Source organism: Mesorhizobium sp. AA23 (genome assembly GCF_001672435.1).
Classification (GTDB): Bacteria; Pseudomonadota; Alphaproteobacteria; order Rhizobiales; family Rhizobiaceae; genus Mesorhizobium.
In genome coordinates this window covers 840,901-895,267 of record NZ_LYTP01000012.1, presented here as the reverse complement: position 1 = coordinate 895,267, position 54,367 = coordinate 840,901, and the positions used below count along the sequence as shown (strand labels likewise).

At 63.8% G+C, this 54,367-nt stretch carries 51 protein-coding genes (1 of these 51 cut by a window edge); 23 read left to right on the top strand and 28 right to left on the bottom strand.

Going from position 1 to position 54,367, the window contains the following annotated elements; translation table 11 throughout:
- Together A9K66_RS14885 and A9K66_RS30270 are read right to left on the bottom strand one after the other, a co-directional pair.
- Window positions 1-588 (bottom strand): LysR family transcriptional regulator (locus A9K66_RS14885; protein WP_067324600.1); only part of this gene is annotated, 588 nt, incomplete at its 3' end.
- A 54-nt stretch (window positions 589-642) separates the two neighbouring features.
- The gene (locus A9K66_RS30270; RefSeq protein ID WP_156751064.1) at window positions 643-789 is read right to left on the bottom strand and encodes a hypothetical protein; all 147 of its coding nucleotides are present in this window, start codon (window positions 787-789) and stop codon (window positions 643-645) included.
- Window positions 790-866: 77 nt separating this feature from the next.
- Between A9K66_RS30270 and A9K66_RS14880 the strand changes: the two genes are divergently transcribed.
- The 3 genes from A9K66_RS14880 to A9K66_RS14870 are packed head-to-tail and all read left to right on the top strand — an operon-like array spanning window position 867 to window position 5,476.
- Window positions 867-3,797 carry a molybdopterin oxidoreductase family protein gene (locus A9K66_RS14880; RefSeq protein ID WP_067324598.1) on the top strand — a complete coding sequence of 977 codons (2,931 nt, stop codon included), beginning with the start codon at window positions 867-869 and terminating at the stop codon, window positions 3,795-3,797.
- Window positions 3,794-4,528, top strand: coding sequence for a 4Fe-4S dicluster domain-containing protein (locus tag A9K66_RS14875; protein ID WP_067324593.1), 735 nt, complete (start codon window positions 3,794-3,796; stop codon window positions 4,526-4,528). The genes A9K66_RS14880 and A9K66_RS14875 overlap by 4 nt, the downstream gene beginning before the upstream one ends.
- A 12-nt stretch (window positions 4,529-4,540) precedes the next feature.
- A complete protein-coding gene (locus tag A9K66_RS14870; RefSeq protein WP_067324591.1) occupies window positions 4,541-5,476 on the top strand; it encodes a DmsC/YnfH family molybdoenzyme membrane anchor subunit in 936 nt (311 codons plus the stop codon).
- A gap of 7 nt (window positions 5,477-5,483) precedes the next feature.
- Here A9K66_RS14870 and pdeM read toward each other — a convergent pair whose 3' ends face one another.
- The 5 genes from pdeM to A9K66_RS14845 form a co-directional block, all read right to left on the bottom strand.
- Window positions 5,484-6,200 carry a ligase-associated DNA damage response endonuclease PdeM gene (pdeM, locus tag A9K66_RS14865; protein WP_067324589.1) on the bottom strand — a complete coding sequence of 239 codons (717 nt, stop codon included), beginning with the start codon at window positions 6,198-6,200 and terminating at the stop codon, window positions 5,484-5,486.
- Window positions 6,201-6,216: 16 nt separating this feature from the next.
- The gene (locus A9K66_RS14860) at window positions 6,217-8,748 is read right to left on the bottom strand and encodes a ligase-associated DNA damage response DEXH box helicase (RefSeq protein ID WP_067324776.1); all 2,532 of its coding nucleotides are present in this window, start codon (window positions 8,746-8,748) and stop codon (window positions 6,217-6,219) included.
- 227 nt (window positions 8,749-8,975) lie between these two features.
- On the bottom strand, window positions 8,976-9,836 hold the full coding sequence (locus tag A9K66_RS14855) for an NlpC/P60 family protein (RefSeq protein ID WP_067324588.1): 861 nt from the start codon (window positions 9,834-9,836) through the stop codon (window positions 8,976-8,978).
- 50 nt (window positions 9,837-9,886) lie between these two features.
- Window positions 9,887-10,237: a MarR family winged helix-turn-helix transcriptional regulator gene (locus tag A9K66_RS14850; protein ID WP_066996450.1), complete on the bottom strand. Its 351-nt coding sequence runs from the start codon at window positions 10,235-10,237 to the stop codon at window positions 9,887-9,889.
- 73 nt (window positions 10,238-10,310) lie between these two features.
- Window positions 10,311-11,675, bottom strand: coding sequence for a leucyl aminopeptidase family protein (locus A9K66_RS14845; RefSeq protein WP_082953866.1), 1,365 nt, complete (start codon window positions 11,673-11,675; stop codon window positions 10,311-10,313).
- Window positions 11,676-11,797: 122 nt separating this feature from the next.
- Between A9K66_RS14845 and A9K66_RS14840 the strand changes: the two genes are divergently transcribed.
- Complete coding sequence (locus A9K66_RS14840; RefSeq protein WP_067324585.1) at window positions 11,798-12,625, top strand: tetratricopeptide repeat protein; 828 nt, start codon at window positions 11,798-11,800, stop codon at window positions 12,623-12,625.
- 186 nt (window positions 12,626-12,811) lie between these two features.
- On the opposite strand, the gene A9K66_RS14835 is transcribed toward A9K66_RS14840, so the two are convergent.
- The 9 genes from A9K66_RS14835 to A9K66_RS14795 form a co-directional block, all read right to left on the bottom strand.
- A complete protein-coding gene (locus tag A9K66_RS14835; RefSeq protein ID WP_066996444.1) occupies window positions 12,812-13,828 on the bottom strand; it encodes a type II secretion system F family protein in 1,017 nt (338 codons plus the stop codon).
- A 13-nt stretch (window positions 13,829-13,841) separates the two neighbouring features.
- Window positions 13,842-14,855, bottom strand: coding sequence for a type II secretion system F family protein (locus A9K66_RS14830; RefSeq protein WP_066996441.1), 1,014 nt, complete (start codon window positions 14,853-14,855; stop codon window positions 13,842-13,844).
- Between the two features lie 131 nt (window positions 14,856-14,986).
- Window positions 14,987-16,486, bottom strand: coding sequence for a CpaF family protein (locus A9K66_RS14825; RefSeq protein WP_067324583.1), 1,500 nt, complete (start codon window positions 16,484-16,486; stop codon window positions 14,987-14,989).
- Window positions 16,487-16,516: 30 nt separating this feature from the next.
- Window positions 16,517-17,800 carry a CpaE family protein gene (locus tag A9K66_RS14820; protein ID WP_197507472.1) on the bottom strand — a complete coding sequence of 428 codons (1,284 nt, stop codon included), beginning with the start codon at window positions 17,798-17,800 and terminating at the stop codon, window positions 16,517-16,519.
- Between the two features lie 31 nt (window positions 17,801-17,831).
- Window positions 17,832-18,569: a CpaD family pilus assembly protein gene (locus A9K66_RS14815; RefSeq protein WP_067324579.1), complete on the bottom strand. Its 738-nt coding sequence runs from the start codon at window positions 18,567-18,569 to the stop codon at window positions 17,832-17,834.
- A gap of 14 nt (window positions 18,570-18,583) precedes the next feature.
- The gene (locus A9K66_RS14810) at window positions 18,584-20,113 is read right to left on the bottom strand and encodes a type II and III secretion system protein family protein (RefSeq protein WP_067324577.1); all 1,530 of its coding nucleotides are present in this window, start codon (window positions 20,111-20,113) and stop codon (window positions 18,584-18,586) included.
- Complete coding sequence (gene cpaB, locus A9K66_RS14805) at window positions 20,110-20,922, bottom strand: Flp pilus assembly protein CpaB (protein ID WP_067324575.1); 813 nt, start codon at window positions 20,920-20,922, stop codon at window positions 20,110-20,112. Before cpaB ends, A9K66_RS14810 begins: the two co-directional genes overlap by 4 nt.
- A 274-nt stretch (window positions 20,923-21,196) precedes the next feature.
- Window positions 21,197-21,715, bottom strand: coding sequence for a prepilin peptidase (locus A9K66_RS14800; RefSeq protein WP_067324573.1), 519 nt, complete (start codon window positions 21,713-21,715; stop codon window positions 21,197-21,199).
- 171 nt (window positions 21,716-21,886) lie between these two features.
- Window positions 21,887-22,060: a Flp family type IVb pilin gene (locus A9K66_RS14795; protein WP_067324571.1), complete on the bottom strand. Its 174-nt coding sequence runs from the start codon at window positions 22,058-22,060 to the stop codon at window positions 21,887-21,889.
- Between the two features lie 357 nt (window positions 22,061-22,417).
- On the opposite strand from A9K66_RS14795, the gene A9K66_RS14790 reads away from it, so the two are divergent.
- The 3 genes from A9K66_RS14790 to A9K66_RS14780 all read left to right on the top strand — a co-directional run bounded on the left by A9K66_RS14790 (window position 22,418) and on the right by A9K66_RS14780 (window position 24,326).
- A complete protein-coding gene (locus A9K66_RS14790; protein WP_066996418.1) occupies window positions 22,418-22,840 on the top strand; it encodes a pilus assembly protein N-terminal domain-containing protein in 423 nt (140 codons plus the stop codon).
- Window positions 22,841-22,976: 136 nt separating this feature from the next.
- Complete coding sequence (locus A9K66_RS14785; RefSeq protein WP_067324568.1) at window positions 22,977-23,576, top strand: TadE/TadG family type IV pilus assembly protein; 600 nt, start codon at window positions 22,977-22,979, stop codon at window positions 23,574-23,576.
- 129 nt (window positions 23,577-23,705) lie between these two features.
- The gene (locus A9K66_RS14780; RefSeq protein ID WP_067324565.1) at window positions 23,706-24,326 is read left to right on the top strand and encodes a TadE/TadG family type IV pilus assembly protein; all 621 of its coding nucleotides are present in this window, start codon (window positions 23,706-23,708) and stop codon (window positions 24,324-24,326) included.
- Window positions 24,327-24,330: 4 nt separating this feature from the next.
- Here the strand turns inward: A9K66_RS14780 and A9K66_RS14775 are convergent, their stop codons facing one another.
- On the bottom strand, window positions 24,331-25,257 hold the full coding sequence (locus A9K66_RS14775; RefSeq protein WP_067324562.1) for a PhnD/SsuA/transferrin family substrate-binding protein: 927 nt from the start codon (window positions 25,255-25,257) through the stop codon (window positions 24,331-24,333).
- A 128-nt stretch (window positions 25,258-25,385) separates the two neighbouring features.
- On the opposite strand from A9K66_RS14775, the gene A9K66_RS14770 reads away from it, so the two are divergent.
- The 11 genes from A9K66_RS14770 to A9K66_RS14720 all read left to right on the top strand — a co-directional run bounded on the left by A9K66_RS14770 (window position 25,386) and on the right by A9K66_RS14720 (window position 36,849).
- The gene (locus A9K66_RS14770; RefSeq protein ID WP_067324560.1) at window positions 25,386-26,633 is read left to right on the top strand and encodes a phosphopentomutase; all 1,248 of its coding nucleotides are present in this window, start codon (window positions 25,386-25,388) and stop codon (window positions 26,631-26,633) included.
- Window positions 26,617-27,507, top strand: coding sequence for a bifunctional DNA-formamidopyrimidine glycosylase/DNA-(apurinic or apyrimidinic site) lyase (gene mutM / locus A9K66_RS14765; RefSeq protein ID WP_067324559.1), 891 nt, complete (start codon window positions 26,617-26,619; stop codon window positions 27,505-27,507). Before A9K66_RS14770 ends, mutM begins: the two co-directional genes overlap by 17 nt.
- A gap of 40 nt (window positions 27,508-27,547) precedes the next feature.
- Window positions 27,548-28,321: an enoyl-CoA hydratase gene (locus A9K66_RS14760; protein WP_067324557.1), complete on the top strand. Its 774-nt coding sequence runs from the start codon at window positions 27,548-27,550 to the stop codon at window positions 28,319-28,321.
- A 245-nt stretch (window positions 28,322-28,566) separates the two neighbouring features.
- Window positions 28,567-28,833 (top strand): 30S ribosomal protein S20, encoded by a 267-nt coding sequence (gene rpsT, locus A9K66_RS14755; protein ID WP_067324554.1) that lies wholly within the window; start codon window positions 28,567-28,569, stop codon window positions 28,831-28,833.
- A gap of 909 nt (window positions 28,834-29,742) precedes the next feature.
- Window positions 29,743-31,215, top strand: coding sequence for a chromosomal replication initiator protein DnaA (gene dnaA / locus A9K66_RS14750; RefSeq protein ID WP_245307511.1), 1,473 nt, complete (start codon window positions 29,743-29,745; stop codon window positions 31,213-31,215).
- 175 nt (window positions 31,216-31,390) lie between these two features.
- Window positions 31,391-32,509 (top strand): DNA polymerase III subunit beta, encoded by a 1,119-nt coding sequence (gene dnaN, locus A9K66_RS14745; protein ID WP_067324552.1) that lies wholly within the window; start codon window positions 31,391-31,393, stop codon window positions 32,507-32,509.
- Between the two features lie 88 nt (window positions 32,510-32,597).
- A complete protein-coding gene (gene recF, locus A9K66_RS14740; protein WP_067324550.1) occupies window positions 32,598-33,758 on the top strand; it encodes a DNA replication/repair protein RecF in 1,161 nt (386 codons plus the stop codon).
- A gap of 182 nt (window positions 33,759-33,940) precedes the next feature.
- A complete protein-coding gene (locus tag A9K66_RS14735) occupies window positions 33,941-34,696 on the top strand; it encodes a molybdopterin-synthase adenylyltransferase MoeB (RefSeq protein WP_067324548.1) in 756 nt (251 codons plus the stop codon).
- A 4-nt stretch (window positions 34,697-34,700) separates the two neighbouring features.
- Complete coding sequence (locus A9K66_RS14730; RefSeq protein WP_067324546.1) at window positions 34,701-35,189, top strand: GNAT family N-acetyltransferase; 489 nt, start codon at window positions 34,701-34,703, stop codon at window positions 35,187-35,189.
- Window positions 35,186-36,439 (top strand): aconitase X catalytic domain-containing protein, encoded by a 1,254-nt coding sequence (locus A9K66_RS14725; protein WP_082953864.1) that lies wholly within the window; start codon window positions 35,186-35,188, stop codon window positions 36,437-36,439. The genes A9K66_RS14730 and A9K66_RS14725 overlap by 4 nt, the downstream gene beginning before the upstream one ends.
- Entirely contained in the window at window positions 36,436-36,849 is a 414-nt protein-coding gene (locus A9K66_RS14720; protein ID WP_067324544.1) for a DUF126 domain-containing protein, read from the top strand. Before A9K66_RS14725 ends, A9K66_RS14720 begins: the two co-directional genes overlap by 4 nt.
- 15 nt (window positions 36,850-36,864) lie before the next feature.
- Here A9K66_RS14720 and A9K66_RS14715 read toward each other — a convergent pair whose 3' ends face one another.
- Window positions 36,865-37,866, bottom strand: coding sequence for a D-glycerate dehydrogenase (locus A9K66_RS14715; RefSeq protein WP_066996380.1), 1,002 nt, complete (start codon window positions 37,864-37,866; stop codon window positions 36,865-36,867).
- Window positions 37,867-38,034: 168 nt separating this feature from the next.
- On the opposite strand from A9K66_RS14715, the gene A9K66_RS14710 reads away from it, so the two are divergent.
- Entirely contained in the window at window positions 38,035-38,592 is a 558-nt protein-coding gene (locus A9K66_RS14710) for an SH3 domain-containing protein (protein WP_067324770.1), read from the top strand.
- Between the two features lie 124 nt (window positions 38,593-38,716).
- Here the strand turns inward: A9K66_RS14710 and irrA are convergent, their stop codons facing one another.
- Window positions 38,717-39,148 carry an iron response transcriptional regulator IrrA gene (gene irrA, locus A9K66_RS14705; protein ID WP_067324543.1) on the bottom strand — a complete coding sequence of 144 codons (432 nt, stop codon included), beginning with the start codon at window positions 39,146-39,148 and terminating at the stop codon, window positions 38,717-38,719.
- A gap of 242 nt (window positions 39,149-39,390) precedes the next feature.
- Here irrA and fabA point away from each other — a divergent pair, with 242 nt between their 5' ends.
- The 4 genes from fabA (at window position 39,391) to A9K66_RS14685 (ending at window position 43,733) form a co-directional block, all read left to right on the top strand.
- A complete protein-coding gene (fabA, locus tag A9K66_RS14700) occupies window positions 39,391-39,906 on the top strand; it encodes a 3-hydroxyacyl-[acyl-carrier-protein] dehydratase FabA (RefSeq protein ID WP_027165888.1) in 516 nt (171 codons plus the stop codon).
- 125 nt (window positions 39,907-40,031) lie between these two features.
- Entirely contained in the window at window positions 40,032-41,252 is a 1,221-nt protein-coding gene (gene fabB / locus A9K66_RS14695; RefSeq protein ID WP_067324542.1) for a beta-ketoacyl-ACP synthase I, read from the top strand.
- 12 nt (window positions 41,253-41,264) lie between these two features.
- A complete protein-coding gene (gene fabI / locus A9K66_RS14690; protein ID WP_067324541.1) occupies window positions 41,265-42,077 on the top strand; it encodes an enoyl-ACP reductase FabI in 813 nt (270 codons plus the stop codon).
- Window positions 42,078-42,179: 102 nt separating this feature from the next.
- Window positions 42,180-43,733, top strand: a complete 1,554-nt coding sequence (locus A9K66_RS14685) for a bifunctional diguanylate cyclase/phosphodiesterase (protein WP_067324539.1) — start codon at window positions 42,180-42,182, stop codon at window positions 43,731-43,733.
- A 69-nt stretch (window positions 43,734-43,802) separates the two neighbouring features.
- On the opposite strand, the gene A9K66_RS14680 is transcribed toward A9K66_RS14685, so the two are convergent.
- The 9 genes from A9K66_RS14680 to nusA form a co-directional block, all read right to left on the bottom strand.
- Window positions 43,803-44,813: a class I SAM-dependent methyltransferase gene (locus A9K66_RS14680; protein WP_067324538.1), complete on the bottom strand. Its 1,011-nt coding sequence runs from the start codon at window positions 44,811-44,813 to the stop codon at window positions 43,803-43,805.
- 81 nt (window positions 44,814-44,894) lie between these two features.
- Window positions 44,895-47,045 carry a polyribonucleotide nucleotidyltransferase gene (gene pnp / locus A9K66_RS14675; RefSeq protein WP_066996362.1) on the bottom strand — a complete coding sequence of 717 codons (2,151 nt, stop codon included), beginning with the start codon at window positions 47,043-47,045 and terminating at the stop codon, window positions 44,895-44,897.
- A 380-nt stretch (window positions 47,046-47,425) separates the two neighbouring features.
- Window positions 47,426-47,737, bottom strand: coding sequence for a 30S ribosomal protein S15 (rpsO, locus tag A9K66_RS14670; protein ID WP_275955123.1), 312 nt, complete (start codon window positions 47,735-47,737; stop codon window positions 47,426-47,428).
- Window positions 47,738-47,884: 147 nt separating this feature from the next.
- Window positions 47,885-48,979 (bottom strand): magnesium/cobalt transporter CorA, encoded by a 1,095-nt coding sequence (corA, locus tag A9K66_RS14665; RefSeq protein ID WP_067324768.1) that lies wholly within the window; start codon window positions 48,977-48,979, stop codon window positions 47,885-47,887.
- Between the two features lie 183 nt (window positions 48,980-49,162).
- The gene (gene truB / locus A9K66_RS14660; RefSeq protein WP_067324537.1) at window positions 49,163-50,125 is read right to left on the bottom strand and encodes a tRNA pseudouridine(55) synthase TruB; all 963 of its coding nucleotides are present in this window, start codon (window positions 50,123-50,125) and stop codon (window positions 49,163-49,165) included.
- Window positions 50,126-50,545, bottom strand: a complete 420-nt coding sequence (gene rbfA / locus A9K66_RS14655; protein WP_067324535.1) for a 30S ribosome-binding factor RbfA — start codon at window positions 50,543-50,545, stop codon at window positions 50,126-50,128. It abuts the gene before it with no gap.
- Window positions 50,546-50,672: 127 nt separating this feature from the next.
- Window positions 50,673-53,240, bottom strand: coding sequence for a translation initiation factor IF-2 (gene infB, locus A9K66_RS14650; protein WP_066996352.1), 2,568 nt, complete (start codon window positions 53,238-53,240; stop codon window positions 50,673-50,675).
- Window positions 53,237-53,887 (bottom strand): RNA-binding protein, encoded by a 651-nt coding sequence (locus A9K66_RS14645; protein WP_082953863.1) that lies wholly within the window; start codon window positions 53,885-53,887, stop codon window positions 53,237-53,239. The genes infB and A9K66_RS14645 overlap by 4 nt, the downstream gene beginning before the upstream one ends.
- Before the next feature lie 32 nt (window positions 53,888-53,919).
- On the bottom strand, window positions 53,920-54,367 hold the 3' end of the coding sequence (gene nusA, locus A9K66_RS14640) for a transcription termination factor NusA (protein WP_066996346.1). 1,145 nt of this gene lie beyond the right edge of the window; 448 of the gene's 1,593 nt are visible here — the last part of the coding sequence; its start codon lies beyond the right edge, outside the window; the stop codon is at window positions 53,920-53,922.

Here is a 54,367-nt window from a genome sequence, read left to right as displayed (position 1 = left end):
GCCCTCCCTGATGATCCAGCGCAACGACCTGATGTCGAGGTTTCCAGCCGGCGTCGTCGGAAGCTCGGGATGTGAGCCCGCCACGACCAGCATGGGGCGATCCTCATCGACCGTGGCGCGCCGCAATATGTCGGACTCGGTGCGGCCCTCGACCAGCCCGAAATCGGCCCGGCCGTCCAGCACATTGGTCTCGACCTGCCGCGTGTTGCCGATGGTGACGCTCAGGCGCACCGCCGGATAGGCTTCGTGGAAGGATGCCAGGCGCCTCGGCAGCCAGTAGCTGGCGATGGTCTGGCTGGCCGATATCGACAGGCTGCCGGTGATGGTCTGGGAAACATGCTCCAGCACGTCGTGGGCAGCCGCTGCCCGTTCCAGAACAGCCTTGGCTTCGGGCAGGAAGCGGTGGCCGGTCTGCGCGAGCTCGATGTTGCGGCCGACCCGGTTGAACAGCCGCACGCCATGATGGCTTTCGAGCGCGCGGATGGCGGCAGAGGCGGCCGATTGCGAGATGCCGAGCAGGTCGGCCGCCTTGGTCATGTGGCCATGCTCGGCGACGGCGACGAAGATGCGAAGCTGATCGAGGGTCATGGCCAACTAAGAAGGAAAATCGATCGGAATTACAAGAGCGGCTTGTTAGACAGATCAATCGCTTTGTTCTAACTTTTTACCCGAGCTTGGAAAAAATTGGCCGTTCTGCCGCCAAGGTTGGAAATGATCGGGCGCTTCAAATCCCTTTTCGCGCATTGGAGCCGCCAGCTGAAGCGGCAGCTCGCCGGCGACCGCTACCATCCTGAGCTGCATTATATGCGCGGGCCCGGTCCGAAGACGAAGGCCAAGATGGCAAGCGGCAAGAGCGTTCGCGGATCATGAGCCTAGCTGAACCACGCGGCGCAAACTCCGCGCCCTCGCAGCGGCCGCTGGCCGACAGCCAGGCGCCTGACGAAGGCGACGGCGTCGAGACCTCGCCGAGCGTGTCCGACCGCATCGCCAAAACCACCTGCTACATGTGCGCCTGCCGCTGCGGCATCGACGTCCACATCAAGGACGGCAAGGTGCGCTACATCAACGGCAACAAAGACCACCCGGTGAACCGGGGCGTGATCTGCGGCAAGGGCAGCGCCGGCATCATGCAGCATTACAGCCCGGCGCGGCTGAGGAAGCCGCTGCGGCGCACAGGGCCTCGTGGTTCCGGCGAGTTTCGCGAGATCGAATGGGACGAAGCGCTCACCATCGCCACCGAGCGGCTGTCGGCGGTCCGCTGCACCGATCCGAGAAAGCTTGCCTTTTTCACCGGGCGCGACCAGTCGCAGTCGCTGACCGGCTGGTGGGCGAGCCAGTTCGGTACGCCCAACTTCGCCGCCCATGGCGGCTTCTGCTCGGTCAACATGGCGGCCGGTGGGCTCTACACGATCGGCGGCTCGTTCTGGGAGTTCGGCGAGCCCGACTGGGACAATACGAAATACTTCATGCTGTTCGGCGTCGCCGAGGATCATGATTCCAATCCGATCAAGATCGGCCTCGGCAAGCTCAAGGCGCGCGGCGCCAAGGTGCTGTCGATCAACCCTTGCCGCACCGGCTACAACGCGATTGCCGATGACTGGATCGGCATACGACCCGGCACGGACGGACTGTTCGTGCTGGCGCTCGTCCATGAGTTGCTCAAGGCCGGCCGCATAGATCTCGACTATCTGCTGCGCTACACCAACGCGCCGGTGCTTGTCGTACAGGAGCCCGGTTCCGCCGATGACGGATTGTTCATGCGCGATGATGACGGCAACCTGTTGGCTTGGGACAGGGTGGCGAAGGCGCCCGTCAATGCCGCCGATCCGGATGCCAAACCAGCACTGACCGGCAGCTACACGGTCAATGGCCGCCGCTGCGCACCGGTATTTCAGCTGATCGCCGACCGATACCTGCACGAAAGCCATTCGCCGGAGGCGGTGGCGGAGCGCTGCGGGGTCGGCGCCGACACCATCCGACGGATCGCGGCGGAGCTGGCGCATATCGCCTTCGAGCAGGCGATCGAGCTGCCGGTCGCCTGGACCGATTGGGCCGGCCGCCGGCACGAGACGATGAAGGGCCGGCCGGTGTCGATGCATGCCATGCGCGGCATCTCGGCCCATTCCAACGGCTTTCATACTTGCCGCGCCATCCACCTGCTGCAGGTTCTGCTCGGCACGGTGGACGTGCCCGGCGGCTTCCGCTTCAAGCCGCCCTATCCGCGTTGCGCGCCGCCGGGGCCAAAGCCCGCAGGCAAGAACGTCCGCCCGATGACGCCGCTGGAGGGTATGCCGCTCGGCTTCGTCTCAGGGCCCGACGATCTGCTCGTCGACGAGGTCGGCACACCGATCCGCATCGACAAGGCCTATTCCTGGGAGGCGCCGCTTGCGGCCCACGGCCTGATGCACAGCGTCATCCGCAATGCCTGGGCCGGCGATCCTTATCCGATCGACACGCTGATGATGTATATGTCGAACATGGCCTGGAACTCCTCGATGAATACCGTCGAGACGGTTCGTATGCTCACCGACAAGGACGAGGCGGGCGACTACAAGATCCCCTTCATCATTTATTCCGACGCCTATTATTCCGAGACGGTGCCGTTCGCCGACCTGGTGCTGCCCGACACGACCTATCTCGAGCGGCACGACTGCATCAGCCTGCTCGACCGGCCGATCAGCCATGCCGACGGGCCGGGCGATGCCATCCGTCACCCGGTGGTGCAGCCGGACCGGGATGTCCGGCCGTTCCAGTCGGTGCTCATCGAGCTCGGCGCGCGGCTCGGCCTGCCTGGTTTCGCCAACGAAGACGGTTCGGCGAAATACCGCGACTATGCCGACTACATCGTCAACCACGAGCGCACGCCCGGCATCGGCCCGCTTGCCGGCTGGCGCGGTAAGAACGGCGACGCGATCGGCAAAGGCGAGGTGAACCCGGACCAGTTGCAGCGCTACATCGACAATGGCGGTTTCTGGCACCACGGGTTCGCCGACGACCAGCGCTATTACAAGATGGGCAACCGCGCCTATCTCGACTTTGCCGTGCAGATGGGATTCATCTCCAAGGCCGATCCGATCATCTTTCAGCTCTATTCGGAGCCGATGCAGCGCTTTCGCCTCGCCGCGCGCGGTCATGGCAAGGTGCAGCCGCCGGAGGCCGAGCGCGACCGGATCGAAGCCTATATGGACCCGCTGCCGTTCTGGTACGCGCCCTTCGAGGACGACGCCGTCGATCTCCAGAAATATCCGCTGCATGCGCTGACGCAGCGGCCGATGCATATGTACCATTCCTGGGGCTCGCAGAATGCGTGGCTGAGACAAATCACCAGCCAGAACCGGCTGTTCGTGCACCGGCGGACGGCAGCGAGGCTTGGGCTGGCCGACGACGACTGGGTGTGGATCGAAAGCATCAACGGCCGCGTGAAGGGTCAGATCAAGCTGATCGACGGCGTCAACCCGGACACTGTCTGGACCTGGAACGCTATCGGCAAGCGGCGCGGCAGTTGGGGGCTGAAGGACGACGCCGCAGAGAGCAATCGCGGCTTCCTGCTCAATCACATCGTCGGCGACCAGACCGCGGCGGATGCCAACGGCAAGCGCTATTCGAACTCCGACCCAGTGACCGGACAGGCAGCATGGTTCGACGTACGCGTGCGTATCGCCAAATGCGCCGCGGAAGAGGCCGGCTTCACCGAGCCGCAATTCGAGCGCTTGCGGCAGCCGCCAAATTTCGAGCCGTCACCGGATGTGCTTCGCTTCGGCGATGGATTCCGCATAAAAAGGGAAGCCGCCGAATGACCTGCCTTCCCGCCCAAACCGAGAAGAAGCTCGGCCTCGTCATCGACCTTGACACCTGCGTCGGCTGCCAGGCCTGCGTTACCGCTTGCAAGGAATGGAACACCGGCGGACACATGGCGCCGCTGACCGACATCGATCCGTATGGCGGGCGTGTCGACGGCGTCTGGTTCAACCGCGTGCACAGCTATGAGCACACGACCGAACAAGGCGGCCGCACGGTGAACTTCCCGCGCTCCTGCCTGCATTGCGAGCAGCCAGCCTGCGTCACCGTCTGTCCGACCGGCGCCTCCTACAAGCGCGCCTCCGACGGCATCGTGCTGGTCGACGAGGACAAGTGCATCGGCTGCAAGCTGTGCAGCTGGGCCTGTCCCTATGGCGCGCGCGAATTCGATACGGATGTCGGCGTGATGAAGAAATGCACGCTTTGTGTGGACCGCATCTACAACGACAATCTGGCGACAGAGGACCGCCTGCCGGCCTGTGTCGCCGCCTGCCCTACCAGCGCCCGGCATTTCGGCGATCTGGGCGATCCCGCCTCGGCAATCTCGCACCTGGTAGAAGAGCGTGGCGGCGTCGAGTTGATGCCCGAGCTTGGCTACCAGCCGACCAACAAATACCTTCCCCCGCGCGCCCGTACCGAGCGGGCGGCGAAGGTGGACGCGCCGGCGCTGGAACCGATCCGGACCGACGGAGGCTTCCTCGGCTGGATCGACCGCATGCTTTCGAACTGAATTCGCGCAGCCATGCATCCCGCCTATTCCGTCGTCTTCTTCACCACCGCCACCGGGGCCGGCTACGGCCTGCTGGCGCTGCTCGGCGTCCTTGGCGGGCTGGGATTCATCGCGCCCGAGTTCTGGCTCGGACTCCTCGGCATGGCGCTTTCGCTTGGCTTGATCGCGGCCGGCCTGCTCTCCTCGACCGGCCATCTCGGCCGACCTGAACGCGCCTGGCGCGCCTTCTCGCAATGGCGAAGCTCCTGGCTGTCGCGCGAAGGGGTCGCCTCGGTCGCGACCTTCATCCCGGCCGGGCTGTTCGGCATTGGCTGGGTGCTGATGGGCAAAAGCGGCGGTTGGGTCGCCATCGTTGGCCTGCTGGCTGCCGCCGGCGCCGTCGTGACAGTCTGTACGACCGGAATGATCTATGCCTCGCTGAAACCGATCGCGCAGTGGCACAGCCGTTATACTTTGCCGGCTTATCTTATCTTCTCGGCAATGACGGGTGGCGTGCTGCTCAACGGCCTGCTGCGAAGCTTCGGGGCCGGATCAACCTTGGTTCTGGCCGGCGCGCTGCTTGCCACGCTCGCCGGGTGGGGCTGGAAGCTTGCGACCTGGCATTACAACGACAGGCTGGAAATCCCGACCACGGCCAACACGGCGACCGGCCTGGCCGGCGGCACGGTGCGGTCCATCGAATGGCCGCACACCGAAGAAAACTACCTGCTCAAGGAGATGGGCTTTCGCATTGCGCGCAAGCATAGCGCGAAGCTGAGGCGAATGACGCAGGTGCTGGCCTTCGCCGTGCCGGCCATCTTGCTCGTGATCGCCTTCGCCTTGCCATGGCCTTTCGCAGCAGCCGCATCACTGCTTGCAGCGCTTATGCAATTCGTGGGCATGCTGGTCGAACGCTGGCTGTTCTTCGCCGAGGCAAAGCACACCGTCACGCTCTATTACGGCAGATGAAGCCGCTTCAGCCCGGCCGCAGCATCGAGCCGGAAATGGCAAAGATGCGCTCCGCACCCAGCATGTAGGCAACAAGCGTTTCCAGGCGGAACAGTCCGGCATAGGCGCGGTCGAGCACGTTGAGCGAGCCGGTATAGGCGCCGAAGGCCGGCATGATCATGCGGCCGCCGTCACCGGCGAAGCAGCGCCGCCTGACCGAGCGGCCGCGCTGGACGATGCGGGCGCAGGGATGCAGATGGCCGGCGATCTCGCCTTCCACCCGCAGCTTGGATGGTTCATGGCGGAAGACAAGCGAACCGATGGCGAGTTCCCTCACCGTCTCGCCAGGCAGGTCGGCGGGAGCATCCGGATCATGATTGCCGGCAACCCAGAACCAGTCGCGGCCGGCCATCATCGCCTCCAGCCGCTCGCGGAAGCTTAGATGCATGCGCTCGGCGCCGCCGCCGTCGTGGAAGGAGTCGCCAAGGCTGACGACGATCCGCGGACCGTAGTCGGCGATCACAGCCTGCAGCCGCAGCAAGGTCGCACCTGTGTCATAAGGCGGGATCAGCGCGCCGCGCCTGGCGAAGGACGAGCCCTTTTCGAGATGCAGGTCGGAGACCGCAAGCAGCCGCAGATCGGGGAAATAGAGCACGCCGCGCCGGTCGCAAACCGCGCGTTCGCCGGCGATGCCGACAAAGTCGGCCTCGGCGATCAGCGTTGCGCGCGACAGCGAAAAATTCATCCCCTCTTGCCTTCTCTCAGTCGGCCATCTCCGGCCCCATGGCCTCTTCAACGAGGGTGGCGGCATCCATCAACAGCGTTTCATCCGCCTCGCCATGCACCGGCATCTTGCCGATTTCGAGCATGATCGGCACGGCTAGCGGCGATATCTGTTCCAGGTCCTTATGCACGATTCGACCGAGGATGCGCGAGAGCATCTCGGCAAGTCTGCTGACATCGAGCAATCCGGTCGCTGCATCGGCACGCGTCGCCTGGAGCAGGATGTGGTCGGGCTCGTGGCTGCGCAGCACATCATAAATCAGGTCTGTCGAGACGGTGACCTGGCGGCCGCTTTTCTCCTTGCCGGGATGACGTTTCTCGATCAGTCCGGAAATCAGCGCGCAGTTGCGGAAGGTGCGCTTGAGCAGCCAGCTGTCGGCAAACCATGCCTCGAGATCGTCACCGAGCATGTCCTGATCGAAGAGCGCAGCCAGCGATGGTTTTTTGTTTTTGAACATCCAGCCCATGTCGGCCAGCGACCAAATAGCCAACGCATAGTCGGTGGCAACGAAGCCGACCGGTTTGGCGCCCGCTCGATCCAGGCGGCGCGTCAGCAGCATGCCCAGCGTCTGATGCGCGAGCCTGCCTTCGAACGGATAGGCTACGAGATAGTGCCGGTTTCCGCGTGGAAAGGTCTCGATCAGCAGATCGTCCCGTTTCGGCAGGACGGATTTATCCGCCTGAAACCGCAGCCAATCGGCCACCTGCTCGGGCAGCTTCTTCCAGCGCTGCGGATCGTCGAGCATGGCGCGCACCTGCTCGGCGAGATAGGTCGAAAGCGGGAATTTGCCGCCGCCATAGTAGGGCACCTTTGCTTCGCTTCCGGGAGCATTCGACACGAAGCACTCATTGTCGCGGATACCCTCGAAGCGCAGAACCCTTCCGGCGAACATGAAAGTGTCGCCATAGGTCAAGGTCTCGAGAAACGCTTCCTCGATCTTTCCCAAGACTCTGCCGCCGCGCGAGGCCGCGCCCTTGCTTCCAGCCTGGACGTAACGAACGTTGAGGGCCGGCACTTCGATGATGGTCCCGACATTGAGCCGGTACTGTTGCGCCACGCGGGGATTGGATACTCGCCACAAGCCTTCCTTGGTTTGGCGGATACGGGCGTAGCGCTCGTAGTTTCTCAGCGCGTATCCGCCGGTGGCGACGAAGTCGATGACCCGGTCGAATGTCGGGCGGTCTAGGCTGACATAGGGCGCAGCCGATCTCACCTCGTCAAACAGCGCGTCGGCGTGGAACGGGGCACCGCAGGCGCAGCCGAGCACATGCTGCGCCAGCACGTCGAGCCCGCCATTGACCAAAGGCGGCGTGTCCTGCGCGCCGAGATAGTTGGCGTCGAGCGCGGCACGGCATTCAAGCACCTCAAACCGGTTGGCCGGGATCAGGATCGCCTTCGATGGCTCATCCATGCGGTGGTTGGCGCGGCCGATGCGCTGCGCCAGGCGGCTTGCCCCCTTCGGCGCGCCGACATGCACGACCAGATCGACATCGCCCCAGTCGATGCCCAGGTCCAATGTCGAGGTGGCGACGATAGCGCGCAAGGCGTTTTCGCCCATCGCCTTCTCGACCCGCCGCCGCTGGGCGACGTCGAGCGAGCCGTGATGCAAGGCGATCGGCAACGTGTCGTCGTTGACGCGCCACAGCTCCTGAAACAGCAGCTCGGCCTGGCTGCGCGTGTTGACAAAGAGCAGCGTCGTCTTGTGCCGCTTGACCTCGCGATAGATCTCCGGAGTGGCGTAGCGGGCGGAATGGCCAGCCCATGGCACCCGCTCTTCGGAATCGAGAATGGAGATGTCGGGCTTGGCGCCGCCTGTCACGACGATTAACTCGGACATGGCCTCAGGGGAAGCCTGGCTGACCAGCCAGCGCCGCAACTCATCCGGCTCGGCGACCGTAGCCGACAGGCCGATGGTCTGCAGCTCAGGGACGAAGGTGCGCAGCCGCGCCAGGCCTAGCGCCAAAAGATGCCCGCGCTTCGAGGTGACGAGCGAATGCAATTCGTCGAGGACGACATAACGCAAATCCTCGAAGAGGCGCCTGGCGGCGGCGGAGGCAATCAGAAGAGCGAGCTGTTCGGGCGTGGTGAGCAGGATGTCGGGCGGTGCGAGCTGTTGCCGCTGGCGCTTGTGCGAGGGCGTGTCGCCGGTACGGGTCTCGATGGTCACCGGCAGTCCGATCTCCTCGACCGGCTTGCCGAGATTGCGCTCGATGTCGACGGCCAGCGCCTTGAGCGGCGAGATGTAGAGCGTGTGGATGCCACGATGCGCCCCTCCGGGCTTGCGGCGCGGACGTCTGGCGAGTTCGGTAAGCGAGGGCAGGAATCCGGCAAGCGTCTTGCCGGCGCCGGTCGGCGCGATCAGCAGCGCCGATTGGCCGGCTCGAGCCTTCGCCAGCAGTTCGAGCTGGTGGGCGCGCGGCGACCAGCCTTTTGCAGCGAACCATTTTACGAACGGCTCGGGGAGAAGGACGGCGACATTCTGTTCGGCGAGGCGCGGCTGCTCTGTCACGCGCAAAGAGGTAGCGCGCTGGCAAGCGATCGCCAAGGAAAATCGGAACAAAAGGGGATCATTCTTCCCCTCTCCCCCTTGTGGGAGAAGGTGGCTCGGCGCGCACCGCCGAGCCTAATGAGGGTGATCCAGCTTGGCCTACTTACCCCTCATCCAGATTGCCAGCCGACTTGCGAAGAGCAAATCGGGGCAATCCAACCTCTCCCCCTGGAGGAGAGGTAAGGGCGCTAAGGCCTGCGGAACCCGGTCGGGCCGCCATAGAGATAGCCGATCCGCTCGACGGCCTCCTTCAGCCCTTCGCGCGAGACCAGCATCGTGTGGCCATTGGCGTGGATCATGTCCTTCGCGTCGGTCATGATCGCGACGTGGCCCTTCCAGAAGACGAGGTCGCCGCGCTGCAGCCCGGAATACTCAGTGCCCGGCTCGAGCGGCGTCCCGATCGATGCCGCCTGCATGTCGGAGTCGCGGAGCACATCCTTGCCGGCCATGCGCATCGACAGTTGCACGAGGCCGGAGCAGTCGATGCCGAAGCCGGAGACACCGCCCCAGAGGTATGGCGCGCCGAGGAAGCTTTCGGCGACCGTCACAAAGTCGGCTGCCACCTCGGCGAGCGGCCGCAGATGGCGGGCAATGACTGCCTGGCCCGATGGCAACAGTGCGTAGTGCGTGCCGCGCGTTTCGGCGGAACCCGTCACCGTCACCGCGGAGCCCATCGACAGTTGCCCGCCGATCGGGAAGCGCAGGTCCGGTCCGGGATAGAGGAAGGTGCGCGGCACGGAGACGATGTGGCTGGGCGCATGCTCACGTGCGCCGAGCACATTGTCGGCCACATAGCCGACATAGCCGTCGCGCTCGGCCTGCACCCAGGCCCAGCCTTCCGCAACCTCGAAGACCAGCACGTCGTCGCCGAACAGCGCCTGCGTGTTGATGCCGGCATCGGGGCGCGGGGCCTTGCGCAGGTCGGCGACGGCGGTGGTGATCCGCGCCGGGCGGCCGGCGACAAAGCGGTCGGCGGCGACTTCCCCCTTCAGCCTGGCATCGGCGAGATCGGAACGAAAGGCGTGAAGGCGGGCATCCCTGGCGGTCAAATCGGTAGTCCAGTCAAATGGGTTTATCGGTCAGACAGACGAGTTGTCGGTCAGATGGGCAGCTCATGCGCCTTTGCGACGATACCATCACCGAAGCGCTCGACAAAGAGCGCGCCCTCCACCGTGCGCCGGATCAGCACGTTGCGCTTGTCGAGCTCGTCGCGGTGGCGCGAGACCAGCTTCAGCGCGCCCATCGTGTCGAGCGCGCGGGTAATGACCGGCTTGGTGACGTTGAGCCTCGCGGCCAGCCCGCGCACCGTATGCGGCGGCGGATCGAGGTAGATGGTGAGCAGGATCGCGGTCTGGCGCATGGTGAGGTCGGGCGCGTCGTCGCGCACCTGCGACAGCAATACCTGCTGCCACAGTCGCAAGGCCTGGCTCGGGCGCATCGAGATCGACATCCGCCAAGCATGACGGGAAATTGTTTCGCTTCCGTTTCAGTCCGCGACGGCTTTGCCAGTTTTCTCGTCACACTCACCCGAAGCGCTTCGAGATTACTCGTTCCAGCGCGCGAATGCCTTGCGCTTCACCCCCGGTCAAGCCGTATGGGCGATCACTCGGGTTCCAGGCGAAGATGTCGAGATGCGCCCAGCCGGGGGTCTTCTCGACAAAGCGCTTGAGGAAGAGCGCCGCCGTGATCGATCCGGCGAAGCCGTCCGTCGTGACATTGTTGACGTCGGCGATCTTCGAGGAAAGCTTCGCGTCATAGGGACGCCACAGCGGCATGCGCCACAGCGGATCCTCGACAGCAACCGAAGCCGCAGCCAGGTCGGACGCCAGTGCCTCGTCGCCGGTGTAGAAGGGCGGCAGATCGGGGCCGAGCGCAACACGGGCCGCTCCGGTCAAGGTCGCCATGTCGAACAGCAGGGCCGGCCTTTCCTCGTCGGCAAGCGCCAGAGCGTCGGCCAGCACTAGCCGGCCTTCAGCATCGGTGTTGCCGATCTCCACCGTTATCCCCTTGCGACTCCTCAGCACGTCGCCAGGCCGGAAGGCATTGCCGGCGATCGAATTCTCGACCGCAGGGATCAGCACGCGCAGCCGCACATTCCGTTTCGCCGCCATGATCATCGAGGCGAGACCCAGCACGTTGGCGGCGCCGCCCATGTCCTTCTTCATCAGCAGCATGCCCGACGACGGCTTGATGTCGAGGCCGCCGGTGTCGAAGCAGACGCCCTTGCCGACCAGCGTCACCTTCGGCGCGTCGCTCGGGCCCCAGGTCATGTCAATCAGCCTCGGCGCGCCGGCCGAGGCGCGGCCGACGGCATGGATCATCGGAAAATTCCGCGCCAGGAGATCGTCACCCTTGACGACGGAGACGTCGGCGCCGTGCCCGGCTGCCAATGCCCGGACAGCCTCCTCGAACTCATCCGGCCCCATGTCGCTCGTCGGCGTGTTGACGAGATCGCGCGTCAGGAAAATAGCCTCGGCGGTGCGGCGCACATGCGCGCCGTCGGCGCCCGACGGCAGCGCGAAGCGCAACGCCCTGCCGGGTTTCTTGCCGTAGCGGGTGAAGGCGTAGCCACCGAGGACGACGGCCAGCGCCGCAAGATCGGGCGCTGGCAGATCCTGGGCGAAATGCCATTCACCCTCGGGCAGCGACCGCGCCAGGGCGCCCACGGCAAGCTGGCTCTCGCTGTCGCCGGTGCCGAACAGCGCGCCTGCGAGACCGCCACCTTCGCCCGGCAGAACGAGCGTGCGGCCCGCCTCGCCGGAAAAGCCGTTGGCCCGTGCCCAGGCGATGACGGAAGGGGAAAGGCCAGTGCCGTCGAGGCCATCCTTTCCCACCAGGTAGACTGGCAAGGCTGCTTCCGGTTTCTTGTCAACGAGTTCGACAGGCATTCGATGGTCTCCGGCCGGCACAGCGAGTCGGCTTCTTAACGATCCGTTAGGGTTAACAGAATATTTCTGTGGGAGGGAAGACGGCCAGCTTAATGGCCGCGCAGGAATGGAGATAGGCGCCGATGCCGCTCAAAGCGTTGACCTTCACAAGCAAGCGTCTGGTCACCACGGCATTGCTGGCGGTGCTGGCGGCCAGCGTGGCCGGCTGCGGCAGCACCAGCAAGTTCACGACCGGCTCCATTTCCCGCTCCGACAACCGGCCCCTCGAAACGATGTCAGCCAGCGAACTGCACAGCGCCACGACCAGGCTCGGCGAATCCTACGCCCGGAACCCGAATGACAAACGCATCGCCACCAACTATGCCGCGGCGCTGCAGATGGATGGCGACGCCGACCAGTCGCTGGCGGTGATGCGCAAGCTCGCGATCGCCTACCCCAAGGACCGCGACGTGCTCGCCGCCTACGGCAAGGCGCTTGCCGCCAACGGGCAGTTCGAGCAGGCGCTCGATGCGGTGCGCCGCGCGCAGACGCCGGAATATCCGGACTGGCGCCTGGTTTCGGCGGAAGCCGCCATCCTTGACCAGATGGGGCAGCGGGACGAGGCACGTCAGGACTACCGGAAGGCGCTCGAGCTCAAGCCGAACGAACCCTCGATCCTTTCCAATCTCGGCATGTCCTATGTGCTGGAGGGGGATCTGCGCACCGCCGAGACCTATATGCGCTCGGCCGCGCAGCAACCCAACGCCGACAGCCGGGTGCGGCAGAACCTGGCGCTGGTCGTCGGCCTGCAGGGTCGTTTCGACGAGGCCGAAAAGATCGCCTCGCAGGAGCTTTCGCCGGAGCAGGCGCAGGCCAATATCGCCTATCTGCGCCAGATGCTTGCGCAGCAGAATGCCTGGAGCCAACTCAAGGATCAGGACAAGGGCAAGGCGAAGGTCGCGACCAACTGACTGCCCGGCACCTACAGAGGTCATCGTTCTACGGAAACCGCGAGTTGCTCTAGCTGTTTGTTTTTTCCGCAATTCCGGACGGAAAACCGTTACACACTTTTCCTGGAATTGCTTCAAGGCTGGGCCAGACAGCAAAGCCGCGCGGCGCCTGCCACGCGGCTTCTGTCATGACTTCGATGGCTTCGCCTATTGGCTGCTGGAATTGTGCTGATCGCCAAAGATGCCGCGCTGGCTGACCTGGATGCCGGCCGGCCCTAGAATGATGGCGAACAGAACCGGCAGGAAGAAGAGGATCATCGGCACGGTGAGCTTCGGCGGCAGTGCTGCGGCCTTCTTTTCGGCCGCATTCATACGCATGTCGCGGCTTTCTGAGGCGAGCACGCGCAGCGCATGCGCCACCGGCGTGCCGTAGCGCTCCGCCTGGACCAGGGCCTGAGTCACCGCCTTCACCGAATCTAGACCGGTGCGGCTTGCCAGGTTCTCGTAAGCGACCCTGCGGTCCTGCAGATAGGAGAGCTCGGCATTGGTGAGCACGAATTCCTCGGCGAGCGCCACGGACTGAGTACCGATCTCGTCGGCGACCTTGCGAAGCGCCGCTTCCACCGACATGCCGGATTCGACGCAGATCAACATCAGGTCGAGCGCGTCCGGCCACGCCAGTTGGATCGACTGCTTGCGTTTGGTGGCGCGGTTGTTGACGTAGAGGATCGGCGCATAGAAGCCGCCATAGGCGACAAGAATGCAGACGAACAGCTTGATGAAGGCAGGCTGCTGCGCCAGACCGCCGAGAAGGAACAGATAGATCGCCGCGAGCGCGAATCCGACGAAGGGCAGGATCAGACGAAAGAACAGGAAGCGCGTCAGCGGATTCTGGCCGCGGAAGCCCGCGACTTTCAGCTTCTGCAGCGTGCCTTCGTCGGCAAGCGCGCGCTTGAGATCCAGCCGTTCGACGATGTTGCGCATGCCGATCGACTGTTCCTCGCGCAAACCCTTGCGGCGGCGGTCGGCTTCATTGGCGAGCCGCTGACGCTGCTTGGCGCGCAGCTCATCCCGCTCGAGCGCCACGGTTTTCATGCGCGCCTTGAGCTGATTGCCGCCAAGCGCAGGCATGAGCGTGAAGACGGTCGCAAAAACCGCGATGCCGACCAGGAGCGCGATAAGAAACGAAGGATCGGTTAGCGTCTTGACGACCTGGTCTGTCATTTAATCCGCGTCCCTAGACTTCGAAGTTCATCATCTTGCGCATCACCAGGATGCCGATCGACATCCAGACGCCGGAGCAGCCGAGGATCAGATTGCCAACGCTGGTGGTGAATAGCGGCATGATGTAGTTCGGGCTGGTCAGATAGACGAGAAAGGCGACGACGAACGGCAGGGCGCCGATGATGACGGCGGATGCCTTTGCTTCCATCGACAGCGCCTGTACCTTGGCCTTCATCTTCTTGCGGTCGCGCAGCACGCGCGAAAGGTTGCCCAGCGCTTCGGAGAGATTGCCGCCGGCCTGCGACTGGATCTGGATGACGATGCCGAAGAAGCCGGCCTCGGTGCATGGCATGGTCTCGGACATGCGCATCGTGGCATCGGGGATCGACATACCCATCTGCTGGGAATCGACGATGCGGCGGAACTCGGAGCGGACCGGCTCCGGGGATTCGTTGGCGATCAGGCGGATCGCGTCGTTGAGCGGCAGACCGGACTTCACCGCGCGCACGATGATGTCGAGGGCATTCGGGAATTCCTCCAGGAAGGCCTTCACCCGGCGCGCGCGACGAAACGAGACGAACCAGCGCGGCAGGCCGAGGGCTCCGGCCAAGAGAGCGCCGGGCAGGACCAGCAACGGCGCGCCGGCAAGAAAGGCGAGGATCGTAAGCACGATGCCGCAGATCACCGAGTAGATGTAGAAGCGCTCAAGGGAGACGGTCATGCCGGCCTGGCGGATCTGGGCCCTCAGCGGCGGTTTCTTGACGTTGCGGTCATTGGTTTTCTGCTTTTCATCGAGCTGCTTGAGCGAATCCTGAAGCGTCTTGCGCCGTCTGACCGCTTCCGCGGCGCGGTCGCGCGTAGCCTTCACCACCGATCGGTCGGTCTCGGCCGTCTTGATCGTTTCAAGGCGCTTGCCGGCCTGCTTCTCGTTATCGATGCGCTTGAACAGGAAGGCATAGGCTATCGCGCCGGCGCTGAGGCCCGCGAGCACGACGAAAGCCAGAACCGTGGTGTCAATTCCGAACATCGACCGGGGCCCCTACACCTCCAGATGCACCAGAGCGGTTCAGCTTTTTATAAAAGCGCTGACCCGCTCTAAGTATTTGTTTTTACGCAATTCCGGACGGAAAACCGCTACGCACTTTTCCTGGAATTGCTCTAGTCAGCGCGTTTCTCCATGGCCTCGAGCGCGTTGGCGAGGCGCTGCTCCTCGCCATAGTAGCGGGCACGATCCCAGAAATGCGGGCGGCCGATGCCGGTGGAGACATGCTCGCCGATCAGACGGCCGCTCGCGTCCTCGCCCTTGATGTTGTAGAGGACGAGGTCCTGGGTGATGATGACGTCGCCTTCCATGCCGATCACCTCGGTGATGTGGGTGATGCGGCGCGAGCCGTCGCGCAGACGAGCCGCCTGGATGATCACGTCCACCGAGCCGACGACGATCTCGCGCACCGTCCTCTGCGGCAGTGAATAACCGCCCATGGCGATCATCGATTCAATACGGTTCAGGCATTCGCGCGGGCTGTTGGAGTGGATCGTTCCCATCGAGCCGTCATGGCCGGTGTTCATCGCCTGCAGAAGGTCGAACACTTCCGGTCCGCGCACCTCGCCGACGATGATCCGTTCGGGCCGCATGCGCAGGCAGTTCTTGACGAGATCGCGCATGGTCACCTCGCCCTCGCCTTCGAGATTGGGCGGCCTGGTTTCGAGACGCACCACGTGCGGCTGCTGCAGCTGCAGCTCGGCCGAGTCCTCGCAGGTGATGACCCGCTCCTCGCGATCGATGTAGTTGGTCAGGCAGTTGAGCAGCGTCGTTTTGCCCGAGCCGGTACCGCCCGAGATGACGACGTTGCAGCGGACGCGGCCGATGATCTTCAGGATCTCCGCGCCTTGCGGCGAGATGGCGCCGAACTTGACCAGCTGGTCGAGCGTCAGCTTGTCCTTCTTGAACTTGCGGATGGTGAGCGCGGTGCCATCAAGCGACAGCGGCGGCGCGATCACGTTGACGCGCGAGCCGTCGGGAAGGCGCGCGTCGCAGATCGGGCTCGATTCGTCGACGCGGCGGCCGACCTGGCTGACGATGCGCTGGCAGATGTTGAGCAGTTGCTGGTTGTCGCGGAAGCGAATGCTGGTCGGTTCGACCTTGCCGTTGACTTCGATGTAGACGTTCTTTGAACCGTTGACCATGATGTCGGCGATGTCGTCGCGCGCGAGCAGCGGCTCCAGCGGCCCATAGCCGAGCACGTCGTTGCAGATATCCTCGAGCAGCTCTTCCTGCTCGGAGATCGACATCGCGAAATTCTTGATCGCGATGATGTCGTTGACGATGTCGCGGATTTCCTCGCGCGCGCTTTCCGGATCGAGCTTGGCGAGCTGCGAAAGATCGATCGTGTCGATGAGCGCGGAAAACACCTGGCTCTTGGTGTCATAGTAGGTTTCGCTGCGCTCGCGCTGGACCCTTTTCGGCGGCTCGGGCGCCATCGGCGGCGCCTCCACCGGACGGCGAACGGGGGACGCGGCGGGCGTGCTCGGCGCGGGCGCGGCCGGCCGATCGACAGCGATCGTCCCAGCCGGAGCGGGAGCGGCCGGAGGAGGTGCTGGCGGACGGAATTCGGGAGCTGCCCGGCTGCCGTCGTCTGTGCCTCTTTTACCAAACATGATCGACTACCCGATGCCGCTCAGCGAGCGTCACTTCTTGCTGCGTGAAAGCTTGCCGAGGATGGCTCCAAGGCTTGCCTTCTTCTTCGCCTTGATCTCGCTGCGCCCTGTCAGCACATGCGCTATTTCGTTGATCGTGCCGACAACCGGACTCTTGGCGTCCATTTCGCCGAGCATGCGGCCGTTGTTGGCCGCGTTGCCGAACAGCAGCGGCTCGAAATTGATCACCGCCATGGGTGTGATGCCGAGCGGTTCGGAAAAATCCGATGCCGCGATCTCCGGGCGTTTCGGAACGCCCGCCTGGTTGATGATCAGCTTCGGCGGCGGGTCGTTCGGACGCAGCCGCTTCAGCATGTCGACCATATTCTTGGTGTTGCGCAGATTGGCGAGTTCTGGCGTGGCCGTGATGACGATCTCGTCGGCCTTGATCAGCGTGCTCTTGGTCCAACCGCTCCAGACGTGAGGGACGTCGAGCACGAGCAAGGGCGCGCTGCGCTGCGCCGTTTCGATGACCTGGGAGAAGGCGTCCGGATCGAAATCATAGACGCGCTCGAGCGTGGACGGTGCCGCCAGCAGCGACAAATGCTCGGCGCATTGCGCGAGCAGCCGGTCGAGATAGACCTCATCGACGCGCTCGGGCGAAAACACCGCCTCGGCGATGCCCTGCGCGGGGTCCCGGTCGAAGTTGATATTGGCGGTGCCGAAGGCGAGATCGAGATCGGCGACGACGACTTCGGACTTGAACAAGGACGACATCGCCCAGGCGACGTTGTGGGCGATCGTCGAGGAGCCGACGCCGCCCTTGGCGCCGATGAAGGCGATGGAGCGGCCGATCGGATCGGACTCGGGATCGATGAAGATCGACGAGACGACGCTGACGATATCGGTCATCGAGACCGGCGCGATGACATATTCGGAAATGCCCGAACGGATAAGCTCCCGGTAGAGGCCGACATCGTTGTAATGGCCGATGACCACGACCTTCGAGGTCGGATCACAGTATTCGGCGAGCTGAGCGAGCTGCTCCAGCAGCTGTTTCGGCTCGCTGCGCGATTCCAGCAGGATCAGGTTTGGCGTCGGCGCCGACTGGTAGAATTCGATCGCGGTGGCGATGCCGCCCATATGGACCTTGAGATGGGCCTTGGCCATGCGACGATCCTCGCCGGCGCGCCCGATCGGATTTGCGACGCCTTCGGTCTCGCAGAAAGCCTGGATCGAGATGCGCGGCACCGGGCGCAGCGCCTGCATGGCGGCGATGTCCTGTTGCGAAAGATCGCCGGGATCCGCAGGCGTGTCGTAGGCAAGATTGCTCATCGTCATGCTCTTTCCGTGATCCGCCGCGGGCTCAGTAAGTCACTTCCGAATTGCCGAGGAACTCATCCGAAATGCCTCTCGCCCGATAGACGTCGATCACCGCGCCGCGATTTTCGGCATCGATGTCGGACTGCTTGCGTGGCCCGAGCAGATCGTTGGGATTGGCCATCTGGGCGGCGAGGTTGTTCTGATAGGAGCACCCGAAATCGGCGTAGTGCTTGTTCTCGGAAGTCTCGGTCAGATCCTCGGGCCAACGCCCGCATTTGTCGGTCTGTGCCCTCACCGCCACGAAGGCCACGCGGACCGGCGCCGAAGCCTCGGGCACGGCCGACTGATAGGAGGTCATGATGATATTGTTGCGCTTGACGCCTGCGGCCATCGCAAGTCTGGCGAAATCGCGGCTCGCGGCCTGGGCGGCGGCCTGGTTCGCGGAACCCACCGGGGCCGCGATCGTCAGCGCCGGCGCGGCGCTCCTGTCGTAGCCGTCGAGGAAGCCGAGCAGAGTGTCGCGCTGCGAAGCCGTCATGCCGCGATCACCGGCGCCGACCGGGAGGTCGATCTTCTGGTTCTTCTCGACGATAACGATCGGATGATTGGTGCGGTAGTCGTCCGGAATGGAGCCCACTGTCACACTATCGCGATGGAAGTTGGCGCATCCGGCGAGCGACGCCGCAAGGGCGATCGCCAGGACCGGAGCCGACCCGCGGAACCGTCCGCGGCCCGATTGTGCCGCTGCGATCGTCATGGCCTTCAATGTTGAGTTGGACATGTCCGCTTTCCCGCTCACTTGTAGATGAAGCCGACAACGCCGTGGTAACGGCCAGGTGGCCTATCGGTCTGCATGGTGCCGTAGACGCGATTGACGCGACCGAGGAACATGCCAGCGCCGTCGCTCGGCGCATTGAAATTATCGTCGGGCTTGGCCAATTCGTTGCGCGCCACGGGCCGCGCCAGATAGGGCGTGATGATGATCACGAGCTCGCTCTCGTTGCGCACGAAGTCGCGGCTGCGGAAGAGCGCGCCGAGCACCGGAATCTTGGTCAGTCCGGGCAATCCAACGACGGCCTGCCTGACGTCGTCGCGCACGAGGCCTGCGATCATCATCGAGCCGCCGGAAGGCAGTTCCACCGTCGTATCGGCCAGGCGTTTGCGGAGCGACAAAGCGTTCATGCCGATGCTGCTGTTATCCGTAGATGCCGACACGGAGCCCTCGGTTGTCGGTTCGGAAACCGACGTTCTCACCTTCAGGCTGATGCGGCCGGGTGACAGCACCACCGGCTGAAACTCCAATCCGATGCCGTATTCGATCTTCTCGATCTGATAGGTCTTCAGGCCGGTCTGGTTGTCGTTGGAGACGTTGGCGGAAACATTGGTCACCATGTTGTATTCGCCGCCGACCTTGAAGGTCGCCTTCTCCCCCGACACGGCGGTCAAGGTCGGCTCGGCCAAGGTCTTCATGACCCCCGACTGCTCCATTGCGTTGATATAGGACTGCAGCCCGGACGCACTGATACCTAGGCCCGCGTTCGACAGCGGCTTACCGAGACCAGTGTAAGGGTCGCTGAGCGCGCCCCAGGAGATGCCGTTGCTGCCGCCGCTGGCCATCATGTTGACGCCGAGCTGCTTCATCACCGAGCGGCTGACTTCGGCCACCGTCACCTTCAGCGTCACCTGATCGTCGCCGATGATCTGCAGCAGATTGACGATCTTGGAGACCCGGCGCTCCTGGTCGGGATTGTTGATGTCGACGCCGCCATTGGCGGACCCGCCGGCGGCCGTCTGCGAATATTGGCCGGTCGTCGCTTCACCGCCCGAGACGAAGATGGTGGCCAGGTCGACGGCGCGCTTGGCGTCGAGCGGTGTATCGACATTGCCGGTGAGAATCACGTTGTCGTTCAGCAGCTCGACCTTGATCTGCGACGTCGGGAGGAAGCGCTTGAGATAGTCATCCAGCCCGGCCACATCGCGTTCGACCGCCAGGTCAAGACTGGCGATCTGCTCGCCGTTGGGGCCGAAGACGAAGATGTTGGTTTCGCCGACCGCCTTGCCGAACAGATAGATGCGGCGCGCCGTGCGCGTCACTGCGTCGGCGACCGCGGGATTGGCGACGAGTATGTCGTAGGCGTCGCTCGGCAGGTCGATGACCACCGACTTATTGAGGCCGAGCTTGACGCGCTGCGAGGCAACCGAGGCCGTCACACCCGCTGCCCTGTTCGCGGCCTTTGCCTCGACGGGCCCAGGTGCATTGGTGCCGATCAGGAACAGGCCGATTGCGGCCGCCGCGATGACGGGCAGTTTGCCGATTAGCCTCATTTCCTTGCTCCCACTTCGGAAACCTGGCCCGACTTGATCAATCGCACCGTGCCGCGCCGGCCATTGCCGTTCACCAGATAGTCGGCCTCGCCCAGGTTCTTCTCATTCGTGTCGGTGATCGAACGCAGCGCCAGGGTCAGGCGGTCCGCCATCTGCTGCGCCACCGTGATGATCTCCGCCTGCTGCGGCGTGAGCTCCAGCGTCGCGGTCTGGCCGACCCTGGTCTTCTTGCCTTCCTCGTCCTCCTGGATGGTCTGGTCGATGGCCAGGACACGAATGTTCTTCAGGATGGTCTCGGTATTGAAGCCGCTGCCGCCATTGCTGGCGTCGGCCCGCCGGGTCATGATGACGTCGACGAAGTCATTGGGCAGGATGAAGCCGCCGGCGGACGTATCGGCCGATATGGCGGTCGCGACCGCGCGCATGCCGGACGGCAGGATCGAGGACATGAAGCTCTGCCCCTCGCCGACCAGCTTGGAGCGCCGCAACGGCTCACCGGCATACATGGCTACACGCGCCACCGAGCCCTTCAGCTTTTCGACTGCGTCCGGTTCGGCCGCACGGGTGATGAAATTGGCGTTGATGCCGCTCGCCGGCCACTGCTCCCACCTGATGTTGTCACCGAGCTGGCTGCCCATTGCGACATCGCCGGAAAGCGCCAGCACGTCCTGCAGCGCGATCGCCGGCTGCTTGGGAGCGTTGACGACGACTTGAGCCGGCGGCGCCACTACCATGTTCTTCGCGACATAACCCGCGCCACCCGCCGCGGCCACGGCCACGCTCAGAATAATCAGTCGGGATGCTGGCATTCGTCCGGACCCTTCGCCTCAAGGCAAACCACCTCGCCAAGCCGGACTTTGCAGCCGCAATCGTCAAAACAAGGTTAATGCAATGCTTACGATCGTGATTAATTTAACGTTTACTCAAATTGGACTGAACCGCCTTGCCGTTAACAAAAAAGGCGGCCAAGTGCCGCGAGAACCCTTGTCACAGAAACGGATTTTCCGAAGGCAACAAGCTGTTTGGTAGGCGTAAAGCCAGACTCCGAAGCGCACCGAGCGCATCTGAAGATGGCGATATGCTTTAGGTCGTGAGCCTATCCAGCGCCCAGACCATCAACGAAGAATCCGGAAAGGTGAGGAGCCCGCCAAGACCAAGCGCGATGCCATAAGGAATGCCTGCGGTCTCGTCGGCGAAATGGCGGAGAAAACGGTTGTGGCCGGTGTAAACCGCAAATGGCGATTTCCGGTAGGCCAGAATGGCAACCGTCAGCAGGCCGCCGATCAATGTCGAGGTCACCAAGTAGCCGATGAGATTGATGTTGAGCCCCATCCATACGGCGGTCGCGGCCAGCAGCTTGGCATCGCCGCCGCCCATGCCGCCGAGCGCGAACAGTCCGAACGTCGCGGCCAGCACCAGGGCACCTGCCGCGAAATGCCCGCCATAAATGGCCCAGTCCATCCCGGTCAAAGGAGCGACCAGAGCGAACGTCGCCACGAGCAGCACCGGCACGCGGTTGGCGATCGTCATCGAAAGCATGTCGGAGATCGCCGCAAACAGCATGCAGAATGGAAAGACGACGAAGATTACAGCTTCAAGCATGAGACAACACAATGCCGTGAGAAAAGTAACACGCCCAGTCTAGCCACACGCCATTAACGGTCGGTGAGTGCCGACGATCAAATTCGCGCGCAACCAGATGCTGCAACGAACAAGGGCCGCCTCGAGGCGGCCCTTCTCGTCGAGAGCGACTTCGTCGTCCTCGGGTTGTTGTTAGTTGGAGTTTTGGACCGCGCTGGCAATTGCCTTGAACTTGGTGTTCAGGGCAGTGCCGAGCTGGCCAGCGCCGACCATGATGGCGAGCGCGATGAGGGCGGCGATCAGACCGTATTCGATGGCGGTCGCGCCGGATTCGTCCTTCACGAAACGTGCGATGAGGTTAGACATTCGAGAGCTCCTACTCCACGTGTTACAGCACTTCCGTCAACTTCTCTTGCCGGTTGATCGGATGTGCCAAATCTAGGGGGAAGCCCTTTCGATCGGCTTAATAAATACCCTTACCGATTCCTTTCCGGAGGCGATCCCGTTGCTTGGTTAACCGTGGCCTAAACCTCCAGAGGCGGAGCGGCGGGCAGGAAAAGCGCGGAGATCCGGCCCATCCGCGATTTCGCTAAAACAGCGTATGCTCTCCGGCTTATGACCGCCGAGCCGGCCAATCCTTATCGCGGCCATGCGGCGCTTAACCGTCGGTTCACCAATTTCGTTCATGTTCCGTTGAACAGTCTGCCGCTCCGGAGCGCTTCAATGACCTCGTCGAGATCGCCATTTTCAGTCGTCGCGCTGCTGGCTGTCGCCGCATCCGTCATGCCGGCCAGCGCCGGCGCCGGCATCGAGGTCACCATGAATCAAGCAAAGATCGTCAAGTTGTCGCGCGCGGCCGATACGATCGTCGTCGGCAATCCGGCAATCGCCGATGCCGCCGTGCAGGATGCCTCGACGGTCGTTCTCACCGGCAAGGGTTTCGGCGTGACCAATCTGGTCGTGCTCGATTCCGATGGCAGCCCGATCATAGATGAGCAGGTGACGGTCGTCCGACAAGCCGCGTCCTCGGTGCGCATCTATCGACGCGCCGAAGTCCAGACCATGTCCTGCACGCCCTATTGCGAAAGCTCGTACAAGAGCGAGGCTGAGAAAACGTCCGAAACGGAAATGAACGCAGCCCGCTGAGCTTAAGGACGCAAGCGCCCGCAGGTTAACAGCGGGTTAAGGGCAGCCCACCGAGTTTAACGCTGATCCAAACCGGACCTCAATGGGTGGCCGATAGGTTGCAGCCGACATTGCAAGGGATCGGCAGGAACGGAACATGAGCAGGGCGCCCAAGGGTGGCATGAACGGCAAGGCCGAGGCAAAGCCACGCCCCGGTTTCTTCAGCGACAGGCGCGGCAGCACGGCATTGGAATTCGCAATGCTGGCCATGCCGTTCGCCTTGCTCGTTTTCGCCATCCTGGAGAGCTGCATCTCGTTCGCCGGCCAGGAAGTGATGGCCAACGCCACCGACGATATCGCGCGCCAGCTGCGAACCGGCCAGCTCAAGAAGGCCAACGTCACCGACGCCTCGATCAAGACGCTGATCTGCGACAGGCTGGAGATCATGGTCGCCACGAACTGCCCCGGTTCCGGGTCAAATGCTTCCCTGTTGGTGGACCTGCGCGAATATCCGACCTTCGCCGACGCCGCGGCGGCGGGCTTCAAGATCCAGAACGGCGAAATCGTGCTGACAGGCACGAGCTCGACGACTTTCACGGTGTCGCCGGGGCTGGCGGAATCGAAGAACATGCTGCGGGTTTTCTACAAATGGCCGGTGATCACCGATTTCCTGGCCAAACAAATGGCCAATCTGAATGGCGGCAAGACGCTGCACTTCGCATCGGTGACCTGGCAGAACGAACCATTCGACGACTAAGGCAGGTCGCGTGAGGCGACCTGCTTTGGCTTTTTGATTTTCGGCATGTCTCCCGAAACCGGGTCCACTTCGGGAGACATGCTTCAAGATTGCGGCCGGCCGAGACTTACGGCGGTGTGGGGGTAGGATATGTACCGTGCGGGGGCACAGCGGCGAATTTCGGCTTTCGTGACGAAGGCGGCACGGTTTTGCCTCGATCGCCGCGGCGTCGCGGCAATCGAGTTCGCGTTCATCGTGCCGGTGCTGCTCATCATGTACTTCATCACGATGGAAGCCTCGCAGGCCATCGAAACCAGCAAGAAGGTCAGCCGCATCGGCAGCATGGTGGCGGATCTCGTCACGCAGCAGACCAGCGTCACGAAAGCCGATCTCGACGCGATCATGAAGATCGGCACCTCGACGCTGCAGCCCTACAACCGCTCCACGCCGACGATCATCATCACCGGGATCCAGATCTCCGACGAGGCATCGCCCAAGGCGACGGTGGCCTGGTCGCGCAAGCTCGTGGGCACCACCTATAGCGCCGACGCGGCGAAGACCAGTCCCACCACCGTTCCGCCAACGCTGAATATCCGCAACACCTTCCTTGTCCGGGTGGAAAGCGACCTCGGCTATAAGCCGATGATCACCTGGTCAGCCGACAGTTCGTCGACGCTTGGATTGACCTCGGCCTTCAACAACATATCGATGGGCGAAACGTACTATCTGAGGCCGCGCCGCGGTCCTACGGTTCCTTGCACCGACTGCTGACGGACTAATCCCCGCGAGTTTCCCGCCGCACGATGGCCAGGGCCGTTGCGTAGTCCTTTGATACGGCCAGTTCGAAGCCGCCGGAGTGCGTCGGCTCCAGAAGATCGTAGACATCCGGGGTCAGCGACTTGAGATTGGTCAGAAACACGGCCAGCCGTCGCTTGGCTTCGGCGTCGAGATCGCTGCGCACCGCATGAGGCCCATATCGCAGCGGAGCCGAGCTCCACAGCACCCGAAGCGACGTCTTCGGGACGCCGGCGGCCGCAAGCCGCAGGATGGTGCCGCCCGTGTCGGTAGGCTGGCCGTCGGCGCCGACAGGCTCCCAGCCGAACAGGCCGTCGGCTTCGCCGTCGCCGAGCATCGCCTCGGCCGCGGTGGCCGACGGGGCGCGCGCCAGGAAAGGTGAATCCTGCGCGATCGGCACGCCTTCGCCGGCCAGTCCGGTCAGCGGCAGGAGAGAACCGGCGACATTGTCGGCGGGCGCGATGGCGATCCGATGCGAGGCGATCGCTGTGAGGCCCGGCACTTTGCCGTCGCGCGTCACCAGCACGGAACGGACGCCGGCGGCTCCATCGGCATCGACCGGCGCCACCAGCGGCTCGACACAGCCGCAGCGCTCCGAAGCCGTAGCATAGGCGAGCGCCGAATAGACCGCGTACTGTATGCGGCCGCTCGCCTGAGCCTCGATCAACGCCGCATAGTCGCGAGCAACGACGAACTCGACCTTCATGCCGAGAGCGTTCGTATAGGCATCCGTCAAGCGGGCCAGACCAGGTACCGTGTTGCCTCCTCCGGGCTCGGCGACGATTCCTATGCGAAACGTGCCGATGTCGGCGCGACAGTCGGCATGCGCCGGCGGGGCAGCGAAGAGCACCGCGAGAGCCGCCGCGCAGGTCCTCAATGCCTGGCTTGCCGCCGATCTTGCGCCCATGCCCATCCTTGCCGCATTCCCTCGATCCGCACCACTTTGCACCAAGCCGTTGCGGTCTGGTATCCGATTTGCCAACGCCGCTGCGGAACTCTATGTCTGGCTGGTTAGACTGGCACGATGGCACCCCTATGGCGCGGGCTTTCCTATTCGTTCTCGATTCTTTCGGCATCGGCGGAGCGGCCGATGCCGAACGCTACGGCGATGCCGGCGCCGACACATTCGGACACATCGCACAAGCTTGCGCCGAGGGCCGCGCGGATCGTGAAGGCCTGCGCAGCGGACCGCTCGCCGTCCCCAACATGATCTCGCTCGGGCTTGCCCGCGCGGCCAAGACGGCAACCGGGCTGACGGTCGACCTCGACGCGCCGCTGCTTGCCGCGTCGTTCCATGGCGCTGCCCAGGAGGTCTCTAGCGGCAAGGACACGCCGTCGGGCCATTGGGAGATTGCCGGCCTGCCCGTGCGTTTCGACTGGGGTTATTTTCCCGACACCGTGCCCGCCTTCCCGGCCGAGCTGACCGGCGCGATCATCCGCGAAGGCAAGGTGCCGGGCACCCTCGGCGATTGCCATGCGCCAGGAACCGAGATCATCGAGCGCTTCGGCGAGGAACACATCCGCACCGGCAAGCCCATCTGTTACACATCGGTCGACTCCGTATTGCAAATCGCCGCGCACGAGACGCATTTCGGCCTGGAGCGGCTCTACGAGCTTTGCCTGACGGTGCGCCGGCTGGTCGATCCGCTCAACATCGGGCGGGTGATCGCGCGGCCCTTCGTCGGCGAGACAAGCGCCACCTTCCAGCGCACCCACAACCGCCGCGACTATGCCGTGCCGCCGCCGGAGCCGACCTTGCTCGACCGGCTGACGGAGCGCGGCAGCAACGTCATCGCCGTCGGCAAGATCGGCGACATCTTCGCCCATCGCGGCATCGCGGAGGTGCGCAAGGCGGGCGGCAACATGGCGATGTTCGACAAGGCGCTCTCCGCCATGGACGACGCCGGCGAAGGCGATCTGGTCTTTGCCAATTTCGTCGATTTCGATACCGAGTTCGGCCATCGGCGCGATGTCGCCGGCTATGCCGGAGCGCTCGAGGCCTTCGATCGCCGGCTGCCGGAAGCGCTGTCGCGCATCAAACAGGGCGACCTTCTCATCCTCACCGCCGACCACGGCAACGATCCGACCTGGCGCGGCACCGATCATACCCGCGAACGCGTTCCGGTGATCGGGATAGGGCCGGGACTGAAGGGCGGCGACATCGGGCTCAGGCCGACCTTCGCCGATATCGGCGAAACCATCGCGGATCATCTCGGGCTTGCGCGTGGCCGCCACGGCACCTCTTTCCTCGCGACGATAGGCGGCCATGCCGGAACTGCCTGAAGTCGAAACGGTGCGGCGGGGGCTGCAGCCGGTTCTGGAAGGGGCGCGGCTCGTCAATGTCGAGGCGCGACGGCCAGACCTTCGCTTTCCCTTTCCGGAACGGTTCTCGGAGCGGCTTGCCGGCAAGACCGTGACGGCGCTTGGCAGGCGCGCCAAATATCTGACGATGCACATCGAAAACGGTCCGGTGCTGATCTGCCATCTCGGCATGTCGGGATCGTTCCGCGTCGAAACCGCTGGCAACGGCCGCATTCCCGGCAGCTTCCATCACGAGCGCTCGAAGAGCGAGGCGCATGACCACGTGGTATTCGATGTCGACTCCCCGAAGGGCGAGCGGTCCCGCGTCATCTTCAACGACCCGCGCCGTTTCGGCTTCATGCTGTTTGCCGAAGGCGAGCCGGACACCCATCCAATGCTGGCGGGGCTGGGCATCGAGCCGACCGGCAATGCGCTCGACGGTCCCCTGCTCGCCTCGTTGCTCGAAGGCCGCAGAACGCCGCTCAAGGCCGCGTTGCTCGACCAGCGGCTGATCGCCGGGCTCGGCAACATATATGTGTCGGAAGCTCTATGGCGCGCCGGCTTGTCGCCGCTGCGCGAAGGCGGCACCATCGCCGGCTCCCGCAGGAAGGCGAAAGAGCAATGCGAACGCCTGGCCGCGGCCATCCGCTCTGTCATCGCCGACGCGATCGCCGCCGGCGGATCCTCGCTGCGCGACTATGTCCAGGCAGACGGGTCGCTTGGCTATTTCCAGCATTCCTTCGCGGTCTATGACCGCGAAGGCGAGCCTTGTCCGAAGCCGGGCTGCAGCGGCCATATCGAACGCATCGTGCAGAGCGGCCGATCGACCTTCTATTGCCGGACCTGTCAGCGGTGAGCTAGACCGGTCTCCTCAATCGAAGCGAGGAGATGATGCCATGGCCTATGAAACCATTCTCGTGGAGACACGCGGCAAGGTCGGGCTGATCACGCTGAACCGGCCGAAGGCGCTCAATGCCCTGAATTCGCAGGTGCTGGCCGAGATCGTGGCGGCGGTGAATGCGTTCGGCGCCGATGCCGGCATCGGCGCAATGGTGCTCACGGGTTCGGAAAAAGCCTTCGCGGCCGGCGCCGACATCAAGGAAATGCAGGCGATCTCCTTTGTCGACGCCTATACTGGAGACTTCTTTGTCGGGTGGGAGGAGCTCACCCGGGCGCGCAAGCCGATCATCGCCGCGGTCGCCGGCTATGCGCTTGGCGGCGGCTGCGAGCTGGCCATGATGTGCGATTTCATCATCGCAGCCGACAACGCAAAGTTCGGCCAACCCGAGATCACGCTCGGCGTCATGCCGGGCATGGGAGGATCGCAGCGATTGACCCGCTTCGTCGGCAAGTCGAAGGCGATGGACATGTGCCTGACCGGGCGGATGATGGACGCTGCCGAGGCCGAGCGCTGCGGACTGGTGTCGCGAGTGGTGCCGGCGGCCGAGCTGGTCGAGGAGGCGCTGAAAGCGGCAGCGAAGATCGCCGAGTTTTCCCTGCCGTCGGTGATGATGACAAAGGAAGCCGTCAACCGCGCTTTCGAGACGACGCTTGCCGAGGGGCTGCGCTTCGAGCGCCGCCTTTTCCACTCGCTGTTTGCGCTCGATGACCAGAAGGAGGGTATGGCCGCCTTCGTCGAGAAGCGGAAGCCGAATTTCAGCAACCACTAGGGCTTGTCGGCCTAATGCGTGCCGCGATTTTGGCAAGAAGCCGGGCATACACAAAGACAACTGCTTTAGGTGCGCAGACCCGTTTCAGCGCGGCGCGGCTTCAAGCCCAAAAAGACCGCGAAGCGGCGTTGACGCGCCGGAAAAGCTGAACTATAAGCCGCACCAACCGAGGCGGCCCGTGGCTGCCCGTTTGTTTTTTGCGCCCTGCGACCCGCTGGCGCCCACCAGATCAGAAGAGAGGCATCATGGCCAATACGTCCTCGGCCAAAAAGGCAACGCGCAAGATCGCCCGCCGCGCGGCGATCAACAAGAACCGTCGGTCGCGCGTCCGCACCTATGTTCGCCAGGTCGAAGAGGCGCTCGCCGCCGGCGACAAGGTTGCTGCGCTCGAAGCGTTCAAGGCCGCGGAGCCGGAATTGATGCGCGCCGCAACCAAGGGTGTCCTCCACAAGAACACGGCTTCCCGCAAGGTTTCGCGGCTGGCCCAGCGGGTCAAGGTGCTGTCGGCCTGACCGACTTCCCTTTAGAACCGTTATCCTTGAACCCGGCCGCACAGGCCGGGTTTTTTCGTTTGCCGGCAAGTACTTAAAAAGAACGGTCGGACAACTACGATTGGGCCGAATTTCAAAGTAGCCAATGTTTTGCCGGCATATACATAATCGCTCATGTCGACGACCGCTGGATGCGGGCACGGCCACAGATGAGCCTGCCACAAAATCGATATATTTTTCAAAAGCTTACAGACGGTCATCCACAGCTTGTTCAACTCGCGGAGGAGCGGCGGGGGACAAGTAGCTGTCAAGAGAATTATTTCAGAAAATTTCCGAAGGTGTGGCCTTTTTCACATTCCACGGAAAAGGGTTTGAATCACAATGGCTTTATGAAAATGGGCCGCAGTGGCACCTGCTTTGAACACGTCTCCGGTAACCAGATTCGTTAAAAATCCGTTAGACGTGGCCTTGCCCTATCCACAGCGATTTCGGTAATGTCCATCCATCGAAGGGACGGGCACCTGCCCTTAACCCAGCCTGAATCGGCCAGCAAAAAATGGCGGAATTCATGACGCGGAGCAATTCCGCGTGCGGCTTGGTTTGTCTCTTCGGTGCGGGTAGGGGACTGGCGTAATTGTACATGGCAGTCGACGTTGGGCCGGCATTTTCGCCGGGCGGTGTTGTATTGTCTTGGCATGATCAAGCCGGCTTGCGAGAGCCGGCAGAGGTCCCTTGCGCAACGTTGCAACGATATCGCCGGCGGCGGCGATAGAGGCGCAGCGAAAAACGTCGCCGGACCCAGGGTGCAGGAGGCGCACTCCCGGCGGAAAAAGGGTACGAGAGACAAGGAACTTGATCATGCAGAGCGGCATCGAAGGGGAGATTGCGGGCGAACTCCCATTCCCAGCAACTATCGTCGGAGGGGACGACATGGCGGCATCCAGCGACGCTGAACAGAAGTTCGAGCGGGTCAAGGCCCAATTGAAGGCGCGTCTGGGAGCCGAGGTCTATTCGAGCTGGTTTGGCCGCATGAAGGTTGCCGAGGCGTCGCGCGGCATGGTCCGCATCTCGGTACCGACGGCCTTCCTGCGGTCGTGGATCAACGGCCATTACCTTGATCTTATCGCCGAACTGTGGAGGCACGAGGATCCCGACCTTCTCAAGATCGAGATCGTCGTGCGGACCGCCATGCGGCAGGGCCGCAACAATGTCGAGCCGGAGATCGCGCCGGCGCGCAAGATGACCAAGCAGGCCCAGACCGCGCTTGCCGCCGGCACCGCGAGCGCCGGTCGGGTGGAACGGACGCCGGCGCCCCGCCAGGGCGTGCCAGTGGAGACCGAGTTCCGCCACAATGTGCTGGGGTCGCCGCTCGACCCGCGCTACACTTTCACTTCCTTCATCGAAGGCCCTTCGAACCGTGTTGCTTTCGCGGCAGCTAAGGCGGTGGCGGAATCGCAGTCGAGCGCGGTGCGCTTCAACCCGCTCTTCCTCCATGCGACCGTCGGCCTGGGCAAGACGCATCTGTTGCAGGCGATCGCGGCGGAATCGCTGCGGCACAATCCGAAATCGCGCGTGGTCTACCTGACGGCGGAATATTTCATGTGGCGCTTCGCCACCGCGATCCGCGACAACAATGCGCTGACGCTCAAGGAGCAGCTGCGCGACATCGATCTGCTGATCATCGACGACATGCAGTTCCTGCAGGGCAAGTCGATCCAGCACGAGTTCTGCCATCTCATCAACATGCTGCTCGACAGCGCCAAGCAGGTGGTGGTCGCCGCCGACCGGCCGCCGTCTGAACTGGAGTCGCTGGAGCCGCGGGTGCGCTCGCGCCTCAACGGCGGCGTGGCGCTCGAAATGTCGGCACCGGATTTCGGCATGCGCCTCGGCATGCTGAAGCTGCGCCTTGCCACCGCCAAGATCGACGATACCTCGCTCGACATTTCGGATGAGATCCTCGATCACGTCGCCAGAACGGTGACGGGCAGCGGGCGCGAGCTCGAAGGCGCCTTCAACCAGCTTCTGTTTCGCCAGTCCTTCGAGCCGCAGATCACTATCGACCGCATCGACGAGATCCTCGGCCATATCTACCGCTCGGGCGAGCCGAAGCGGGTGCGTATCGAGGACATCCAGCGCATCGTGGCGCGCCACTATAACGTTTCGAAGACGGAACTGCTCTCAAACCGTCGCACGCGCACCATCGTCAAACCGCGGCAGGTAGCGATGTATCTCTCCAAGGTGATGACGCCGCGCTCGCTGCCGGAGATCGGACGCCGTTTCGGCGGCCGCGATCACACGACGGTTCTGCACGCCGTGCGCAAGATCGAGGATCTTTCCGGCGCCGACAACACGCTGGCACAGGAACTCGAACTGCTCAGAAGGCTGATCAACGAGCAGGCCTGAGCGCTTAGCCCGCTTTATCCCCAGAAAGCCCGCGCAACCGGCTGGAACCGGTGCCGCGGGCTTGCGTTTGCAGGGTTTTTACTGTCAGCTTACATAGATTCTGAGCTTTTCGGAGCTTTTGCGGGACGCCGCTGCCCGGTGACCCGCTCATTCATTGAAGCGAGCCTGTTTCGTCATGCGTGTTATCCTGGAACGATCCAATCTTCTGAAGTCCCTCAACCACGTCCATCGCGTGGTGGAGCGGCGCAACACCATCCCGATTCTGTCGAATGTGCTGCTCAGCGCCGAGGGCGCCAGCCTGGAAATGAAGGCCACCGACCTCGACCTTGAAGTGACCGAAGCCACGCCGGCCAAGGTCGAGCGCGGCGGCGCGACGACGGTTCCGGCGCATCTGCTCTACGACATCGTGCGCAAGCTGGCCGACGGCGCCGAGGTGATGCTGAAGACCGACGAGGACGGCAACGCGATGACCGTCACGTCCGGGCGCTCCAGCTTCCGCCTGCAGTGCTTGCCGCAGTCCGATTTCCCGGAGCTTTCAGCCGGCTCCTTCTCGCACATCTTCCGGCTCGATTCGGTGGCGCTCAAGGGCCTGATCGAGAAGACGCAGTTCGCGATCTCGACCGAAGAGACGCGCTACTATCTCAACGGCATCTTCCTGCACACGCATGAGGCGGGCGGCAAGCTGAAGCTGCGCTCGGTCGCGACCGACGGGCACCGACTGGCGCGCGCCGAGATCGACGCGCCGGCAGGCTCCGAAGGCATGCCCGGCATCATCATCCCGCGCAAGACGGTGAGCGAGCTGCAGAAGCTGGTCGACGACCCTGATATCGCGGTGACGACGGAACTGTCGGATACCAAGATCCGCTTCACCATCGGCAGCGTCATCCTGACCTCGAAGCTGATCGACGGCACCTTCCCCGATTATCAGCGCGTCATCCCGACCGGCAATGACAAGAAGCTGGTTATCGACCGCCAGAGCTTTGCCGCCGCCGTCGACCGCGTCTCGACCATTTCGTCCGAGCGCGGCCGAGCCGTGAAACTGTCGATCAATGACGGCCAGCTCACGCTCGCCGTCAACAATCCGGATTCCGGCAGCGCAACCGAGGAGCTGGCGGCCGACTACTCGTCCGACCCGATCGAGATCGGCTTCAACGCCAAATATCTGCTCGACGTCGCCGCCCAGCTCACCGGTTCGGAAGCCAAGTTCATGCTGGCGGATGCCGGGTCTCCGACGCTGATCCACGACATGGCCGACGAGACCGCGCTCTACGTGCTGATGCCGATGCGGGTCTAGGCTTTGTCTCTTTTGTTGACGCAATTCCGGACGGAAAACCGCTATGCACTTTTCCTGGAATTGCTCTAGCAGGGCCTCACATGTCGCCGTGACCTCGGACGCCAAACAGCTTCGGCAGCAGAGCTATATAAGTAAGCTTACACTTACAAATTTTCGCAACTATGCGGGACTTTCGCTTGATCTCGGCCCCGGCGCTGTCGTGCTGTCCGGCGACAATGGCGTCGGCAAGACCAATCTGCTCGAAGCCGTTTCGCTGCTGACGCCGGGGCGCGGGCTGCGCCGCGCGCGTTACGCCGACGTCGCCCGCGAGGGCGGCGATGGCGGCTTTGCCTTGCATGCGCGCATCGAAGGACCGGAAGGTCAGGTCGAAATCGGCACCGGCATTGCCGGCGGCGATGGTGCCGCGGAAGGCGGCAGGCGCGTGCGCATCAACGGCGCGCCGGCAAAATCGGCCGAGGATATGCTCGAATGGCTGCGGGTCGTCTGGCTGACGCCGGCGATGGACGGGCTGTTTCCAGGGCCGGCCGCCGACCGCCGCCGCTTCCTCGACCGGCTGGTGCTGGCGATCGACCCCGGCCACGGGCAGCGCGCGCTCGATTACGAGAAGGCGATGCGTGGCCGTAACCGTTTGCTTACGGAAGGCTCGCGCGACACCGGCTGGTTCGACGCGATCGAGATGCAGATGGCCGAAACCGGAGTGGCGATCGCGGCGGCCAGGGCCGAGCTGGTGCGACTGCTTGCGGCCATGATCGACAAGCTGCCGGGCAGCGGCCCGTTTCCGCAGGCCGACATCAGCCTCGCCGGCGAATTGGAAAGCGAAATCGCGGTCACACCGGCAGTCGACGTCGAGGAGCGATTCCGCGCCATACTCGCCAATGGCCGCGAGCGCGACCGCGCCGCCGGCCGCACGCTCGACGGTCCGCACCGCTCCGACCTCGCGGTCCGCCACCGGCCGAAGTCGATGCCGGCCGAATTGTGCTCGACCGGCGAGCAGAAGGCGCTGCTTGTCGGCATCGTGCTGTCGCATGCGCGGCTGACCGGCGAGATGTCGGGCCTGACGCCGATCCTGTTGCTCGACGAGATCGCCGCACATCTCGACAGCGGCCGGCGCACTGCGCTGTTTTCCATCCTCGAAGAGCTCAACTGCCAGGCCTTCATGACCGGCACCGACGAGGCGCTGTTTTCCAGCCTTGCCGGGCGGGCGCAATTCCTGACGGTCGATCACGGCAGCGTCGGCCCGACCGGCTGAACTGTCGAAGAGTTGAAAGCCCTTGCACGACGATTTGTCCTGCGGGACAAGGCTTCGCCTTGCATGTGAGTGACAAAGCTTCGCTTTGCATATGCATGACAAGGCTTCGCCTTGCATGTCAGTGACAAGGCTTCGCCTTGCATGTGCATGACAAGGCTTCCTGCCCGCTATATGGTCCGGCCATGACGAACGCTGCCCTCACCGACGAAGAGCTTGAGCGCTATGCCCGCCACATCGTGCTGCCCGAAATCGGCGGCCCCGGCCAGCAGAAGCTGAAGCGGGCGCGGGTGCTGGTGATCGGCGCCGGCGGGCTTGGGGCGCCTGTGCTCGAATATCTCGCGGCGGCCGGCGTCGGCACGCTCGGCATCGTCGACGACGATGATGTCTCCTTGTCCAACCTGCAGCGGCAGGTGATCCATGGCAGCGATACAATCGGCATGGCGAAGACCGACAGCGCTTCGGCGGCGATCTTGCGCATCAACCCCAATGTCAGGGTGGAACTGCATCGCCTCAGGCTGACCGAGCAAAATGCCCCTGCCCTCGTCGCCCAATACGATATCGTGGTCGACGGCTCCGACAATTTCGAGACACGCTATGCTCTGGCCGATGCCTGCGCCCAGGAAAAGAAGCCCCTGGTCACCGCTGCCGTTGGCCGCTTCGACGGCTCGGTGACGGTGCTGAAGCCATTTGAAACGGGCGCCGATGGCCAGCGCAATCCAGGCTACCGCGACCTTTTTCCGGAAGCGCCGCCCGAAGGGCTGGTGCCATCCTGCGCCGTTGCCGGCATCGTCGGCGCGCTGACGGGCGTCATCGGCACGCTGGAGGCGATGGAGGCGATCAAGCTGATCGCCGGCATCGGCGAGCCGCTGGTCGGCCGGCTGCTGCTTTACGACGGGCTGACCGCACGTTTCGACACCGTCCGCTACAAGGCGGTCTGAGCGCATGGATCAGTCGGTTACTCTCCTCGTCAGCGAGCTTCCGCCGGACTTCGCGCAGTGGGACGAATTGCTGGCGCTGATCCGGCGCGCCTTCGCCTATATGGACCGCGTCATCGACCCGCCATCCTCGGCGCATCATCTCACACCCGAAAACCTCAAGAGCAAGGCGGGGCAAGAAACGGCGTTCCTGGCCATGGAGAACGGCCGGATCGTCGGCTGCGTCTTTGCGTTGGAGCGGGCAGACGATTTCTATGTCGGGAAGCTTGCCGTCGAGCCCAGCCTCCAGGGGCAAGGCATAGGCGGACGGCTGATGCAGGCCGTCGACGATCTTGCCCACCGACGCGGCAAGCAGGCCCTCGAGCTGCAGACGCGTATCGAGCTTACGGCGAACCACGCGGCCTTCGCCCGGCTCGGATTTCGCGAGACCGGGCGCACCGCGCATGCGGGCTACGACAGGCCGACCTCGATCACCATGCGCAAGGTGCTGTCTTGAGCCTCGCGCTCAGCCCGGAGGAACAGGCAACCGCCGCCGGTAAGGACGGCGCGGGAATGGCGATGCGCATCGTCGCCGAGAGCGCGCGCCTGCTCGGCGCGCCGGGGCTGATCCCGATCTGTTCGGCGCATATCGACGGCGCGCTCTATCATGGCGATTCCGGCACGCTGTTCGCCGAGCGGCTGGTCGAAGGCGGCGCCAGTGTTGCCGTGCGCTCGACGCTCAATGTCGGGGCGCTCGACCTGACGGGCTGCTCGCGCATCCGCCTGGAAGAGCCGCAGCGCGGCATGGCGCGGCGGATGATGGATGCCTATCGCAAGCTCGGCTGCGAACAAAGCTGGACCTGCGCGCCCTATCAGGCCGGGCACAGGCCGGCACAGGGCAGCGATGTCGCCTGGGGCGAGTCCAATGCGGTGGTGTTCTGCAATTCGGTGCTGGGCGCCCGCACCAACCGCTACGGCGATTTCCTCGACATCGCCTGCGCCATCACCGGCCGCGCACCGGATTATGGCCTGCACCGGGCCGAGAACCGCCGGGCGCGGCTGGTGTTCGACGTCTCGGGCCTATTGCCTTCCTTCCTCGCTTCCGAGATCGCCTGGCCGGTGCTGGGCAGCCTCTATGGCCGCGAGGTCGGGGATACGATCGGCGTCGTCGTCGGCATCGCCAATCATCCCGGCGACGACGCGCTAAAGGCCTTCGGCGCCGCTGCCGCTTCCTCCGGCGCGGTCGGGCTGTTCCACATTGCAGGTGTCACGCCAGAGGCGCCGAACGTCGAAACCATTCTGGCCGAGCCGAAACCGGAGGCGGTGATCCACGTCACGCCGCAGATGGCGGCGAAGGCTCGCGCCGGCCTGTCGACGGCGGCGGTGCCGAAAACCATCGATGCGGTCGCCATTGGCAGCCCGCATCTGTCCTTTGCCGAGTTCGAGATGCTGGAGCGGCTGATTGCCGGAAGACGGCTCGCCGTGCCGATCTATGCCTGCACCGGCCGTCATGTGCTTGCCTTCCTGGAGCAGGACGGCCGGCGGAAGAGGCTCGAAGCGAGCGGGGTCGTCATCGTTGCCGACACATGCGTGGTGGTGACGCCGATCATGCCGGAACTTGCCGGCGGCGTGCTTATGACCAATTCGGGCAAGTTCGCGCATTACGCTCCGGGCAACACCGGCTATGCGGTGCTCTATGCCTCGCTCGCCGATTGCGTCGAAAGCGCGGTCGCCGGCAAGCCGCGCTTCACGGACCTCGCCGCATGAGCGCCGCCACGGAGATATTGGTACGGGGCAAGGCCGGTAAGGGCGAAGCGCTGGTGCTGACGGCGCCGATCAGCTTCTGGGGCGGCGTCGACCCGCAGACAGGCCGCATCGCCGATGTCCGCCACCCGCAGCATGGCGAGGTGATTTCCGGCCGGGTGCTGTTCCTGCCGGGCACCATCGGCTCGTCGTCGGCTTCGGCAGTGCTGATGGAACTGGTCCACAACGGCCGCGGGCCGGCAGCCCTTGTGCTGCACGAGCCGGACGCCATTCTTCTGCTCGGCCTGATCGTCGCGCGCGAAATGGGCTGGGAAACACCTATGGCGGTGCGGCTCGGACGCGGTGTGTTCGACGCCTATCGCGGAAGCACCGTCAAAGTCGACGACGACGGCGCCGTGAGCGTCGCCGCCTGAACAACCCGTGGTTTTTCAGGTCCTGAGCGGCAACACACGGTCCGGCGGGCGATGGCCGTCGAAGAAGGCGCGAATGTTGATGATCACCTTCTCGCCCATGTCGATGCGGCCTTCGAGCGTCGCCGAGCCCATATGCGGCAACAGAACGACCTTGCCCTTGTGGGCGAGCTTCAACAGCTTGCTGTTCAGCGCCGGCTCGTGCTCGTAGACGTCGAGGCCGGCGCCGGCGATCTTGCCGTCCTGGATGAGTTTGATCATCGACTCTTCGTCGATGATGTCGCCCCGCGCTGTGTTGACGATGTAGGCCGCCGGCTGCATCAGCGCCAGCCGCCGGGCCGACAGCAGATGAAAGGTCGCCGGCGTCGACGGGCAGTTGACCGAGATGATATCCATCCGGGCGAGCATCTGGTCGAGGCTTTCCCAATAGGTCGCTTCCAATTCGTCCTCGACCGCCGGCAGCACGCGGTGGCGGTTGTGGTAGTGGATGGACAGGCCGAACGCCTTGGCGCGCCTGGCGACCGCCGTGCCGATACGGCCCATGCCGACAATGCCCAGGCGCTTGCCCCAGATGCGGCGGCCGAGCATCCAGGTCGGGGACCAGCCGGCCCATTTCTTCTCGCCGGTGAGCACGTTGGCGCCTTCGGCCAGCCTGCGCGGCACGGCGAGCATCAGCGCCATGGTCATGTCGGCGGTGTCTTCGGTGAGCACGTTCGGCGTGTTGGTGACGGTGATGCCTTTCTTGGCCGCCGCCGAGACGTCAATCTTGTCGACGCCGTTGCCGAAATTGGCGATCAGCTTGAGGTTCTCGCCGGCCTGGGCGATCAGCGCGGCATCGATGTGGTCGGTGATGGTCGGGACCAGCACGTCGGCTTCCTTGACCGCCGCAACCAGCTCAGGCTGGGTCATCGGCCGGTCCTCGACGTTGAGGCGCGCGTCGAACAGTTCGCGCATGCGGGTCTCCACCGGATCGGGCAGCTTGCGCGTGATGACGACGAGGGGCCGTTTTTTACCTGCCATTGTTTCCCCGAAGCTTCCTCGAAACCGATCTCGTTGAGACCTCTTTAACCAAGACAAGCGAAACTTGAAGCCAGTCGCGGTATCAGCCCACTCCTGTAACAAGCGGTGCCGCCGAAGACAAAGAAAAAGGGGCGCTCCTCCCACGGACCGGCGCCGAAAGGAATGAACGTGTCTGGTTTCGCCTCGCTCCGCCTGGCTTTCAGCGCAGCCGTTCTCGGCACTCTGCTTTGGGCGCCGCAGACATCCGCGCAAGGCGCGGCCACGTCGGCGCAGACCGTGACGCTGGGGCCGAGCGGCCTGCCGCTGCCGCGCTTCGTCAGCCTGAAATCCGGACGCGTCAACTCGCGCGTCGGTCCGGGCGCCAACTATTCCGTCGACTGGATGTACATGAAGGCCGGACTGCCGATGGAAATCATCCAGGAATTCGACACCTGGCGCCGCGTGCGTGACGCCGACGGCTCCGAAGGCTGGATCAACCAGTCGCTGCTTTCGGGCCGCCGCACCGCGATCGTCGCCCCCTGGCAGCGCGGCAAGGGCGGCCGAATCAATCTGCTCGACGATCCCGACAAGGACGCCGGCGTTGTCGCCATCCTTGAGCCAGGCGTGATGGGCTCGATCAAGAAGTGCGACGGTCAGTGGTGCGAGATGACCTTCGACGGCCATACCGGCTGGGTCGCCCAGTCGCAGGTCTGGGGCGCCTACCCGGGAGAAAAGGTCAAGAACTGATCTATTTCGTCTGGACCATGATCTGATCCAAACCGTAGGTCAGCGTAGCAAAACCGGTTCCGACTTTTCGCGATCATGGTCTTCGAGCCGTATCGCCAGATCGACGGGCCTCATCGCGCGCAGATCAGTCGCGGCGCTTGGGGCGTAGCCTCACCACGATATCGACGTTGGCGATCTCCATGCCTTCCGGAGGCTCCGGCAGGTTGGAGACGCTCACCGGGCCGCTGGCGATATCGAAGATCCGGTTCTCGCCCTCGACATAGAAGTGGTGGTGATCGGAAGTGTTGGTGTCGAAATAAGTCTTCGACCCTTCGACGGCGAGGATGCGCAGCATGCCGGCCTGGGTGAATTGATGAAGGGCATTGTAGACGGTGGCCAGCGAAACCGGCACACCGGCGGCGATCGCCTCTTCATGCAATTCTTCGGCCGAAAGGTGACGGTCGCCCTTGGCGAAAAGCAGGTCGGCCAGCGCAACGCGCTGGCGCGTCGGCCTCAGGCCGGCTTCGCGAACCCGCTTGTCCACAGCGACATTTTCCTTCCGGCAGCCCGAATCCATCTATCCCGTCTAAGCTTGCAAGCCCCATAGACCGGTCCAGAATGGCAAAAAGAGGTCAATGCCAAAAACTGGACACCACCCGACATATATTCTGTCGCCCAAATGCGATCAATAGCCGCGCATTGACCCAGGCAGGCGCACGGGTTAAGCGCAAACGCCGGTTTCCGGCCACAAACAGAGTGTGTTAGGAAACCAACGACATGGGCGCCCTGCCGCCCGGAACGAGAACGGGGACGGAATTAATGGCGGGTCAAAAGTCTAGCTACGACTACGAGGAACTGCTTGCCTGCGCCCGCGGCGAGCTGTTCGGACCGGGAAACGCCCAGCTGCCCTACCCGCCGATGCTGATGTTCGACCGGATCACCGAGATCAGCGAGACCGGCGGCGCCTTCGACAAGGGCTTCATCCGTGCCGAGTTCGACATCAAGCCGGATCTTTGGTTCTTCGCCTGCCATTTCATCGGCAATCCGATCATGCCGGGTTGCCTCGGCCTCGACGCCATGTGGCAATTGACCGGCTTCTATCTCGGCTGGCTCGGCGAACCCGGCAAAGGCATGGCGCTGTCGACCGGCGAGGTGAAGTTCAAGGGCATGGTGACGCCATCGGTCAAGAAGGTCGAATATGGCGTCGACTTCAAGCGCGTGATGCGTGGCCGCCTCGTGCTCGGCATCGCCGACGGCTGGCTCAAGGCGGATGGCGAACCCATATACGCGGCAACGGATCTGAAGGTGGGCCTGTCCAAGCAGTCCGCCGCCTGATCGCCATCGCCACGGGCCCTGGCGTGTCCGGCGGATGCGCAAGGACGCCGCGGTTTTATTTTGCGTATGATCGAAGGCGGAAACCAATTAGGTTTTTCGTCAAACTACGCCGGAAGGAGTTGCGAATGAGACGCGTCGTAGTGACAGGCCTCGGCATTGTGTCGTCGATCGGCAACAACGCCAATGAGGTGCAGGCCTCGCTTTACGATGCCAAGTCCGGCATCAGCTTTTCCAATTCCTTCGCCGAGCACGGTTTTCGCTGCCAGGTATGGGGCGCGCCGACGCTCGACCCGTCGGCGATGATCGACCGCCGCGCAATGCGTTTCCTGAGCCAAGGCGCTGCCTGGAACCATGTCGCCATGGATCAGGCGATCGCGGACGCCGGGCTCGGCGAGAGCGACATCACCAATGAGCGGACCGGCATCGTGATGGGCTCCGGCGGACCGTCTACCAGGACCATCGTGGAAGCCGCCGAAACGACGCTCAAGAACAGCAGCCCGAAGCGGATCGGTCCGTTCGCGGTGCCGAAGGCGATGTCGTCGACCGCTTCGGCCACCTTGGCCACCTGGTTCAAGATCCACGGCGTGAATTACTCGATCTCGTCCGCCTGCTCGACCTCCGCGCACTGCATCGGCAATGCCTGTGAGCTGATCCAGTGGGGCAAGCAGGATATGATGTTCGCCGGCGGCCACGAGGATCTCGACTGGACGATGTCGGACCTGTTCGACGCCATGGGCGCCATGTCGTCGAAATTCAACGACAAGGCATCGGCCGCTTCGCGCGCCTATGATATCAACCGCGACGGCTTCGTCATCGCCGGCGGCGCGGGCGTTCTGGTGCTGGAGGAGCTGGAGCACGCCAAGGCACGCGGCGCCAAGATCTACGCCGAGATCGTCGGCTACGGCGCGACCTCCGACGGCTACGACATGGTGGCGCCGTCCGGCGAAGGCGCCGTGCGCTGCATGCGGCAAGCCCTTGCAACCGTCTCGACGCCGGTCGACTACATCAATACGCACGGCACATCGACGCCGGTCGGCGATTCCAAGGAAATGGGCGCCATCCGCGAGGTGTTCGGCGACCAGATGCCGTATATCACCTCGACCAAGTCGCTGACCGGCCATTCGCTCGGCGCCGCCGGCGTCCAGGAATCGATCTACTCCATCCTGATGATGCAAGGCGGCTTCATCGGCGAGAGCGCCCATATCGAGGAGCTCGATCCCGAATTCGAGGGCATGCCGATCGTGCGCAAGCGCATCGACAACGCCAAGATCGACACCGTCCTGTCCAATTCCTTCGGTTTCGGTGGCACCAACGCAACGCTGATTTTCCAGCGCTATTCCGCATAAGGATTGCCTTTTATGGAAGGGTTGATGAAGGGCAAGCGCGGGCTTGTCATGGGGGTCGCCAACGATCATTCGATCGCCTGGGGCATCGCCAGGAAACTGTCCGAGCACGGGGCGGAGCTTGCCTTCACCTATCAGGGTGACGCCTTCGGGCGGCGGGTCAAGCCGCTGGCCGAGAAGCTCGGGGCCTCGCTGGTCGTGCCTTGCGACGTCGAGGACAGCGCCTCGGTCACCGCAACCTTCCAGACGTTTCGCGAAGCCTGGGGCGGCCTGGATTTCGTCGTTCACGCCATCGGCTTCTCCGACAAGAACGAGCTCAAGGGCCTCTACGCCGACACCAGCCGCGACAACTTCGTCCGCACCATGGTGATCTCCTGCTATTCCTTTACAGAGATCGCCCGCAATGCCGCCGCGCTGATGACCAATGGCGGCTCGATGATCACGCTGACCTATGCCGGGTCGGTGCGGGTCATGCCGAACTACAATGTCATGGGCGTCGCCAAGGCCGGACTGGAGGCGAGCGTGCGCTATCTCGCCAACGATTACGGCCCGCGCGGCATTCGGGTGAACGGCATCTCGGCAGGACCGGTGCGGACGCTCGCCGGCTCAGGCGTATCCGACGCACGCCACATGTTCTCCTATCAGCAGCGCAATTCGCCGCTACGGCGCACCGTCACCATCGACGAGGTTGGCGGCTCGGCGCTCTACCTGCTGTCCGATCTATCTTCGGGAGTCACAGGCGAGATCCACTATGTCGATTCCGGCTATCACATCGTCTCCATGCCGACGCTAGAGGAACTGAAGCAGAACGACGGCCCCCGCGAATAATTCGCTAACGAAAAAAGCACCTTCCAGTAAAATTGGAGGCATTGGCGGAAACCCATTTTAAGGAGGTATCCGCTAAACGGCCCTGTAGTTCAGGGACCTTGCATGTCTGCAGTCAGCAACCCGAAGCGAACACCGCTGTTCCGGCTGATCACCATCGCCAGCTCGGCCATGGGCAGTTTTATCCTCGGACTCTGGGGGTTGCGCTTCGGCTTCGGCGACGGCCTGGCCGGCATGTCTGCCGGGACGATGGCGGCTATCATCGCCGCGCTCTGTGCCCTTTCCGCCGGCGGCGCCGCGATGTCCTTCTTCGCAGGCATCGATGAATCGGCCGAATACGTCTTCAAGGAAACCCATTTCGACAAGATGACCGGCCTGCTGACGCGCCAGGCGATCGTCGGAAAGGTCGCGGCGGCGGCAGCGGAAACGCTGGAGACCGGCGAACCGGTCTACTTGATCGATATCGACATCGACCGCTTCAAGCAGATCAACGATGCCATCGGCTACAGTCACGGCGACGAGCTGATCCGCGCCTTCACCAAAAGGCTGAAGGAGAGCATGCCGGAGGATGCGGTGATCGGACGGCTCGGCGCCGGCGAATTCGCCGTACTCTTGCCGGACCGCGAGATCCGGGGATATCTCGAACGGTTCCTCGAAACATTCATCAACCGCATGATGGAGCCCTACCAGCTCCAGACGCATCTGCAGTCGGTCAGCATGTCCGTCGGTATCGTGGCGATGCCGAAGGACGGCGTCGATCCAGTGCTCATCCTTCGCCGTTCGAACCTGGCGCTGCAGAATGCGCGCGCAAGCGGCATCGGCAACTGGTCGGTCTTCCACGCCGACATGGGCCGCGTTGCGGACCACCGGCAATGGATTGAATCGGAGCTGAAAACCGCCTTCGACCGCGGCGACTTCAGCCTCCACTACCAGCCGCAATTCGACCTGCAGGGCGGCCGTGTCGTCGGCTATGAAGCGCTGATCCGGTGGAAGCATCCGGAACGCGGCATGATCCCGCCGATGGAATTCATTCCGATCGCCGAGGAAACCGGCATGATCAACCCGATCGGCGAATGGGTGCTGCGCAAGGCTTGCAGCGACGCCCAGTACCTGCCGGAGGATTGCTTCGTCGCCGTCAACATCTCGCCGGTCCAGTTCATGACCAGGGACTTCGTCGGCATCGTGCGCCAGACCATGGCATCGACCGGCATCAAGCCGTCGCGGCTGGAACTCGAAGTCACCGAAACGGCGATGATGCAGGACCGCGACCGCGCGGCCGTCATCCTGCGGCAACTCGCCGAGATGGGCATCTCGGTCGCCGTCGACGATTTCGGCACCGGCTATTCCAACCTGAGCTATCTGATCGACTTCTCGTTCGGCAAGCTGAAGATCGACCGCTCCTTCGTCAGCCGCATCGATACCGATTCCAGCTCGGGCGCTGTCGTCTCGACCATCGTCGGGCTATCGCGGGCGCTCGGCGTCGGCATCATCGCCGAAGGCGTCGAGACCGAGAACCAGGCGACGCTGCTGAGAGCCGCCGGTTGCGAGGTCGTGCAGGGTTATCTGTTCGGCCGCCCCGCGCCGCTCGAGATCGAGCTCGGCGCGTTGCGCCCTGTTCATGCCAGGCGCGAGCCGGCACGCCTCGTCAGCCTGCAGTAGGGCGCTGCGCTCTTTCCTGGAGCGATCACGGGGACGGAAAACCGTCTCACGCTTTACCTGGAATTACTTTTAACGCCGCGCCGAAAACACCTTGAACATGCCATCGCGCGCGACCTCGGCGTGACTGGAGAAGGCTCCCGCCAGCACCTGTTCGTAGAGCAACTGCCGGTTCGCCACCATGAACAGGCGTCCGCCTGGTTTCAGTGCCTTCGACGCCGCACGGATCATGCCAGCGCCGATGCCCGGGTCGGCAGCCCTGCCGCTGTGGAAGGGCGGGTTCATGACGATCGCGTCGTAACCTCGCTCGACCGTTTCGGTCAGCAGATCGGTCCAGAAGAAGCGGGGCTCGACTGCGGTTGCGCGGATATTGACCTTTGCCGCCTCCAGGGCCTCGAAATCCGCTTCGTAGAGGTCGAGACCGGAAAGCCCTGTCGAGCGTTCCATCACTCCGGCCGCCAGATAGCCCCAGCCGGCACAGAAATCGGCGACATTGCCCGCAAGTTCCTGCGGCAGGCTGTCCAGCAGAAGCTTCGACCCTGCGTCGACCCGATCGAAGGAGAACATGCCGGGCGCGGTGCGGAAGCGGCCTTCGACGACCAGATCGGGATTGGCGGCGCGAAGCGCCCGGGCCGCATCCATGCCGGCCCGGCGGAACCAGAAGGCGACGCCGTGATGCTTCGGCAGGTGGGCTTCGAGCGGCGCCAGCGCGCCCACGCGCTTGCGCAGGCTATCGATGCCGTCTTCCTTGCCGCCGGCGACGACGATCAACCCGCCGGGCGCGACGCGCTCGATGGCTTCGGCGATGCGCAGCTCGTTCTGGCCGCGATGCCGGCCGGCCAGCACAAGGGCAGCATCGAAGGCCGAGCCTTCCGCCTGCGGCGTGACCGAATAGCCGGCTGCCTGCAGAGCACGAAAATGCGGCCGAAAACCTTGCACGAGATGCAGCGCCGCAGCGACGCCGCCGGGCAAACGGAAACCAGGCTCAGCGCCAAGAAACAGGATGCGGGCATCGCTTCGCGGCCAAGGCAGCGCTTCGGCCTCGAACGGATAGAACAGCGTCTTCAGCGGCTCAGCGGCCATTCACCTACCCTTGAAGGGCGCTTGAAATAGAAACGGGCGCGACCTTGCAGCGCGCCCGTTTCAATCATGCGGTCAGGCCAATCAGGCGGCGTCTTCCTCGCCTTCCGGCTTCTTCTTTTCCTGAACGATTTCCTTGCCGGTCGCCTGGTCGACGACCTTCATCGACAGGCGCACCTTGCCGCGCTCGTCGAAGCCCATCAGCTTGACCCAAACCTTGTCGCCTTCCTTGACGACGTCGGAGGTCTTGGCGACGCGCTCATTGGCGAGCTGCGAGATGTGGACGAGGCCGTCGCGCGGGCCGAAGAAGTTGACGAAGGCGCCGAAGTCGGCCGTCTTAACGACGGTACCTTCGTAGATCTCGCCGACTTCCGGCTCGGCGACGATGGTGTGGATCCACTTCTTCGCCGCCTCGATCTCCTTGGCGTTGGCCGACGCGATCTTGACCGTGCCGTCATCCTCGATATTGATCTTGGCGCCGGTCTTCTCGACGATCTCGCGGATCACCTTGCCGCCGGAGCCGATGACGTCGCGGATCTTGTCGGTCGGGATGTGCATGACCTCGATGCGCGGCGCAAATTCGCCGAGCTCGGCGCGCGAGGAAGATATGGCATGCGCCATCTCGCCCAGGATGTGCAGCCGGCCTTCCTTGGCTTGGCCGAGCGCGATGCCCATGATCTCCTCGGTGATGCCATCGATCTTGATGTCCATCTGCAGCGAGGTGACGCCGTTGGCGGTGCCGGCGACCTTGAAGTCCATGTCGCCGAGATGATCCTCGTCGCCAAGGATGTCGGAGAGCACCGCGAAGCGCTCGCCTTCCTTGATCAGGCCCATGGCGATGCCGGCCACGGGCTTGGCGATCGGCACGCCGGCATCCATCAGCGCCAGCGAGGTGCCGCAGACCGTCGCCATCGAGGACGAGCCGTTCGACTCGGTGATCTCCGAGACGACGCGCAGCGTGTACGGGAACTGGTCCGCCGAAGGCAGCATCGGGTGGATCGCGCGCCAGGCAAGCTTGCCGTGGCCGATCTCGCGGCGGCCCGGCGAGCCCATGCGGCCGGTTTCGCCAACCGAATAGGGCGGGAAGTTGTAGTGGAGGAGGAACTTCTCCTTGTACATGCCGGTCAGCGAATCGACGAACTGCTCATCCTCACCGGTGCCGAGCGTGGCGACAACCAGCGCCTGAGTCTCGCCGCGGGTGAACAGCGCCGAACCATGGGTACGCGGCAAGACGCCGACTTCGGCGACGATCTTGCGCACGGTCTTCAGGTCGCGGCCGTCGATGCGCGAGCCGGTGTCCAGGATGTTCCAGCGTACGACCTTGGCCTGGAGCTCCTTGAAGACGCTTGCGATCTGCTCGGAGGAGTATTTCGGATCCTCGCCTTCGGCCGGCGTGAACGCGGCCTTGACCTTCGCCTTGACGGCGTCGACGGCCGCGTAGCGGGACTGCTTCTCGATGATCTTGTAGGCGTCGCGAAGCTCGTCGCCGACAACCTTGAGCATCTCGCCTTCGAGCTGCGAATGGTCCGGCGCGGTGAAGTCGCGCGGATCCTTGGCGGCGACCTCGGCCAGCTTGATGATGGCGTCGATCACCGGCTGGAAGCTCTTGTGACCGAACACGACGGCGCCGAGCATGAGCTCCTCGCTGAGCTCCTTGGCCTCGGATTCGACCATCAGCACGGCGTCGGCGGTACCGGCGACGACGAGGTCGAGCTTCGATTCCTCCATCTCGTCGATATGCGGATTGAGCACATACTCGCCGTTGATGTAGCCGACGCGGGCGCCGCCGATCGGGCCCATGAAGGGCACGCCGGACAGCGTGAGCGCGGCCGAGGTAGCGACGATCGACAGGATGTCCGGATCGTTCTCGAGATCGTGCTGGACGACGGTGACGACGATCTGGGTGTCGTTCTTGTAGCCGTCAGCAAACAGCGGACGGATCGGGCGGTCGATCAGGCGGGAAACCAGCGTTTCCTTCTCGCTCGGACGGCCCTCGCGCTTGAAGTAGCCGCCCGGAATCTTGCCGGCGGCATAGGTCTTTTCCTGGTAGTTGACGGTGAGCGGGAAGAAATCGAGGCCGGGCTTCGGCTCCTTCATCGAAACGACGGTGGCGAGAACCACGGTCTCGCCGTAGGTGGCGAGCACCGCGCCGTCAGCCTGGCGAGCGATCTTGCCGGTTTCCAGGATGAGCGGACGGCCGCCCCATTCGATTTCCACTTTGTGTTGATTGAACATATCTTGTCCTTCATGTGCGGAAGGGCCGCGCCGTCTCAACGGTCGCGGAGCATCCCTTCCCTGGCTTCCTTCGGGCAGCCACGGGCAAGACAACGGGAAGCTCGACATGTGGCGATTGCCGAGCGAGCATCCTGCAATCCTGCCCCATGACCGTCCATGGGCGGTTCCGAACGGCCCTTTGCGCTTCCGGAACCGGTCTGGCCGACCGGTCGGCCGGCCTTTTGCGCACGACGCCGGAAACCCCTGTTTCCGAGACGCGCCATGCGCGAATGCGAATTTCGAGAGCGCGGCGCGCTCCACTCCAGCATCGGGCACCAGAGCGACCGGTCCGCCAATGCGCGACCGGCGGGCTCTCCGCAAAGAGCCCGCCGGTCAATTCGTCAGCGACGGAGACCGAGCTTGTCGATCAGCGTCTGATAGCGCGTGTCATCCTTGCGCTTGAGGTAATCAAGCAGGCTGCGGCGCTGGGAAACGAGAGCAAGCAAACCACGGCGGGAATGGTTATCCTTCTTGTGGTCCTTGAAGTGCTCCGTCAGGTTCTTGATGCGCTCGGAAAGGATGGCAACCTGGACTTCCGGGGACCCGGTATCGCCCTTCGCGGTCGCGAATTCGGCCATCAGTTCTTTTTTGCGATCGGCAGTAATCGACATCGTGTTTTTCCTTATCTGTTCGAGGAAACGGGACGCCCTCAGCCGGGATGTCGTCCAGCAGGGGCCGGTGCAAGCAGCGCGTCAGGGCGCGAAGCTGCCGCGCATATAGTGCAATTTCCCGCAAAACACCAGCCTAATTGTCAAGCCGGCTTGTCGCATGTCCTGCCGCAAAAACAGAGGGTTCTGCTGCTACAGCCACTTCTTCCATTTGAAGAAGGCGACGAGCCCGACAGCAACGACCAGCATGAACAAAAGTGCCGCCGGGTAGCCGTAGTAGGCCTTCAGCTCCGGCATGTTCCAGGGCGAGCTATCCGGGTCGAAGTTCATGCCCCAGACACCGACGAGGAAGGTGAGCGGCATGAAGATCACCGAGACGATGGTCAGATAGGAGATGACGTCGTTGGTGCGTGCCTGGGTCAGCGACAGATGCATTTCGATCAAGCCGGTCAGCATGTCGCGCTGGGTCTCGACCAGCTCGATCAGCCGCAGCGCATGGTCGAGCGTGTCGTTGAAGAATATCTTGGTCTCGGCCTTCACGAAGAGCACGTCGTTGCGGATCAGCGTCGCCAGCGCGTCGCGCATCGGCCACAGCACGCCCTTCAGCACATTGGCGTCGCGCCGCAATTCGTGCAACTGCCGCATCTGGTGCTTGTGGGGCGTGCTGAGCATCTGGTCTTCGATGCCGTCGACCAATTCGCTCACCGTCTCGATCGGCGGGAAATAGCTGTCGACGATGGCGTCGATCAGCGCATAGGCGAGATAGTCGGCGCCGCGCGAGCGCAGCCGGTTGGGCATGGGAGCCGCGATGCGCTTGCGCACTGGATCGAACGGGTCGCCCTCGCGCTCCTGAAAGGTGACGACGAAATTCTCGCCGAAGAACACCGCGATCTGCTCGTAGCGATGCGCGGCGACATCGTCGATCATGCGCATGACGACGAAGGCGTGGTCCTCGAAGAAATCCACCTTCGGCCGCTGGCCGGTGTTGACGACATCCTCGAGCGCCAGCGGATGGAGGTCGAAAATCCGGCCGATCTCTTCGATCAACGGGATGTTCGCGAGCCCCGTGCAATCAAGCCAGACGACCGGCCAGCGGTCGCAATGGGTGTTGAGCTCGTCGATGCTGGCATTGTCGATGGTTTTGTATTTCTCCGGCGAGATCAACGTCAGCCGAAGCTCGCTGCGCCGCGCCGCCGGATCGGCGATCAAGGTGCCGGGCGAAGCGCCGACCGGCGGCCGGCGGATTTTCAGCGGCGCCCGCTTTCCGACGGTCTCAGCCATTGCCACAATCCTCTGGGCCATAATCCTCTGGGCCATGATTCCTCTGGGCCATGATTCCTCTGGGCCATGAGCTCCCCTGGGGCGCGACGTCATAGCAGATCGCTGCTCTAACCGTCGGTTTTCATGCAATTCCGACGGGAACCGTTACACGTTTTCCTGGAACTGCGAGCCGAAACTAGCCGAGTGCCGTCAACCGGCAAAGACCCGCTTGGGCTTGAACATGCCCTGTTCTATGGCGCCGATGGCGACGAGCTTGCCGCGCGCCGTGGCACAGGCCTCCTCGGCCTCGACCGGCGCGTCGCGCCCTCGAATGATGACGGGATTGCCGAGGCGGATCTTGGTCGCGGCGTCGTCGCTGACGGCGACCTGCGGCAAGCAGTCAAGTGCTGCGGCGGTCTCGACCAGCAGCGCATCGATGGCGCCGAAATCGACCGACACCTCGGCTTCTTCGTCCGCATTCTCATCCGTCTTGCCGCCGAAGCGCGCCGCTTCGAGCTCGGCGACGGTGACGAAATCGTCCGCCGTGAACGGCTCGACCTCGACGCGGCGCAACTCGGAGATGTGGCCGAAGCAGCCCAGATCGCGACCCATGTCGCGCGCCAGCGAGCGCACATAGGTGCCCTTGCCGCACTCGACCTCGAAGACGGTTCTATCGACACCATGCTCGACGATGTCCAAACGGCCGATTTCGATCTCGCGGGCGGGAATGTCGACCGTCTCGCCGTCGCGGGCTAGATCGTAGGCGCGCTCGCCGGCAATCTTGACGGCAGAGAATTGCGGCGGCGTCTGCATGATGACGCCGGTGTATTTCGGCAGCAGCGCCCGCACCTCGGCCTCGGCCGGGCGGCGGTCCGAGCTGTTCGTCACCGGCCCTTCGAGGTCGTCGGTCGACCGCTCCTCGCCCCAGGCGACGGTGAAGCGGTAGACCTTGGCGCCATCCTGCACGTAAGGCACGGTCTTGGTCGCCTCGCCGAGCGCGATCGGCAGCATGCCGGAAGCCAACGGGTCGAGCGTGCCGGCATGGCCGGCCTTCTCCGCTTGGAACAGCCATTTGATCTTGGAGACGGCTTCGGTCGAGCCCATGCCGACCGGCTTGTCCAGCACCACCCAGCCGGAGACCGGCCGGCCCTTCTTCTTGCCGCGGCGCGCCACCTATTCCTCGTCCTTGTCGTTGTTTTTATTCTGGTGGTCGAGATCGCGCGCGACCTCGGGCGATTTCAGCAATTCGTTGATCCTGGCGAAATTGTCGAAAGACGTATCGAGCCGGAAGCGAAACTCGGGCATGTACTTCATCTGCCTGAGCGCGCCCGAGACGCGGCCGCGAATGAATTTCGCATGCCTGTTGAGCGCCCCGACCACGGCATCGGCGTCGCCGACACCAAGCGGAGAAACGAAAGCGGTGGCGATCTTGAGGTCGGGCGACATGCGTACTTCCGAGACCGAGACGACACTGTTCTCGATCACCGGGTCGATGATTTCGCCGCGCTGCAGGGTCTCGGATAGGGCGTGACGCACCTGCTCACCGACGCGCAGCATGCGCTGGGAGGGGCCTGATGTTGTCGAACGGGACATTTTTCTTCAGTCCTGAAATCGTGAAGCGCGGGATGGGACCGCGCCACATGTCTCAACTACGAAACAAGAATCTCGGGCGGCAGCCTTGCGGCCGCCGCCCGGTGAATTCCGGCAAGTATATCCGAAATTAGAGCGTCCGGCTCACCATCTCGACGCGGAAGCACTCGATGACGTCGCCGACGCGCATGTCCTCGTAGTTCTGGAAGGCCATGCCGCATTCCTGACCGCCCGGCACTTCCGAAACCTCGTCCTTGAAGCGCTTCAGCGTCTTCAGCGTGCCTTCGTGGACGACGACGTTGTCGCGGATCAGGCGCACGCCCGCGCCACGCTCGACCTTGCCTTCGGTGACGCGGCAGCCGGCGATCTTGCCGACCTTCGAGATGTCGAAGATCTCGAGGATCTCGGCATTGCCGATGAAGGTCTCGCGCCGCTCGGGCGAGAGCATGCCGGAAAGAGCTGCCTTAACGTCATCGACGAGGTTGTAGATGATCGAATAGTAGCGGATCTCGATGCCGGCAGCGGCAGCAGCCGTGCGCGCCTGCGCATTGGCGCGGACGTTGAAGCCGATGATCGCAGCGCCCGAGGTCTCGGCAAGCGAGACGTCGGTTTCTGTGATGCCGCCGGCACCCGAATGGACGATCCGTACCCTGACCTCGTCGTTGCCGAGCTTTTCGAGCGCAGCGTTGATCGCCTCGATCGAGCCCTGCACGTCGCCCTTGATGACCAGCGGAAACTCCTTCAGCCCGCTCGCTTGCAACTGCGACATCATCTGCTCGAGCGAGCCGCGCTGGCCGGCATGCTTGGCCACCGCCTTCTCGCGCGCCAGGCGCTGGCGATACTCGGTGATCTCACGCGCACGCGCCTCGTTGTTGACGACCGCGAAGCGGTCGCCTGCCTGCGGCGTGCCCTGGAGGCCGAGCACCTCGACCGGCATTGCCGGCGGCGCTTCCGGCACATGCTCGCCGCGATCGTTGACCAGCGCGCGGACACGGCCCCATTCGTTGCCGGCGACGATGATGTCGCCGGGCATCAGCGTGCCGGTCTGCACCAGCACGGTGGCGACCGGACCGCGGCCCTTGTCCAGCTGCGCCTCGATGACCGCGCCTTCGGCGGTGCGGTCGGGATTGGCCTTGAGGTCGAGGACTTCGGCTTGCAGCAGAATCGCTTCCAGCAGCTTGTCGAGATTGGTGCCCTTGGTCGCCGAAACCTCGACGTCCAGCACCTCACCGCCCATCGATTCCACGAACACTTCGTGGCGCAGCAGTTCAGTGCGCACCTTCTGCGGGTCGGCGTCGCGCTTGTCGATCTTGTTGATCGCCACGATGATCGGCACGCCGGCCGCCTTGGCGTGATTGATCGATTCGATCGTCTGGGGCATGACGCTGTCGTCGGCCGCCACCACCAGCACGGCGATGTCGGTCACCTGGGCGCCGCGAGCGCGCATCGCCGTGAAGGCGGCGTGGCCGGGCGTGTCGATGAAGGTGATCTTCTGACCGTTCTTCTCGATCTGGTAGGCGCCGATATGCTGGGTGATGCCGCCGGCCTCGCCTGAGACGACATTGGCGTTGCGGATGGCGTCGAGCAGCGAGGTCTTGCCGTGGTCGACATGGCCCATGATGGTCACCACGGGCGGACGCGACACCAGGTCTTCCGGGCGGTCGGCGATGTTGAACAGGCCTTCCTCGATGTCGGACTCGGCGACGCGGCGGACCGTATGGCCGAACTCGGAAGCGACCAGCTCGGCCGTATCGGCGTCGATGACGTCGCCCGGCTTCAAGATCTGGCCCTGCTTCATGAAGAACTTGACCACGTCCACGGCGCGCTCGGACATGCGCTGCGCCAGTTCCTGGATGGTGATGGTTTCGGGCAGGATCACTTCGCGCATGACTTTCTCGCGCGGCTCGTTGTGCATCGCGCGCTTGAATTTTTCCTGGCGGCGGCGCATCGACGACAGCGAGCGGCCGCGCGCATCTTCATCCGACAGCGCGGTGTTCAGCGTCAGCTTGCCGCGGCGACGGTCTTCCTCGCCCTTGGTCGGCTTGGCCGGCCGCGCGACTTCCGGCGTGACCAGACGGCGCACAGGCGCTCCGGCGCCGGCACCACCAGGGCGCCGCGGCTTGACCTCCTCTTCCTCGTCGGCCGTGGCCAGTTCGGCGGCTTGCGGGGCGCGGCGGCGCGCTTCTTCCTCGGCGCGGCGGCGGGACTCGGCCTCGGTTTGCAGACGTGCCTCTTCCTCGGCCTGACGGCGGGCGGACTCCTCACGCTCGCGCTTGCGGCGCTCTTCCTCCTCGGCGCGGCGCTTGGCCTCTTCCTGGGCGCGCTGACGATCCTCGATCTCACGTGCCTTGGAGCCTTCGAGCGCCCTGCGGCGCGCTTCCATCTCGCCGCGCGACAATTCGTTCAGCACCATGCCGGAGCGTTCCGGCTGCGGCGGCGCCTTCGGCGCTTCCGGCACGGCAGGCGCGGGTGCCGCGGCTGCGGGCTTCGGGGTGAAGACGGACGGCGCCACCGGCTCCGGCTTGTCGCCGGGCAGCGAGAACTTGCGCTTCTTGGTCTCGACCACGACCGACTTGGTGCGTCCGTGCGAGAAATTCTGGCGCACGGTGCCCTGCTCGAGGCCAGGGCGCTTCAGCGTCAAGGTCTTCTTCGGCGTAACGCTCAACGTCTTGTCGTCGCCCGATTTCGTATCGCTCATTCCATATCCTCTGCGGCATCCTCATCGTCAGCAACGGCCGCAAGCATTGCCAAATCGTCCGGGGTTCCGCCCCGATAACGGTCGAGCGCAACCATGCGCTTCTCAACCGCCTTACCCGCATCCTGCGCGAGGACGGCAGCATGTATCACATTTGTACCCCCCAATGCCAAGCTCAACTCGGCTTCGGGGAAAAGTTTGTAGGCCGGTGTAGCGGGGCCGCCGAGATGAACGGTTGCCCGCCGCGCCTGACTGATCTTGCGCACACCATCGTCCGAGGCTTCCCTCGCGTGCAGCACGAAGAGCGCCTGCCCGTCGCGCACGGCAGCCTCTACCTTGGCGGCGCCCAGTACGACCGCTCCGGCCTTGCGAGCAAGACCCAACATGCCCAGGGCGGATCTGGAAAGCAGCCCGTCGACCATGTCGCCGAGTTCGGCTGGAACGGTGACCTGCGCCTTGAAGGCGCGGGCAAACAGGTTCTTCGCCGCTGCCTTGTCGATATGTAGGCGATCGGCGGTGACCCAGCAACCGCGGCCGGGCAGATTTCGCTTGATGTCCGGAACGACGGCCGAATCCGGGCCGACGACGAAGCGGATCAGTTCATCCGCTTCGGCCTGCCTGCGCCTGACGATGCAAGTGCGATCGTTCATCTCGTCCACGGGTTTTGCGATTGGTGGTCACCTCACGCACCGACGGTTTCACCGGCCGCTTCCTCAGCGGCCAGTTCTTCCTCGGAAATCCAGCCGGCCTTCTTGCGAGCGGTCAGCACCATCTGCTCGGCATCGGCGCGCGAGACGCCGTGATCGGCGAGCACACCGGGATAGACCTTGGTCTCACCGTCCTTCCGTTCCTTCCAGCCGATCAGGTCGTCGGCGGCATAGCCGGCGAAGTCCTCGATCGTCTTCACGCCGTCCTCGCCGAGGGTCACCATCATGGCCGTGGTGATGCCCGGGATCTCGCGCAGCTCGTCCTCGACGCCGAGCGCCTTGCGCTTCTCGTCGTGCTCGGCCTCGATCTTCTCCAGATATTCGCGGGCGCGCGACTGGATTTCCGAAGCGGTGTCCTCGTCGAAGCCGTCGATCGAGGAGATTTCGCCAGAATCGACATAGGCGACTTCCTCGACGCTGGTA

What these genes read in the sequence shown, in the direction of transcription:
- A9K66_RS14770 (WP_067324560.1), top strand. Translation starts at nt 25,386, where the DNA reads ATGGCGCGGGCTTTCCTATTCGTTCTCGATTCTTTCGGCATCGGCGGA.
- infB (WP_066996352.1), bottom strand. Translation starts at nt 53,240, where the DNA reads ATGAGCGATACGAAATCGGGCGACGACAAGACGTTGAGCGTTACGCCG.
- dnaA (WP_245307511.1), top strand. Translation starts at nt 29,743, where the DNA reads ATGGCGGCATCCAGCGACGCTGAACAGAAGTTCGAGCGGGTCAAGGCC.
- A9K66_RS30270 (WP_156751064.1), bottom strand. Translation starts at nt 789, where the DNA reads ATGGTAGCGGTCGCCGGCGAGCTGCCGCTTCAGCTGGCGGCTCCAATG.
- fabI (WP_067324541.1), top strand. Translation starts at nt 41,265, where the DNA reads ATGGAAGGGTTGATGAAGGGCAAGCGCGGGCTTGTCATGGGGGTCGCC.
- A9K66_RS14645 (WP_082953863.1), bottom strand. Translation starts at nt 53,887, where the DNA reads ATGAACGATCGCACTTGCATCGTCAGGCGCAGGCAGGCCGAAGCGGAT.
- A9K66_RS14680 (WP_067324538.1), bottom strand. Translation starts at nt 44,813, where the DNA reads ATGGCCGCTGAGCCGCTGAAGACGCTGTTCTATCCGTTCGAGGCCGAA.
- rpsT (WP_067324554.1), top strand. Translation starts at nt 28,567, where the DNA reads ATGGCCAATACGTCCTCGGCCAAAAAGGCAACGCGCAAGATCGCCCGC.
- A9K66_RS14845 (WP_082953866.1), bottom strand. Translation starts at nt 11,675, where the DNA reads ATGCCTGTCGAACTCGTTGACAAGAAACCGGAAGCAGCCTTGCCAGTC.
- A9K66_RS14785 (WP_067324568.1), top strand. Translation starts at nt 22,977, where the DNA reads ATGAGCAGGGCGCCCAAGGGTGGCATGAACGGCAAGGCCGAGGCAAAG.
- A9K66_RS14715 (WP_066996380.1), bottom strand. Translation starts at nt 37,866, where the DNA reads ATGGCAGGTAAAAAACGGCCCCTCGTCGTCATCACGCGCAAGCTGCCC.
- A9K66_RS14880 (WP_067324598.1), top strand. Translation starts at nt 867, where the DNA reads ATGAGCCTAGCTGAACCACGCGGCGCAAACTCCGCGCCCTCGCAGCGG.
- A9K66_RS14720 (WP_067324544.1), top strand. Translation starts at nt 36,436, where the DNA reads ATGAGCGCCGCCACGGAGATATTGGTACGGGGCAAGGCCGGTAAGGGC.
- A9K66_RS14760 (WP_067324557.1), top strand. Translation starts at nt 27,548, where the DNA reads ATGGCCTATGAAACCATTCTCGTGGAGACACGCGGCAAGGTCGGGCTG.
- A9K66_RS14835 (WP_066996444.1), bottom strand. Translation starts at nt 13,828, where the DNA reads ATGACAGACCAGGTCGTCAAGACGCTAACCGATCCTTCGTTTCTTATC.
- pdeM (WP_067324589.1), bottom strand. Translation starts at nt 6,200, where the DNA reads ATGAATTTTTCGCTGTCGCGCGCAACGCTGATCGCCGAGGCCGACTTT.
- A9K66_RS14815 (WP_067324579.1), bottom strand. Translation starts at nt 18,569, where the DNA reads ATGTCCAACTCAACATTGAAGGCCATGACGATCGCAGCGGCACAATCG.
- A9K66_RS14825 (WP_067324583.1), bottom strand. Translation starts at nt 16,486, where the DNA reads ATGTTTGGTAAAAGAGGCACAGACGACGGCAGCCGGGCAGCTCCCGAA.
- A9K66_RS14875 (WP_067324593.1), top strand. Translation starts at nt 3,794, where the DNA reads ATGACCTGCCTTCCCGCCCAAACCGAGAAGAAGCTCGGCCTCGTCATC.
- mutM (WP_067324559.1), top strand. Translation starts at nt 26,617, where the DNA reads ATGCCGGAACTGCCTGAAGTCGAAACGGTGCGGCGGGGGCTGCAGCCG.
- fabB (WP_067324542.1), top strand. Translation starts at nt 40,032, where the DNA reads ATGAGACGCGTCGTAGTGACAGGCCTCGGCATTGTGTCGTCGATCGGC.
- A9K66_RS14780 (WP_067324565.1), top strand. Translation starts at nt 23,706, where the DNA reads ATGTACCGTGCGGGGGCACAGCGGCGAATTTCGGCTTTCGTGACGAAG.
- A9K66_RS14870 (WP_067324591.1), top strand. Translation starts at nt 4,541, where the DNA reads ATGCATCCCGCCTATTCCGTCGTCTTCTTCACCACCGCCACCGGGGCC.
- A9K66_RS14850 (WP_066996450.1), bottom strand. Translation starts at nt 10,237, where the DNA reads ATGTCGATCTCGATGCGCCCGAGCCAGGCCTTGCGACTGTGGCAGCAG.
- irrA (WP_067324543.1), bottom strand. Translation starts at nt 39,148, where the DNA reads ATGGATTCGGGCTGCCGGAAGGAAAATGTCGCTGTGGACAAGCGGGTT.
- cpaB (WP_067324575.1), bottom strand. Translation starts at nt 20,922, where the DNA reads ATGCCAGCATCCCGACTGATTATTCTGAGCGTGGCCGTGGCCGCGGCG.
- A9K66_RS14830 (WP_066996441.1), bottom strand. Translation starts at nt 14,855, where the DNA reads ATGTTCGGAATTGACACCACGGTTCTGGCTTTCGTCGTGCTCGCGGGC.
- dnaN (WP_067324552.1), top strand. Translation starts at nt 31,391, where the DNA reads ATGCGTGTTATCCTGGAACGATCCAATCTTCTGAAGTCCCTCAACCAC.
- rbfA (WP_067324535.1), bottom strand. Translation starts at nt 50,545, where the DNA reads ATGTCCCGTTCGACAACATCAGGCCCCTCCCAGCGCATGCTGCGCGTC.
- A9K66_RS14840 (WP_067324585.1), top strand. Translation starts at nt 11,798, where the DNA reads ATGCCGCTCAAAGCGTTGACCTTCACAAGCAAGCGTCTGGTCACCACG.
- fabA (WP_027165888.1), top strand. Translation starts at nt 39,391, where the DNA reads ATGGCGGGTCAAAAGTCTAGCTACGACTACGAGGAACTGCTTGCCTGC.
- A9K66_RS14730 (WP_067324546.1), top strand. Translation starts at nt 34,701, where the DNA reads ATGGATCAGTCGGTTACTCTCCTCGTCAGCGAGCTTCCGCCGGACTTC.
- pnp (WP_066996362.1), bottom strand. Translation starts at nt 47,045, where the DNA reads ATGTTCAATCAACACAAAGTGGAAATCGAATGGGGCGGCCGTCCGCTC.
- A9K66_RS14800 (WP_067324573.1), bottom strand. Translation starts at nt 21,715, where the DNA reads ATGCTTGAAGCTGTAATCTTCGTCGTCTTTCCATTCTGCATGCTGTTT.
- A9K66_RS14795 (WP_067324571.1), bottom strand. Translation starts at nt 22,060, where the DNA reads ATGTCTAACCTCATCGCACGTTTCGTGAAGGACGAATCCGGCGCGACC.
- A9K66_RS14775 (WP_067324562.1), bottom strand. Translation starts at nt 25,257, where the DNA reads ATGGGCGCAAGATCGGCGGCAAGCCAGGCATTGAGGACCTGCGCGGCG.
- A9K66_RS14820 (WP_197507472.1), bottom strand. Translation starts at nt 17,800, where the DNA reads ATGAGCAATCTTGCCTACGACACGCCTGCGGATCCCGGCGATCTTTCG.
- A9K66_RS14735 (WP_067324548.1), top strand. Translation starts at nt 33,941, where the DNA reads ATGACGAACGCTGCCCTCACCGACGAAGAGCTTGAGCGCTATGCCCGC.
- A9K66_RS14790 (WP_066996418.1), top strand. Translation starts at nt 22,418, where the DNA reads ATGACCTCGTCGAGATCGCCATTTTCAGTCGTCGCGCTGCTGGCTGTC.
- A9K66_RS14685 (WP_067324539.1), top strand. Translation starts at nt 42,180, where the DNA reads ATGTCTGCAGTCAGCAACCCGAAGCGAACACCGCTGTTCCGGCTGATC.
- A9K66_RS14810 (WP_067324577.1), bottom strand. Translation starts at nt 20,113, where the DNA reads ATGAGGCTAATCGGCAAACTGCCCGTCATCGCGGCGGCCGCAATCGGC.